Origin of the sequence: Rhizobium sp. CF142 (assembly GCF_000281145.1) — a bacterium.
Lineage (GTDB): Bacteria > Pseudomonadota > Alphaproteobacteria > Rhizobiales > Rhizobiaceae > Rhizobium.
In genome coordinates this window covers 1-56963 of record NZ_AJWE01000038.1, presented here as the reverse complement: position 1 = coordinate 56963, position 56963 = coordinate 1, and the positions used below count along the sequence as shown (strand labels likewise).

Annotated in this window: 56 protein-coding genes and 1 tRNA gene; 31 read left to right on the top strand and 26 right to left on the bottom strand. The window is 61.2% G+C overall.

The features are described 5' to 3' along the window. The 6 genes from PMI11_RS10905 to PMI11_RS10880 all read right to left on the bottom strand — a co-directional run. Positions 1–1022, bottom strand: a 1022-nt coding sequence (locus tag PMI11_RS10905; protein ID WP_037071115.1) for a D-alanyl-D-alanine carboxypeptidase family protein, incomplete at its 3' end; no start/stop codon positions are given. Between the two features lie 119 nt (positions 1023–1141). Next, positions 1142–1888, bottom strand: a complete 747-nt coding sequence (locus tag PMI11_RS10900; RefSeq protein ID WP_007816621.1) for a hypothetical protein — start codon at positions 1886–1888, stop codon at positions 1142–1144. Positions 1889–2105: 217 nt separating this feature from the next. After that, positions 2106–2711, bottom strand: coding sequence for a transglutaminase-like cysteine peptidase (locus PMI11_RS10895; protein WP_007816619.1), 606 nt, complete (start codon positions 2709–2711; stop codon positions 2106–2108). A gap of 383 nt (positions 2712–3094) precedes the next feature. Next, positions 3095–4054, bottom strand: a complete 960-nt coding sequence (pip, locus tag PMI11_RS10890; RefSeq protein WP_007816616.1) for a prolyl aminopeptidase — start codon at positions 4052–4054, stop codon at positions 3095–3097. A gap of 255 nt (positions 4055–4309) precedes the next feature. Next, positions 4310–4921: a PilZ domain-containing protein gene (locus PMI11_RS10885; protein ID WP_007816614.1), complete on the bottom strand. Its 612-nt coding sequence runs from the start codon at positions 4919–4921 to the stop codon at positions 4310–4312. Between the two features lie 122 nt (positions 4922–5043). Beyond that, entirely contained in the window at positions 5044–5661 is a 618-nt protein-coding gene (locus PMI11_RS10880; RefSeq protein WP_007816611.1) for a PAS domain-containing protein, read from the bottom strand. Positions 5662–5954: 293 nt separating this feature from the next. On the opposite strand from PMI11_RS10880, the gene PMI11_RS10875 reads away from it, so the two are divergent. Continuing rightward, positions 5955–6734 carry a rhomboid family intramembrane serine protease gene (locus tag PMI11_RS10875; RefSeq protein ID WP_007816610.1) on the top strand — a complete coding sequence of 260 codons (780 nt, stop codon included), beginning with the start codon at positions 5955–5957 and terminating at the stop codon, positions 6732–6734. Positions 6735–6833: 99 nt separating this feature from the next. After that, positions 6834–7268 (top strand): CBS domain-containing protein, encoded by a 435-nt coding sequence (locus PMI11_RS10870; protein ID WP_007816608.1) that lies wholly within the window; start codon positions 6834–6836, stop codon positions 7266–7268. 32 nt (positions 7269–7300) lie between these two features. Here PMI11_RS10870 and PMI11_RS10865 read toward each other — a convergent pair whose 3' ends face one another. The 3 genes from PMI11_RS10865 to folE form a co-directional block, all read right to left on the bottom strand. Next, on the bottom strand, positions 7301–8269 hold the full coding sequence (locus PMI11_RS10865) for a patatin-like phospholipase family protein (RefSeq protein ID WP_007816606.1): 969 nt from the start codon (positions 8267–8269) through the stop codon (positions 7301–7303). 115 nt (positions 8270–8384) lie between these two features. Further along, on the bottom strand, positions 8385–8837 hold the full coding sequence (gene hisI / locus PMI11_RS10860) for a phosphoribosyl-AMP cyclohydrolase (RefSeq protein WP_007816604.1): 453 nt from the start codon (positions 8835–8837) through the stop codon (positions 8385–8387). A 25-nt stretch (positions 8838–8862) separates the two neighbouring features. After that, positions 8863–9477, bottom strand: coding sequence for a GTP cyclohydrolase I FolE (gene folE, locus PMI11_RS10855; RefSeq protein ID WP_007816602.1), 615 nt, complete (start codon positions 9475–9477; stop codon positions 8863–8865). Between the two features lie 307 nt (positions 9478–9784). Here folE and PMI11_RS10850 point away from each other — a divergent pair, with 307 nt between their 5' ends. From PMI11_RS10850 to PMI11_RS10830, 5 genes are all read left to right on the top strand, one after another. Then, positions 9785–10231, top strand: a complete 447-nt coding sequence (locus PMI11_RS10850) for an iron-sulfur cluster assembly scaffold protein (RefSeq protein ID WP_007816600.1) — start codon at positions 9785–9787, stop codon at positions 10229–10231. Between the two features lie 3 nt (positions 10232–10234). Next, positions 10235–10639 (top strand): membrane protein insertion efficiency factor YidD, encoded by a 405-nt coding sequence (gene yidD, locus PMI11_RS10845; RefSeq protein WP_007816598.1) that lies wholly within the window; start codon positions 10235–10237, stop codon positions 10637–10639. Position 10640: 1 nt separating this feature from the next. Further along, positions 10641–11168 carry a DUF1697 domain-containing protein gene (locus PMI11_RS10840; RefSeq protein WP_007816596.1) on the top strand — a complete coding sequence of 176 codons (528 nt, stop codon included), beginning with the start codon at positions 10641–10643 and terminating at the stop codon, positions 11166–11168. 121 nt (positions 11169–11289) lie between these two features. Continuing rightward, positions 11290–13296, top strand: a complete 2007-nt coding sequence (thrS, locus tag PMI11_RS10835; RefSeq protein WP_007816594.1) for a threonine--tRNA ligase — start codon at positions 11290–11292, stop codon at positions 13294–13296. Positions 13297–13421: 125 nt separating this feature from the next. Continuing rightward, positions 13422–14261, top strand: coding sequence for a lysophospholipid acyltransferase family protein (locus PMI11_RS10830; protein WP_037071114.1), 840 nt, complete (start codon positions 13422–13424; stop codon positions 14259–14261). A gap of 26 nt (positions 14262–14287) precedes the next feature. Here the strand turns inward: PMI11_RS10830 and PMI11_RS10825 are convergent, their stop codons facing one another. Further along, positions 14288–15397: a hypothetical protein gene (locus PMI11_RS10825; protein WP_007816590.1), complete on the bottom strand. Its 1110-nt coding sequence runs from the start codon at positions 15395–15397 to the stop codon at positions 14288–14290. 113 nt (positions 15398–15510) lie between these two features. On the opposite strand from PMI11_RS10825, the gene PMI11_RS10820 reads away from it, so the two are divergent. The 3 genes from PMI11_RS10820 (at position 15511) to PMI11_RS10810 (ending at position 17952) form a co-directional block, all read left to right on the top strand. Then, on the top strand, positions 15511–16095 hold the full coding sequence (locus tag PMI11_RS10820; protein ID WP_007816588.1) for a nitroreductase family protein: 585 nt from the start codon (positions 15511–15513) through the stop codon (positions 16093–16095). Then, the gene (locus tag PMI11_RS10815) at positions 16095–16697 is read left to right on the top strand and encodes a flavin reductase family protein (RefSeq protein ID WP_007816586.1); all 603 of its coding nucleotides are present in this window, start codon (positions 16095–16097) and stop codon (positions 16695–16697) included. Before PMI11_RS10820 ends, PMI11_RS10815 begins: the two co-directional genes overlap by 1 nt. Positions 16698–16821: 124 nt before the next feature. Beyond that, positions 16822–17952 (top strand): DUF2336 domain-containing protein, encoded by a 1131-nt coding sequence (locus PMI11_RS10810; protein ID WP_037071112.1) that lies wholly within the window; start codon positions 16822–16824, stop codon positions 17950–17952. On the opposite strand, the gene PMI11_RS10805 is transcribed toward PMI11_RS10810, so the two are convergent. Beyond that, complete coding sequence (locus tag PMI11_RS10805) at positions 17949–18356, bottom strand: hypothetical protein (RefSeq protein WP_007816583.1); 408 nt, start codon at positions 18354–18356, stop codon at positions 17949–17951. The genes PMI11_RS10810 and PMI11_RS10805 overlap by 4 nt on opposite strands. A 130-nt stretch (positions 18357–18486) precedes the next feature. Between PMI11_RS10805 and PMI11_RS10800 the strand changes: the two genes are divergently transcribed. Next, positions 18487–18948, top strand: coding sequence for a GNAT family N-acetyltransferase (locus tag PMI11_RS10800; protein WP_007816581.1), 462 nt, complete (start codon positions 18487–18489; stop codon positions 18946–18948). Between the two features lie 21 nt (positions 18949–18969). Here PMI11_RS10800 and PMI11_RS10795 read toward each other — a convergent pair whose 3' ends face one another. From PMI11_RS10795 to parE, 3 genes are all read right to left on the bottom strand, one after another. Then, the gene (locus tag PMI11_RS10795; RefSeq protein WP_007816579.1) at positions 18970–20154 is read right to left on the bottom strand and encodes an AI-2E family transporter; all 1185 of its coding nucleotides are present in this window, start codon (positions 20152–20154) and stop codon (positions 18970–18972) included. Positions 20155–20270: 116 nt separating this feature from the next. Continuing rightward, on the bottom strand, positions 20271–21407 hold the full coding sequence (locus PMI11_RS10790; protein ID WP_007816577.1) for an esterase-like activity of phytase family protein: 1137 nt from the start codon (positions 21405–21407) through the stop codon (positions 20271–20273). A gap of 140 nt (positions 21408–21547) precedes the next feature. Continuing rightward, positions 21548–23620, bottom strand: a complete 2073-nt coding sequence (parE, locus tag PMI11_RS10785; RefSeq protein ID WP_007816575.1) for a DNA topoisomerase IV subunit B — start codon at positions 23618–23620, stop codon at positions 21548–21550. Between the two features lie 204 nt (positions 23621–23824). On the opposite strand from parE, the gene PMI11_RS10780 reads away from it, so the two are divergent. From PMI11_RS10780 to PMI11_RS10765, 4 genes are all read left to right on the top strand, one after another. Next, entirely contained in the window at positions 23825–24709 is an 885-nt protein-coding gene (locus tag PMI11_RS10780; protein WP_037071102.1) for a phospholipase, read from the top strand. A gap of 116 nt (positions 24710–24825) precedes the next feature. Beyond that, positions 24826–25596 (top strand): triose-phosphate isomerase, encoded by a 771-nt coding sequence (tpiA, locus tag PMI11_RS10775; protein ID WP_007816573.1) that lies wholly within the window; start codon positions 24826–24828, stop codon positions 25594–25596. Between the two features lie 108 nt (positions 25597–25704). After that, on the top strand, positions 25705–26232 hold the full coding sequence (secG, locus tag PMI11_RS10770) for a preprotein translocase subunit SecG (protein WP_007816572.1): 528 nt from the start codon (positions 25705–25707) through the stop codon (positions 26230–26232). A gap of 143 nt (positions 26233–26375) precedes the next feature. Further along, positions 26376–28004: a CTP synthase gene (locus PMI11_RS10765; RefSeq protein WP_007816571.1), complete on the top strand. Its 1629-nt coding sequence runs from the start codon at positions 26376–26378 to the stop codon at positions 28002–28004. A 46-nt stretch (positions 28005–28050) separates the two neighbouring features. Here the strand turns inward: PMI11_RS10765 and PMI11_RS10760 are convergent, their stop codons facing one another. Continuing rightward, positions 28051–29139 (bottom strand): citrate synthase/methylcitrate synthase, encoded by a 1089-nt coding sequence (locus tag PMI11_RS10760; RefSeq protein WP_007816570.1) that lies wholly within the window; start codon positions 29137–29139, stop codon positions 28051–28053. 84 nt (positions 29140–29223) lie between these two features. Between PMI11_RS10760 and PMI11_RS10755 the strand changes: the two genes are divergently transcribed. The 4 genes from PMI11_RS10755 to PMI11_RS10740 all read left to right on the top strand — a co-directional run bounded on the left by PMI11_RS10755 (position 29224) and on the right by PMI11_RS10740 (position 34895). Beyond that, complete coding sequence (locus PMI11_RS10755; protein WP_007816569.1) at positions 29224–30363, top strand: citrate synthase; 1140 nt, start codon at positions 29224–29226, stop codon at positions 30361–30363. A gap of 136 nt (positions 30364–30499) precedes the next feature. Next, positions 30500–31018 carry a FecR domain-containing protein gene (locus tag PMI11_RS10750; protein ID WP_037071110.1) on the top strand — a complete coding sequence of 173 codons (519 nt, stop codon included), beginning with the start codon at positions 30500–30502 and terminating at the stop codon, positions 31016–31018. A gap of 8 nt (positions 31019–31026) precedes the next feature. Continuing rightward, positions 31027–32883, top strand: a complete 1857-nt coding sequence (locus PMI11_RS10745; protein ID WP_037071100.1) for a CHASE2 domain-containing protein — start codon at positions 31027–31029, stop codon at positions 32881–32883. A gap of 98 nt (positions 32884–32981) precedes the next feature. Beyond that, positions 32982–34895, top strand: a complete 1914-nt coding sequence (locus PMI11_RS10740) for a DEAD/DEAH box helicase (protein WP_007816557.1) — start codon at positions 32982–32984, stop codon at positions 34893–34895. Positions 34896–34948: 53 nt separating this feature from the next. Here PMI11_RS10740 and PMI11_RS10735 read toward each other — a convergent pair whose 3' ends face one another. Further along, on the bottom strand, positions 34949–35731 hold the full coding sequence (locus PMI11_RS10735) for an alpha/beta fold hydrolase (protein WP_007816555.1): 783 nt from the start codon (positions 35729–35731) through the stop codon (positions 34949–34951). Between the two features lie 165 nt (positions 35732–35896). Between PMI11_RS10735 and PMI11_RS10730 the strand changes: the two genes are divergently transcribed. The 3 genes from PMI11_RS10730 to PMI11_RS10720 all read left to right on the top strand — a co-directional run bounded on the left by PMI11_RS10730 (position 35897) and on the right by PMI11_RS10720 (position 38346). Next, positions 35897–36559 (top strand): class I SAM-dependent methyltransferase, encoded by a 663-nt coding sequence (locus PMI11_RS10730; RefSeq protein WP_007816553.1) that lies wholly within the window; start codon positions 35897–35899, stop codon positions 36557–36559. 96 nt (positions 36560–36655) lie between these two features. Further along, positions 36656–37108, top strand: coding sequence for a MarR family winged helix-turn-helix transcriptional regulator (locus PMI11_RS10725; protein ID WP_007816552.1), 453 nt, complete (start codon positions 36656–36658; stop codon positions 37106–37108). Continuing rightward, complete coding sequence (locus PMI11_RS10720; protein WP_007816550.1) at positions 37105–38346, top strand: multidrug effflux MFS transporter; 1242 nt, start codon at positions 37105–37107, stop codon at positions 38344–38346. The genes PMI11_RS10725 and PMI11_RS10720 overlap by 4 nt, the downstream gene beginning before the upstream one ends. Here PMI11_RS10720 and glp read toward each other — a convergent pair. From glp to PMI11_RS10695, 5 genes are read right to left on the bottom strand one after another with little or no spacing between them, the layout of a single operon-like run. Further along, positions 38315–39538, bottom strand: coding sequence for a molybdopterin molybdotransferase MoeA (glp, locus tag PMI11_RS10715; RefSeq protein WP_007816548.1), 1224 nt, complete (start codon positions 39536–39538; stop codon positions 38315–38317). The genes PMI11_RS10720 and glp overlap by 32 nt on opposite strands. Continuing rightward, complete coding sequence (gene moaC / locus PMI11_RS10710) at positions 39535–40032, bottom strand: cyclic pyranopterin monophosphate synthase MoaC (protein ID WP_007816547.1); 498 nt, start codon at positions 40030–40032, stop codon at positions 39535–39537. The genes glp and moaC overlap by 4 nt, the downstream gene beginning before the upstream one ends. A 1-nt stretch (position 40033) precedes the next feature. Beyond that, positions 40034–40846, bottom strand: coding sequence for an indole-3-glycerol phosphate synthase TrpC (trpC, locus tag PMI11_RS10705; protein ID WP_007816533.1), 813 nt, complete (start codon positions 40844–40846; stop codon positions 40034–40036). Between the two features lie 9 nt (positions 40847–40855). Then, positions 40856–41872, bottom strand: coding sequence for an anthranilate phosphoribosyltransferase (gene trpD, locus PMI11_RS10700; protein ID WP_007816531.1), 1017 nt, complete (start codon positions 41870–41872; stop codon positions 40856–40858). A gap of 13 nt (positions 41873–41885) precedes the next feature. Beyond that, positions 41886–43778 (bottom strand): SurA N-terminal domain-containing protein, encoded by a 1893-nt coding sequence (locus PMI11_RS10695; RefSeq protein ID WP_007816528.1) that lies wholly within the window; start codon positions 43776–43778, stop codon positions 41886–41888. Between the two features lie 217 nt (positions 43779–43995). On the opposite strand from PMI11_RS10695, the gene PMI11_RS10690 reads away from it, so the two are divergent. Then, entirely contained in the window at positions 43996–44277 is a 282-nt protein-coding gene (locus PMI11_RS10690; protein ID WP_007816526.1) for a hypothetical protein, read from the top strand. A 65-nt stretch (positions 44278–44342) separates the two neighbouring features. Here the strand turns inward: PMI11_RS10690 and PMI11_RS10685 are convergent, their stop codons facing one another. The 3 genes from PMI11_RS10685 to PMI11_RS10675 all read right to left on the bottom strand — a co-directional run bounded on the left by PMI11_RS10685 (position 44343) and on the right by PMI11_RS10675 (position 46511). Continuing rightward, positions 44343–44597 (bottom strand): GlsB/YeaQ/YmgE family stress response membrane protein, encoded by a 255-nt coding sequence (locus PMI11_RS10685; protein ID WP_007816524.1) that lies wholly within the window; start codon positions 44595–44597, stop codon positions 44343–44345. A 494-nt stretch (positions 44598–45091) separates the two neighbouring features. Then, on the bottom strand, positions 45092–46204 hold the full coding sequence (locus tag PMI11_RS10680; RefSeq protein WP_007816521.1) for an NAD(P)/FAD-dependent oxidoreductase: 1113 nt from the start codon (positions 46202–46204) through the stop codon (positions 45092–45094). A 217-nt stretch (positions 46205–46421) separates the two neighbouring features. Continuing rightward, positions 46422–46511 (bottom strand) — tRNA-Ser (locus PMI11_RS10675). A 454-nt stretch (positions 46512–46965) separates the two neighbouring features. Here PMI11_RS10675 and PMI11_RS10670 point away from each other — a divergent pair. The 4 genes from PMI11_RS10670 to PMI11_RS10655 all read left to right on the top strand — a co-directional run bounded on the left by PMI11_RS10670 (position 46966) and on the right by PMI11_RS10655 (position 51237). Next, positions 46966–48129: a septal ring lytic transglycosylase RlpA family protein gene (locus tag PMI11_RS10670; RefSeq protein ID WP_007816519.1), complete on the top strand. Its 1164-nt coding sequence runs from the start codon at positions 46966–46968 to the stop codon at positions 48127–48129. An 83-nt stretch (positions 48130–48212) separates the two neighbouring features. Then, positions 48213–49406, top strand: coding sequence for a D-alanyl-D-alanine carboxypeptidase family protein (locus tag PMI11_RS10665; protein WP_007816517.1), 1194 nt, complete (start codon positions 48213–48215; stop codon positions 49404–49406). A gap of 135 nt (positions 49407–49541) precedes the next feature. Further along, positions 49542–50219: a dTMP kinase gene (gene tmk / locus PMI11_RS10660; protein ID WP_007816514.1), complete on the top strand. Its 678-nt coding sequence runs from the start codon at positions 49542–49544 to the stop codon at positions 50217–50219. Next, complete coding sequence (locus PMI11_RS10655; RefSeq protein WP_007816512.1) at positions 50212–51237, top strand: DNA polymerase III subunit delta'; 1026 nt, start codon at positions 50212–50214, stop codon at positions 51235–51237. The genes tmk and PMI11_RS10655 overlap by 8 nt, the downstream gene beginning before the upstream one ends. On the opposite strand, the gene PMI11_RS10650 is transcribed toward PMI11_RS10655, so the two are convergent. Further along, positions 51238–52026 (bottom strand): sulfite exporter TauE/SafE family protein, encoded by a 789-nt coding sequence (locus tag PMI11_RS10650; RefSeq protein WP_007816510.1) that lies wholly within the window; start codon positions 52024–52026, stop codon positions 51238–51240. 234 nt (positions 52027–52260) lie between these two features. Between PMI11_RS10650 and metG the strand changes: the two genes are divergently transcribed. From metG to PMI11_RS10635, 3 genes are read left to right on the top strand one after another with little or no spacing between them, the layout of a single operon-like run. Continuing rightward, the gene (gene metG, locus PMI11_RS10645) at positions 52261–53811 is read left to right on the top strand and encodes a methionine--tRNA ligase (protein WP_007816508.1); all 1551 of its coding nucleotides are present in this window, start codon (positions 52261–52263) and stop codon (positions 53809–53811) included. 4 nt (positions 53812–53815) lie between these two features. Then, positions 53816–54598 carry a TatD family hydrolase gene (locus PMI11_RS10640; protein ID WP_007816506.1) on the top strand — a complete coding sequence of 261 codons (783 nt, stop codon included), beginning with the start codon at positions 53816–53818 and terminating at the stop codon, positions 54596–54598. Between the two features lie 3 nt (positions 54599–54601). Further along, the gene (locus PMI11_RS10635) at positions 54602–55414 is read left to right on the top strand and encodes an MBL fold metallo-hydrolase (RefSeq protein ID WP_007816505.1); all 813 of its coding nucleotides are present in this window, start codon (positions 54602–54604) and stop codon (positions 55412–55414) included. Here PMI11_RS10635 and PMI11_RS10630 read toward each other — a convergent pair. Further along, positions 55411–56022 carry a TerC family protein gene (locus tag PMI11_RS10630; RefSeq protein WP_007816503.1) on the bottom strand — a complete coding sequence of 204 codons (612 nt, stop codon included), beginning with the start codon at positions 56020–56022 and terminating at the stop codon, positions 55411–55413. The two genes, PMI11_RS10635 and PMI11_RS10630, sit on opposite strands and share 4 nt — an antisense overlap. Before the next feature lie 191 nt (positions 56023–56213). On the opposite strand from PMI11_RS10630, the gene PMI11_RS10625 reads away from it, so the two are divergent. Next, positions 56214–56882, top strand: coding sequence for a DUF2161 domain-containing phosphodiesterase (locus PMI11_RS10625; protein ID WP_007816498.1), 669 nt, complete (start codon positions 56214–56216; stop codon positions 56880–56882). Positions 56883–56963: the final 81 nt, after the last annotated feature.

Here is a 56963-nt window from a genome sequence, read left to right as displayed (position 1 = left end):
GCCCCTGCCGTGACCGGCGGCTGATTGGCCGTGATCGTTTTCTTTTCAGCCAGCTGGGCAACCTTGGCAGGGGAAACCGGAGCAGGCGTTTCGATCATCTCGGGCATCGGCTTCGACTGGGCGACAAGCGCGCCGCCGCTGCCGGAAGCCTTCGGCATGTAGGTCGCGAGCAGATTGCGCATCTGTGAGTCGCGGGCAGGGGTGGAGGCACCGCCGAGAACCACGCCGACGATCGACTTGCCATCGACCTGCAGGGAGCTGACCAGATTGAAGCCGGCGGCGCGGGTGTAACCGGTCTTGATGCCATCGACGCCACGCACGGAGCCGACGAGGCGGTTATGGCTGCGGATCACGCGGTTGCCGAATTTGAAGGCACGCGTATTGAAATAACCGTAATATTGCGGGAAATGCTGGCGAAGGGCGATGCCGAGGCGGGCCTGATCGCGGGCCGTCGTCATCTGTGCGGTGTTCGGCAGGCCGTTGGCATTGCGATAGGTCGTGCGTGTCATGCCGAGCGCATGAGCCTTGGCTGTCATCATCTGGGCGAAACGATCTTCCGAACCGCCGAGCATTTCGCCAAGGGCGGTCGCAGCATCATTGGCAGACAGCGTCACGAGGCCGAGGATACCCTGTTCGACGGTGATCGTGCCGCCGGCGCGCACACCAAGCTTGGTCGGCGCCTGCGCAGCGGCGTGAGCGGAGAAGGGGACGGGCGTATCGAGGCGGATGCGGCCCTGCTCGAGTGCCTCGAATGTCATGTACAGCGTCATCATCTTCGTGAGCGACGCCGGATATTGCAGACGGTCGGCATTCTCGCTGTAGAGAACATTCCCCGTCCGGGCATCGACGACGATACCGGCATATTTCGGATTTGCAGCTTCCGCTTCGGCATTGACCGAGTCGACCGCGACGATCGCGATAGCCATCGAAAGGATCGTCAGCACCTTTGCGAGGAAACCGGCAGACCGCGGCGATGATACGGAGGAAATTGACCTTGACACTATTCCACTCTTTGCTTGCATTTTGGATTTTCGGCGGATCACGCGCCCCCTACTGCGTAACCGGCTGTCTTGGAAAACTACCGGTTCAGCGTTACCAATCCGTTTATGATGAATCGTTTCTTCAGACATTTGCGGGGATTTTAGCGGAGTGTTGCAGACCGGCTCACAAGCCGGCTCTCCACAAAAGTCCTGATCGCGGCATCAATATGGTCCCAGTCGGCCAAATGACGGCTCGAGAACCGGTAGAGCACACTTAAATCCTTGCCGACCTTGATATCGCGCTGGCAATCGCCGCTGGTTGCCATTTCCGCAGACGAGGGCAGGACGCAGCGCACGACATAATCGGCGCTTCCTTCGCGCGGCGCGGTCAGCAGCACCTCGCCGTTGTAACCGGCATCGGCTCGCAAGCGGTGCAGCGTCAGACCATGCGCAAAGGTTTTCGAGGCACCGTCCATCAGGTGCGAATAAATCGGCTCCAGCCGGCCCGACATGTCCCGCGACATCGTGCCTTGGGTGATCTGCAGGAAAATCAGGCCTGACGATCGCGCAACGTCGTCGAAACGCTGGCGCGTTTCCTTGCTGTAACCCTGCATTTCCGGCCAGGCGAGATAGAGATCGACCCGTTCGGCCGTGCCGTCATGGCGTTCGCTGGGGAAGCGAATTGTATTGGCAGGCAGGCCGATCGTGTCGAGGCCGATGGTGAGCGTGATCCCGGCATTGCTTTCAGTATTACCGGCAAGCGAGATATGACGGCCGAACCAGCGGCCGGCAACGCTGATCGCAACCGTCAGCAGCGCCAGGACCGCAATCGTCGCCGTGACGCGTACCAGGAAGCGGGTCGAAAGAAGGGGCTGCTCACCAGGATGGCCCACGGCGGAATTGCTCATCGTCGTCCTTGGATATCGGGCCGCCGTAAGAAAAACACGAGTCGTCGGTGCCGGTGAAGAATCTCCTGATAAGGATGGGGCGGCGGAAGTTAACGAGCCGTTAACTCAACCAAAAGGAAGTGCCACAAAAGAAGCGAGCCGTTCCCGGGACAGCGGGAACGGCTCTGGGCGCCGGTCGGGACGGGGATGCGGGGACTGACCGGGGCCGGTATGCCTGTTACTTCACGCTACCGACAGCGACGGCGCGGCCGTCCTGCAGCTTCGTCCAGCGGGCCGGATCATCGGCGGACTGGCGCTTCAGGTAGGTGTATTCGGTATCCGACCACAGCAGCACCTTGTTGCGCATGTTGTCGAGAATGAAGTCGCCGTGATCGGTACGCACCGTCAGCACCGCATGGCCCTCGCCATTCGGCTGCAGCACGACAGTTATCAGCGTATCTGATGGAGAGAAGCCGGCATCGATCAGCATCTTGCGCTTCAGCAGCGCGAAATCCTCGCAGTCGCCGACCGTGCGCGGGTAGGCCCAGCGCTCCTCAACACCATAGATCTCCATGTCCGTCATCGGCTGGATGGTCGAGTTGACGGTGTAGTTGACCTTGAGGATCTCCTTCCAGCGATCCTCGGTCAGGATCGCCGGGCCGGCATCACCGCCGGCATAGGCGCATTCACTCGGATTGGCCTGACAGAATTCATAGTGTCCGATCGGCGGGCTCGCATTGCCTGCAAGTGTCATGCTGGCGGGTGATGCCTGTCCTGCGCCCGCCATTGCCACCGTTACGCTAACGGCCAGAAGGCCGCTCTTCAGTAGATTTCGAATTGACATTATCGTCTCCCCGTTATGAGGACGACAATGACACGGACGTTTTTATCTCACGCAAAATTACGCAATCAAATTAATAGCTTAGTTGATTCAAAAGCGCATCAAACTTGATTCAAATCCACATCGAATACGCTTAAAATTAAAAGCGCATTCGTCTCGAATTCGATTAAAATTGAAGGATTGGGAAAAAGGCTTTCGGGCGGGAAATGCCCGAAAAACGGACAGGCTGTTAACGATTTTCGATAAGCCGGGTAAATTTCCGCGACCAGCTGCAGTGGGGATGGCAGCCGGCGGAGATCCGATTGAAGCCTACAAACAGGCGGAATCGCCATCCAGGAAGCCGATTCCGCCTTACATCCCGATCTTCCGCCGCAAAAATAATTTCGTCAGAGATCGCGGAATCTGTTCGTCGCAGCCACGATCGCAGCGGCAATATCGGCATTTGCAGTGGAATGGGCCGCCTTTGGCAGCACGAGGAGTTCGGCACCCGGCCATGCGCGGGCAAGTTCCCAGGCGGTGACAAGCGGCGCTTCTATATCGAAGCGTCCATGGATGAGAAAGCCGGGGATGCCGGCGAGGCGATCGGCATTCTTCAGTAGGATGCCGTCTTCGAGCCACGCGCCCTCGCGGAAATAGTGGGTGATGATGCGGGCGCGCGTCAGAAGATAGCGCGGATCGGACCAGCGCCGGGGCAGACCGGCGGGATCGGCAAGAAGGATTGTCGCCGCTTCCCATTCATGCCAGTCGCGCGCCGCTTTCAGCCGCACCTGTTCTTCGGGATCGTTGAGGAGTTGATGATAGGCGCTCACCCTGTCGATGCCACGGAGCTCCGGTGGCAGCGCCTTGCCGAAACGGTGCCATTCCTCTGGAAAGAGCGGCGCCATGCCGCGATAGAGCCAGTCGATTTCGGAACGCCGTGTCGTGGTGACGCCTGCAATGACGATGCCGCTGACATGGTCGGGATGGGATTGTGCATAGGCGAGCGCCAGCGTCGAACCCCAGGAATTGCCGAAGATGATCCACTTTTCCACGCTAAAGAGGCTGCGCAGCCTCTCTATATCCTCGATGAGATGGGCGGTCGTGTTGCGGGAGAGGTCAGTCGCGGCGTCGGCGGCGTCAGGTAGGCTGCGCCCGCAATTGCGCTGATCGAAGAGGATGATGCGGTAGGCGGACGGGTCGAAATAGCGGCGCGCAGCGGTGGAGCAGCCGGATCCTGGTCCACCGTGCAGGACAAGCGCCGGCTTGCCTGCCGGATTGCCGCAGGCCTCCCAATAGATAAGGTTGCCGTCGCCTGTATTGAGCAGGCCGTGTTCATAGGGTTCGATTTCCGGAAACAGGACTGACATGACCGTGCCGCTTGTTGAGGTGCGCTGTATCCTTCAAGCCTGTGACGGAGAAATGACAAGAGTGGCGGCATTCTATGACATCTGCCACACGGGATGCAGGAGATTATTCAACCCGACACAGAAATTGTCAGTCCTATCCCGTGTAGTACGGGACCGAAAACCGGGCGCAAAACCGCTGATCATTTTTGCTGGAATTGGTTTCTTGTTTTACGCAATTCCGGACGCAACACCGCGGCGCACCTTTGCCGGAATTGCTTAAAGAAATTCGCGCAACGTCTCACGTGACTGGACCGACAGGAACTCGATCGCAACACCCTCGGAGAAGTGGCGAACGACGCGGCCGCGCATGTTGCCGAGGCGAACAGGCGTGCCGAGCGGCGGGCGCACTTCGCAATCGACGGCCGCACCTGAAAGCGAAAGGTCCATGATGCGGCAGGTGTAGCGCGTGCCGTCTTCGAGCGTAAGGTCGGTCTTGGTCTCGCGTGGCGTCAGACGATCATGACGGCGATCTTCCGGCAGGCCGAGCTCGTGTTTGTTGGCGAGCCAGGTGAGCTGGGCCGCGAGCTTCTCGCGCTTGCGCTCGGTGGCGTTGATCGACATGGTGAAGCCGCGCATATCGACGGTCTGTACATGGCCTTCGACGCGGCCGAGATGGTCGATGTAGGCGACGATGCGTTCATTGGCGCGCGGGCGGCCAGCGCAGGTGACATACATGTCGCCGGGCGACATATCGATTACCATGCACTCGAATTCCTCGTAGTTCGCAAGCATCAGCCGGCCCTGCATATTGATGGGCACGCGCTGGAACACTCCCTGTTCTGGGCGCGGCGCAGGCCGGTGCGTCTGAGCGGGCTGGAACGAGTGCATCAAAGGGCTTCTTTATGAAATCGCAGAGCCCAATCCTTACCTGCAATCCCTTAACAGAAGGTTGTGGAACGAGCCGCCGCATAACCCTAAAGTACTATGGGCGGCGACCCAAAATGGAACGGTCAGCGTGCAGTTGCCCCATGCAGGAAATGCGACATGGCGCGCAGCATGGCCCGGCCGAACGTGGCCTGTTTTTCGGTGGCAACCTCGACAGGGCGACGCGGTTCGGCCTCAGTCGCGCGGCCGAACTTGTCGTGCAGCAGCCGGCTGCGATCGAGGGCGAGAAGCTCCAGCGGCACGATCTCCAGCCAGCTTGCAGCAGCGGCAGGCGCGATGGCGCCGAGCAGCCGGTCGCAGCCGCCTTCGGGCGAACGCAGCGGCATCATGATGATCTCGAAGGCGGCGTGATGGCCGGCAGTACTGTAGCCCGTCGCGTTGAAAAGCGTCGGGATGGCGTGAGCGATGACGCCCTGTGCCGTCCTTTCGATATCCTCGTGCTGGCCGTTGGCCCAGAGGGCGGAGAAACGCTCGCCGCGCAGATCGCGGCCGAAGAGATCGCAGATCTTGGTGCCGGCGAGGCGGAAGCGGATATGCCGGTCCGCCGCCGTCTCCAAGATGAAGAGGCTCGACAGGAGATGAGGGATCGCGCCGGGCTCGATCTGCGATTTCAGCGGAGCATCCCGCCCGCCGCGCAGAGCATTCCAGTAGTCGAATATGTCGATCGTGATCTGAAGGCGCATGGCAGTGTCTCATTTCGGTTCATTGGGGCGCGGTTTTCGCCCCTTCACCTTCTACCTTGCGGATTTCATGCCAAATCCGGGGAGTTAAGGTTAAGAAAGGGTTTCGCTTGAGTGCGGGGGCCTGTCATGAGACCGTCTCTCCATCACTTCGAACAGTGAAGTTCTGCACAAAGACTGCCAGGGGAGGGGGCATCCTTCGGGGAACCCAGGCAAGCCGTCCGGCCAATTCCGGACGGCTTTTTTTTTGATGTCGGCTCCTGTATGGCTGTGGCCTGCAACGAGGCGATGAGAGCATGAACGAACAGACGTCCGGGCCTGACCAGGCATTCCAGCCTTCGCAGCCCGAACCGCCGGCCCGGCCGCCGCGCCAGCCGGTCTTCAATCTTCCGCCGGCGCTGCTTGCCACGCTGCTGCTATTGATCCTGATCTTCGTCGTGCAATCGGCTTTACCGGACGATTGGTTTCAATGGTTCCTGTTCAACTTCGGCTTCATTCCGCTGCGCTATGCTGTTTCGCTTGCAGAGCAGGGGCCGCAACTCTACTGGACGCCGGTCACCTATTCGCTGCTGCACGGAAGTGTCGAGCATATCGTCTTCAACGGCCTGTGGCTGATGGCGTTCGGCGCGCCGGTCGTGCGCCGCATCGGCACGTTCCGCTTCATCATCTTCTGGATTCTTTCCTCGATCGCCTCGGCAGCGCTGCATGCGGCCCTGAACTGGGGCAGCGAAGGGTTGCTCATCGGGGCATCAGGCGTGGTCTCGGGCCTCATGGGCGCGGCCTGCCGCTTTGCCTTCCCCTCCGGGCGTCAGATGGTCCGCCCCGCGCACCTCAATCCGCGACTGTCGGTGCTGCAGGCGATGCAGAGCCGCACGGTGATCATCTTTACGCTGTTATGGCTGGTCGGCAACGCGCTGATCGCCGTCGGCATCCCGCTCGTCGGCGACGGCAGCCAGGAGATTGCCTGGGATGCGCATATCGGTGGTTTCGTCTTCGGCTTCTTCCTTTTCGCACTCTTCGACCGGAAACTGCCTGAAGAACCCGTGCCGCACCCTGACGACGAGTTGCAATCCTGACCCAAGCAGTGCACCATTGATCAATCCGCGTTGGGGGGAGAAACCGCCGCGGAGCCTGTGTTCCCGACAAGTGTTTCACTTTCGCCATGGGAGGTACAAATGGCCAGTTCCGTCAAGGCAATACTCGATCTGAAGGGTCGTGACGTCGTCACCACCGGACCGAATACTACGGTTGCGGAGGCGGCTGCGATTCTGAGCAAAAAGAAAATCGGCGCGATCGTCGTCGTCGGCATGGAAAACAAGATTTCCGGCATGTTCACCGAGCGCGACCTCGTGCATGTCATCGCCAAGTCCGGCAAGGACGGGCTCGATCAGACGCTTTCTTCCGTCATGACCTCGAAGGTCCTCCGCTGCAACGAGCAGACCTCGGTCCACGAGCTCATGGAGCTGATGACCAGCAAGCGTTTCCGCCACGTTCCCGTGGAAGCCAACGGCAAGCTTGCCGGCATCATTTCGATCGGTGACGTCGTGAAGTCGCGCATCGCCGAGGTCGAGCGCGAGGCCGAAGAGATCAAGGCTTATATTGCAAGCTGAGCGACTCTACGTTTGCTGGAATTGCTTGGGCGTCAAGGGTGCCTAGCGTAGAGTTCCTGCATACGCTGCAGCTCGGGCAGCCTTGCCCGGGCTTCCTCATAGCCACGTTCGATGGCCTCCCCCGCACGATGGAATTCCGACAGGCCGATGTCCGACAGGCGCGGCTGCAGTGAGATATCGGGCGGATCGCCGGCAAGGCGCGCTCGCGCGATACGATCCTGAATGATGTTGAAGGCCTGCACCATGACGCCGGTCATGCCCATTCTGGCGGCATAGGGCGCATCCCTCTGCTGCTGCACTTCGGCAGGCGAGAGGCTGGCATTGTGGCGGACGACGGCGGAGCGACCGTAGAGATCATAGTTGAGGTTGACGGCGACGACGAGCGGTTGCTCGTAGCTTCGGCAGACGGAAACCGGTACGGGATTGACGAGCGCGCCATCGACCAATGTGCGGTTATTGCTGCGCACCGGCTCGAAAATACCGGGCAGGGCGTAGGATGCGCGGATCGCCGTGATCAGCGAACCGTTGGCGATCCAGACTTCGTGCCCGGTGTTGACCTCGGCCGCGACCGCGACAAAGGGTCGGTCGAGATCCTCGATCGTCAGTCCTTCCAGATGTTCCTGCATGCGTTTGGTCAGCCGCATGCCACCAAAGAGGCCGGAGCCACCGATCGTCAGATCGAGCAGGCTTGCGATGCGGCGCATGGTGAGCGAACGGGCGAAATTTTCCAGCTCATCCAGCTTGCCGGCGAGATAGCAGCCACCAACGAGCGCGCCGATCGAGGTGCCGGCGATCATGCCGATCTCGATGCGGGCCTCATCGAGCGCACGCAGCACGCCGATATGCGCCCAGCCGCGAGCGGCGCCACCGCCAAGCGCCAGGGCAAGCTTTGCTTTCTTTTCGGGAACGGAGAGCACAGGAGAAACGGGCGTATCGTCACGCACCGCCAAGCCGGAACCGCCCCCATCGGAGCTTTGACGATTCATACTCCAGCCCAACATGGCGTTCCTTCCTCCCGGCAGAACACTGGGTTCCTATTAACCGCCCCGAACCCTTTCCAAATTGTATATAGAGACGACCAGCGTCGCAATAAGGAGCAGGCGGCCGGGATTTGGCCTATTTTCCGTAGATGTCCTTAGGATCGAAATGCAGGTCGTCATCGACGATGGTCAGCATGGGCTTTCCATCCTCCAGGGTGACGGTGCGGTAGAAGCAGGAGCGGCGACCCGTGTGACAGGTCGCGTCATGGCCGGCGACCTCGACCTTCAGCCAGATGGCGTCCTGATCGCAGTCGGTGCGGATCTCCTTGACGGTCTGGAGATTGCCCGAGGTCTCGCCCTTCTTCCAGAGCTTGCCGCGCGAGCGGCTGAAATAGTGGGCGAAGCCGGTCTGGATGGTCAGCGCCAGGGCCTGCGCATTCATATGGGCGACCATCAGGAGTTCGCCGTCATCGGCATCGGTGACGATGGCCGTGATCAGACCGCGATCATCGAAGCGCGGCGTGAAATCGCCGGCATCCTCCAACTCGGATTTATCGTCCGATGGCTGATTGAAAATCAGTTCACTCATCGCGGCCCTCCTGAGGGAGCCGGTATCAGCGGCCCCTTACCATTGTCATGAATCGGACCTGGTCGGCCGGTTCAGTCTTGAACGTTCCTGTAAAGGTTGTCGTCAATGTGGTCGAGCCCTGCTTCTGAACGCCGCGCATGGCCATGCACATATGTTCGGCCTCGATCATGACGGCAACACCGCGCGGGCGCAGCGTTTCGTCGATGGCCTTGGCGATCTGCGAGGTCATCGTTTCCTGCGTCTGCAGACGGCGGCCGTAGATTTCGACGACGCGGGCGATCTTGGAGAGGCCGAGAACGCGTCCATCCGGCATATAGGCGACATGCGCCTTGCCGATGATCGGCACCATGTGATGTTCGCAGTGGGAGAAGAAGGGAATGTCCTTCACCAGCACCATGTCATCATAACCGGCAACCTCCTCGAAGGTCCGGCCGAGCACGTCTTCCGGGCTCATCTCGTAACCGGCGAAGAGCTCGCGATAAGATTTGGCGACGCGGGCAGGCGTATCCAGCAGGCCCTCACGCGACGGATCGTCGCCGGCCCAGCGCAGCAGGACGCGAACGGCTTCCTCTGCCTCCTGCTGGGAGGGGCGATCGGATTCATGAACGGTCTGCGGAAAATTCTTGACGATGGCGTCCATATTCAATGGTCTCCTGGTCCGCAACGCGGACCTTATTCGGACTAGCCACTGGTACCCCAAGCGGGAATTCTTGCACCTTTGGCAGGCTCCGGGGCTTTCCAGGCTCGCTTTCTCGAACCCTTCCGGCACGGTTTCCCAATCAAACTTATCCTGGCCCATTGCATTTCAATGGCCCTCGAACGACATACATATAGGAAGACGACCCTGGTATGTAAGTATGCTGTCGTTTGACTGTGTGTTTTTTGTTTACATGACAATCACATAGGAATTAGCGTCGCTTTTAGGCGTTTTTGGAGCCAAATCCGTCATGGATGACATCTATAACAGCAAAATCCTCGAATTTGCCGGCAATATTCCTCTGACCGGCACGCTTGACGATGCGGATGCGAGTGCCCAGGCGCATTCCAGGCTCTGCGGCTCGAAAGTGCGCATCTGGCTGAAAATGGATGGCGATAGGATCAGCGCCTTTTCGCATGACGTGAAGGCCTGCGCCCTCGGCCAGGCCTCCTCCTCGATCATGGCCCGCCATGTCGTCGGCGCGACATCAGGCGAAGTGCGCAAGGCGCGCGAGGATATGCTCACCATGCTGAAAGCGGATGGCGAGGGGCCGGATGGACGGTTCGCCGACATGCGCTATCTCCTTCCCGTGCGTGATTACAAGGCGCGTCACGCCTCCACCATGCTGACCTTCGACGCCGTCGTCGACGCCATCGGCCAGATAGAGGCAAAACGCGCTGAAACCGTCGAGGCGTAAGCTATGTGCGAATTCTGTCTGCTGCGCGAGGAAGAGGAAGACGAGGGCGGTGCTGCCGCGCCGAAGCCTCGCGCCCAGCCGCGGCAGAGATTTTCCCGCAATTACTCCGGTCCCTTCAGCAAGACGCCTGACCGCCTTTTCGGCATGGGCCTCATCCGCCTTTACCAGCTGACGCTTTCCGGCTTCGTCGGCAATTCCTGCCGGCATATCCCGACCTGCTCCGAATATGGCTATGAGGCCGTCGCGCGCCACGGGCTCTGGGCTGGCGGCTGGATGACACTCTTCCGCGTCGGCCGGTGCGGTCCGGGCGGCACAAGCGGGCTCGATCCGGTGCCGGAAAGTCTGGAAATGCGTTTCCGCTGGTTTACGCCGTGGCGCTATTTCGCGCTTGGGCGGAAGGAGGCATAGGGTGTGTACCTTCATCGCACTTCTGCACAGCATCGTCCTGACATCTGAGCGGCGCGTGATCATGGAGGATCTGCGAAAGCTTGCCGAAGAGCTGGGCTATCGTGAACCGCGCACACTGGTCTCCACCGGCAACCTCGTGTTCGAGGCCGATGAAATGCGGCCGCATGAAGTCGAAGAGCAGTTGGAGGAGGCTTTTGAAGAAAAATTCGGCAAGCATGTCGATATCATCGTGCGCAGCGACTGCACCTGGATGGCGCTCTGCAGCGCCAATCCCTTCAAGGACGGCGTTGGCGACCAGGTGATCGTGCGCGTCAACCGGTTGCCGATCGACCCGGACAAGGTGGAAGCGCTGAAGCCGCTTCTGTCGGAGGGGCAGCGGATGGAGCTGGTCGGCTGCGATCTTTGGATCGATTTCCACGGCAAGCCCAGTCAATCGCAGCTGCTATCGGCGCTCACGACCAAGCGCATGGGTGTCGGAACGATGCGCAACTGGAACACCGTGCGTGGCCTTTTTGAAATGGTCCTGTAGGCAGGCTTTTCCTTTACTCAGACACCAAATATCAGTATCAGGCGGCAGCACATCCCGGCAGGGATGATGCTTCCGTTTCAACCACCCGCATTCGTTGGCGGGACTGGACAAGGAGAATTCAATGTCCCAATCCGTTTCCCTGACATTTCCTGATGGTTCGGTGCGCAGCTTCCCGGCTGGCGCGACCGGCAAGGATGTCGCCGAATCCATTTCCAAGTCGCTTGCCAAGAGCGCCGTCGCCATTGCGATCGACGGCACCGTGCGCGACCTTTCCGATGCCGTGACCGACGGCAAGATCGAGATCATCACACGCAAGGACGGCCGCGCGCTGGAACTCATCCGGCATGACGCCGCACACGTGATGGCCGAGGCCGTGCAGGAGCTGTGGCCCGGCACCCAGGTGACGATCGGCCCCGTGATCGAGAACGGCTTCTATTACGATTTCGCCAAGAACGAGCCCTTCACGCCCGACGATCTGCCCAAGATCGAAAAGAAGATGAAGGAAATCATCGCCCGCAACGCGCCCTTCACCAAGGAAGTGTGGTCGCGCGAGAAGGCGAAGGAAGTTTTTGCCGCCAAGGGCGAACAGTACAAAGTCGAACTCGTCGATGCGATTCCCGAAGGGCAGGATCTGAAGATCTACCACCAGGGCGACTGGTTCGACCTTTGCCGCGGCCCGCATATGGCCTCGACCGGCCAGGTTGGCACCGCCTTCAAGCTGATGAAGGTTGCCGGCGCCTATTGGCGTGGCGACAGTAATAACGCCATGCTATCGCGCATCTACGGCACGGCATGGGCCGACCAGGCCGATCTCGATAACTACCTGCATATGCTGGCCGAAGCTGAGAAGCGCGACCACCGCAAGCTCGGCCGCGAAATGGACTTGTTCCACTTCCAGGAAGAAGGCCCGGGCGTCGTCTTCTGGCATGGCAAGGGCTGGCGCATCTTCCAGTCTCTGGTTTCCTACATGCGTCGCCGGCTTGCTGTCGATTATGAAGAAGTCAACGCGCCGCAGGTGCTCGACACTTCGCTCTGGGAAACCTCGGGGCACTGGGGCTGGTATCAGGAAAACATGTTTGCCGTGAAGTCGGCGCATGCGATGACGCATCCGGAAGACAAGGAAGCGGACAACCGCGTCTTTGCGCTGAAGCCGATGAACTGCCCCGGTCACGTGCAGATCTTCAAGCATGGCCTGAAGTCTTACCGCGAGCTGCCGATCCGAATGGCGGAATTCGGCCTGGTGCACCGTTACGAGCCTTCGGGCGCGCTGCACGGGCTGATGCGCGTGCGCGGCTTCACGCAGGACGACGCGCACATCTTCTGCACCGATGAGCAGATGGCGGCGGAATGCCTGAAGATCAACGACCTGATCCTGTCGGTCTATGAAGACTTCGGCTTCAAGGAAATCGTCGTCAAGCTTTCGACCCGTCCGGACAAGCGCGTCGGCTCCGATGCGCTCTGGGATCGTGCGGAAGCCGTCATGACCGATGTCTTGAAGACGATCGAGGCGCAGTCCGAGGGACGCATCAAGACCGGCATCCTGCCGGGCGAGGGCGCTTTCTACGGACCGAAGTTCGAATATACGCTGAAGGACGCGATCGGCCGCGAATGGCAGTGCGGCACAACGCAGGTCGACTTCAACCTGCCGGAACGCTTCGGCGCCTTCTATATCGACAGCAATTCCGAGAAGACACAGCCGGTGATGATCCATCGCGCCATCTGTGGCTCGATGGAACGCTTCCTCGGCATCCTGATCGAGAACTTCGCCGGCCATCTGCCGCTGTGGGTCTCACCGCTGCAGGTCGTCGTCGCGACGATCACTTCGGAAGCCGATAGCTACGGCCAGGAAGTGGCCGACGCACTGCGCGAAGCCGGACTGCATGTCGAGACCGACTTCCGTAACGAGAAGATCAATTACAAGATCCGCGAACATTCCGTTACGAAAGTTCCCGTCATCATCGTCTGCGGCAGGAAGGAAGCGGAAGAGCGCACGGTCAATATCCGTCGCCTCGGCAGCCAGGAGCAGACATCGATGTCGCTGGATTCGGCGATCGAAAGCCTTGCCCTGGAGGCAACTGCGCCCGATATCCGTCGCAAGCTCGAGGCAAAGAAGGCAAAAGCAGCCTGAAAATTGCTTTCTGGATAATGGCAGCGCCCGGCATTGATCTGCTCGGCGCTGTCAGAAATCTGACATGTAACAGTAATATAGCCGCCACAAAACAGGGGACGGGTTTCATCCCGGCAGGCATTCGAGTGCGCTTCAAAGAGCTTTCCTACGCGAATGAACGGGATCCGCGCTTCAAGCGCTGGCTCATCCGCTCCATCGAGGGGCTTTCGGGCCGTGACCGCTATGTGCGGCTCTATGACATCTGGCGCTCCGATATCGTCGGTAAGAGTGACCGCGTCTTCGGCAAGATGCTCGATCTCATCGATGTCGAGATCAATGTAAAAGGCAGCTGGCCGCTCGCACCGGTGCCGAACGAGCCGATCGTCATCGTCGCCAACCATCCCTTCGGCATAGGCGACGGCATTGCGGTGCTGGCGCTTGCCGAGCAGATCGGCCGTCCGTTCCGGGTGCTGATCCACAATGACCTTCTCAAGGTGCCGGAAATGGCGCCTTATTCGCTGCCGATCTCCTTCGAAGAGACCAAGGAAGCGATGGCGATGAACATGAAGAGCCGGCACGAGGCAGTTCGCCTGCTGAAGGAAGGCACGACGATCGTGATTTTTCCGGCAGGTGGCGTGGCCACCGCCAAGAAGGGCTTCGGTCGCGCCGAAGACCTGCCGTGGAAGATGTTCCCGGCCAAGCTCATCCAGGCGACCCGCGCCAGCGTGCTGCCGATCTATTTCGAGGGCCAGAACGGCCGGCTCTTCCATCTTGCCAGCAGGGTTTCGATGACGCTGCGCCTGTCGCTGCTCATCCGCGAATTCCGCCGTCTTTCAGGCAGCACGATCACCGCGCATGTGGGCAGGGTGCTGTCTTGGGAAGAACTGAGCAGCGGCAGCGACCGCAAGGATCTGCTCGCCCGCCTCTTTGACGCCGTCTTCTCGATGGCGCCGAAGAAGAAGGCGTTCCTCAAGCGCGCAAGCTGAGATTTCCTGTTATTCCGGATGGGGCGTCAGTCGAGGCTGGCGCCGTCGCCACCATTCTGCAGGTCTTCATATGAGGGCAGTGGCGGCTGCGGCGGGATTTCGCCGCCCGGCTGAGGCACGCCCTTCGGCCCGGCTGCGGCCTGTCCCGGCGGCACGGCTGTTGCGGCCGGAGCAATCGGCTGCTGGGCCTGCTGATCCTTCATCAGCACTTCGACATCGGTATTGACCCCGGCAGCGACTGTGAAGTCGCGCTGGTAGATCTTGTCCTTGTTGCGGGCGACCGCCGTGTATTCACCTTCCGCCAGGACCATGGCCGGAAAGGCGCTCACACTTTCGCCGACGCTGTCGCCAGCGGCCGTCAGGATCGACCAGGCGGTATCGGCGATCGCTTCGCCGCCGGTTTCCGAGACCAGCTTGAAATTGATCTGTGCCGCCCTGTGCTGGATCGTCGCTTCGGTAAGCTTGCCGGCCTCCACCTGAATGTCGGCACGGATGGTTGCGTTGACATTGCCGTATTCGGAAACCACGTGATAGGTGCCGGCATTGAGGCGCACGACCGTATTCGGCGGCACATCGGCCATGACAAGGCCGCGCTCGCCGTCGTCGCGGATCTCCGCAGAATAGATCGAAAAGCTCAGTTGGTTGGGTCGAATACGGACATCGGAGCCCGAGACGGCATTGAGGAGCAGGCCGCCGGCATCGAGAACCATCACCTGTTTGTCGACTGCGCCTTCATCCGGCACCGTCAGCTTCTTGGTGACGCCGGCGCGTCCGAAGGAGACGTTGACGAAATAATCGCCGGCAGCGAGCTGGAAGGCTGCGGTGCCGCCACGGGAGCTGGCGATGAGCGGCAGCTTGCCATCATTTCCAGCGACCGGACTGAATACATACCAGGAAAGCCCGTCTTCGACAGGCGTGCCATCGGCCGTGAGTTTGGCCTCCAGCGAAACGTCACGCAGGTGCACGCCTTCCTGTGCCGTGCCTGGCGCGATGAACGCGTTGAGCTTCGGCATTTTCGGCGTCGATTCGAGCTGCTTGAATTCCTTGAAAGCGTCCTGAGCGGCCGCGCCAAACGGCGTCAGCAGCATCAGGGCAAGAGCAAGGCCGATCCGTGCAAAAGGCAATATGCCAAACATCCTGTTCGTGAACCGATTGACTTCTGAAATCGCAGAGTCCACTTCAAGACCAATGCCATGGCAAATTCAAGACCTGTGGCCACCCTCTGCATACAAATGAGAGTTTCTCCTGCATGAAATCCGACATCAAGCTGATCGATTATCTCGCCGTGCGTCGCTCCATCCCCGCGTTCCAGATGTGCGAACCGGGACCGGAAAAGGCCGAAATCGAGGAAATCCTGCGCCTTTCATCGCGGGTTCCCGATCACGGCAAGCTCGCCCCCTGGCGCTTCATCGTCTATCGCGGCGAGGAGCGCGTGCGGCTGGGCGAAGAGCTGCTGAAGCTGGCGCTCGAAGCAAAACCCGACCTTTCGGAGGAAATGATCCAGGTGGAGCGCACGCGCTTTACCCGTGCGCCTGTCGTCGTCGGCATCGTCAGTAAGGCCGGCCCGCATTTCAAGATCCCAGAATGGGAACAGATCATGTCGGCGGGCGCGCTGTGCCTCAACGTCATCCTGGCTGCCAATGCGCATGGTTATGTTGCCAACTGGCTGACGGAATGGTTCGCCTTCGACGAGCGCGCCTATCCGCTGCTCGGCGTCCAGCCGGGCGAAAAGGTTGCCGGCTTCATCCACATCGGCTCCACCACCTTCCCACCCGTCGAGCGTCCGCGCCCTGAGCTGACCGAGACGGTCACCTGGCTCGGCGGTGAAGACTGATGTTCTACACGACGGATACCAACCGGCACGGGTTGGCGCATGATCCCTTCAAGGCGATCGTCGCGCCACGGCCGATCGGCTGGATCGGCAGCAAGGGCAGGGACGGGTCGATCAATCTCGCGCCCTATTCCTTCTTCAATGCTGTGGCCGACAAGCCGAAGCTGGTGATGTTTTCGTCGAGCGGGCACAAGCATAGCCAGAAAAACGCCAGGGAAACCGGCGTTTTCACCTGCAATTTCGTCAGCCGCAATCTGGCTGATAAAATGAACCTTTCCTCCGCCGCCTTACCTTACGGAACGAGCGAATTCGAATTCGCCGGACTGACGCCGAAACAGGCGGAGCTCATCGATGCGCCCTATGTGGCGGAGGCCTTCGCCGTCCTGGAATGCAGGGTGACCGAGATCATCGAGCCGAAGACGCTCTCCGGCGAGTCGACAGAGAATGTCTTCGTTTTCGGAGAGGTTGTCGGCATCCATATCGATGAGGCGATCGTCAGAGATGGCCGGTTCGATGTGGCGCTGGCGCGGCCTATCGCACGCATGGGCTACATGGACTATTGCGAAGGCAGCGAGATCTTCGAAATGTTCAGGCCGAAGGTCTGACAGCAGCCATATGGGTTCGGCCAAACGCTAATAAATATGGTGAACCAATCATAAACTTTTTCCGGCTACCGTCCTCGTATTGAATAAGACGCGAAGGAATCGCGTTCAGTGCTGGGGCGTGGTCGTGATCATTGAGGCATTTCTTCGTTGGGTCGAAACGGCCAAGACGGCTGACAGGGCGGCCGCTGCAAATGCTCTGGGACGCGTCTATCTCAAATCCGAAATGTCGGACGAGCGGCGCGACGCTGCTGAAAAGGCGATGACCTTCCTGCTCGACGATCCGTCGCCGCGTGTGCGGCTTGCGCTCGCCGAAGCGATCGCCTGGGCGCCGCATGCGCCACGCAACATCATTCTTTCGCTCGCCGAAGACCAGCCGGAGATCGCCTGCCATGCGGTGACCTGCTCGCCGATCCTAACCGATGCCGATCTCGTCGATCTCGCAGCACGCGGCAGCGGTGCGACGCGCATGCTTATTGCGGCGCGCGCCCATGTGACTCGCCCCGTTTCGGCGGCACTTGCCGAAGTCGGCGACGAAGACGAAATACTCTGCCTGCTCGAAAATGACGGTGCGGCGATTTCCGCCCAATCCCTGAAGCGGATTGCCGAACGACTCGGTGATGTCAGCGACATCAGAAACCTGCTTCTCGACCGCATCGACTTGCCGGCCGATGCCCGCCAGCTGCTGACGCAGCATGTCAGCAATGCGCTGGTCGGCCTGCCGCTGGCGCAGGCGGCAATCGGCCTGCAGAGACTGCAGCGCATCAGCCGCGAGGCGACGGAAGCGGCGATCGTTTCCATCGCCGGCGATATCGCGCCGATCGAAGTGCCAGATCTCGTCGAACATCTTCGCCTGAACGACCGTCTGACGCCTTCCTTCCTCATGCATGCGCTCTGCTGCGGCAAGGTGGAATTCTTCGCCTGCGCCATCGTCAACCTGTCAGGTTGCAGCGACCGGCGCGTGCGGGCAATCCTTGCCACGGGCCGCATGCATGCCGTGCGCGCGCTCTATGAATCGGCAGGCCTGCCGCGCGATATCAGCATCATTTTCGTGGAAGCAACGTTCCTGTGGCGCGAGGCTTCGCGAAAGACATCGGCATTGTTGCTCGGCAGTATCTGCGGAAGCCTGCTTCAGAAATTCCACAGCCGGGTAGGGCAGCATGACGCCGTCGGCGAGTTGCTCGACATGGTCGAGAAGCTGCATGTCGCCGAGCAGCGCCGGTCTGCCCGTGTCTATGCGTCGCTTGCCGCTGCTTAATCGGTAAAGCGGGCCGCGGCCCAGGAATAGCTCGCAGAGACGAAATGCAATGGCTTCGCCAGGGTGTTTTTCACATTATGGCCGGAAGGCAAATTGGCGCGCACACGCCCAGCAATAGTATCCACAAAACCGCCAAGGCCATCACGTTGTTCGACTACCTCGGACGCTGCTGGTGCAGTGGGCGCCGGCTTGGCCGGTTCGGCAGCGGCAAGCGACTTCGGCGCCTCGCAGACGGCAATGACGGTCGGATAGCTGGCATTGGCATAGGTCTTCAGCCGCTGTTCGGCCTCGGCATCGCAGGCAACGACGGTTTCCCAGTGTTTGTCGACCGTGGCGAGGTAGTTGCACTGGCTGACGGAATCGTCGCAACCGAGGATCGTCATGGCGATGAGGACGGCTTGCATATTTTGCCTCCATGGCTATTGAGCGTGTCATCCCCTTCGAAAGCACAATTCCAACGGAATGAAGGCAGCGATATTAACTCCTTGTCATCAAGGGAAAAATCACGCGTTTCGCCGGAACAGGAAAGAGAAAATGTCCGTCACCATCGCTCTGGAACCGCCGCGCCAGAATGGCGTGATTCGCCTCCTTGATCTCTCCGATGCCTATGCGCAGTCGCTCTATCCGCCCGAGAGCAATCACCTCGTCGATATCTCCACACTGGAAAAGCCATCGGTGAGCTTCCTCGTGGCGCGTAACGGCGGCGAGATCGTCGGCTGCTGTGCGCTGGTGGAGGCAGGTGACGGGACGGCCGAGATCAAGCGCATGTTCGTCGACCCGCAAGCACGGGGCCTGAAGGTCGCAAGCCGGCTGATGACCCGGCTGGAGGAAATCGGCAGGGAGAAGGGTCTTGAAGCAATCCGCCTGGAGACCGGCATCCACCAGCCCGAGGCGATCGGCCTTTACAGGAAATACGGATATATCGAGATCGAGCCTTTCGGCTCCTATCAGCCCGATCCGCTCAGCCTCTTCATGGAAAAACGGCTGACGGCCTGACCATCTTTGCTGGCAAGGAGTTCAGCCTTCGGCAGCGCGCTGCACCGGCGGCGCCTGCTCGTCGAGGATCATCTGCGGTCCTGCATCGGCGGCGCGGACTTCATGTATCCATTCGCGCCAGATCGCGACCAGCAGCGCCATCAGCACCGGGCCGATGAAGAGGCCGAGGAAACCCATCGTCTTCACGCCGCCGACGAGGCCGAAGAAGGTCGGCAGGAACGGCAGCTTGATCGGTCCGCCGACGAGCTTGGGGCGCAGCGTCTTGTCGACAATGAAGAGTTCGACCGTGCCCCAGACGAACAGGCCGATGCCGGCGACATGCGAGCCGCTGGCCAGCAGATAGACGGATACCAGCGTGAAGGAGAGCGGCGCTCCGCCCGGGATCAGCGCCATGACGCCGGTGAGCACACCAAGGGTGACGGGCGAGGGCACACCGGCAATCCAGTAGGCAACGCCGAGCACGATGCCTTCGCCGATGGCAATCAGCGTCATGCCCATGACGGTCGAGCTGATGGTGGCAGGCACGACGCGGGAAATACGCTCCCAGCGGTTCGGCAGGATACGCTCGCCGAGCATGTCAATCTGCTTGGAGAAGGAGAAGCCGTCGCGATAGACGAAGAACAGCGCGATCAGCATGAAGAGCAGCGTCAGGAACAGGTGGAAGGCACCACCGCCGGCCGCCAGAATTGCGCGGTAGATATTGCCGATATTGGCACCGCTGACGGCCTGGATGAGCTCACCCATAGCACCGGGGCTGCCGATATACTTCGTCCAAAGTTCGTCGAGGTAGGAACCGGCCAGAGGCAAGGCGACGATCCATTGCGGCGTTTCCGCCCCGAAACGGTTGGCGTGGATCGCCCATGCGACCCAGGTGCGCACCTCACCGGTCGTATAGACAACCGCAAGGCTGATCGGAATGACGAGGAAGGTAACGATGAGGACGATCGCGATCGTCGCGGCGATCGTCGTATTGCCGCCGACGCGGGCAACCAGTTTGCGGTAAAGCGGCCAGCTCGCAAAGCCGATGACGAGGGCTGCGAGCACGGGCACCACGAAGCCATAGAAGAAATACACGCCGGCTGCGGCGACAAGCACGAGCAGCCAGCGGGCAGCCGAAATGGAGGGTATCAGCGGCGTACGTATCGTCGCCGACGGCCCCAGCCATCGCGGCTCCGTATTGGTTTTCTGACGATCAAACACACCCACGCGCGCCTCTTTTTATTGTTGTCCTAGTTTATGGGCTATGAACCGGGCGGTTTCAAGGTCCGCCCGGATAAAGCGTATACAAAGCGTGGTTATTTGGTCGCTGAATCCTTGAGATATTATTGCGGGCGGCGGTTGATCTTGAAGGCGTAGAACTGAGTCTTCTGGCCGGTCGAGAAATTATTGTCAGAACCGAGGATCAGGACATCCGTGCCGTCCTTCGCCTTGCCGATCGCCATGGCCTCGATATTGTCGGGTGTGAGGCCGATGGCGCGCAGATCCAGCACCTGGCTCTTGCGGGCCGGGACGACACGCTGATCGTTCTTGGCAAGCGAAACGATGCCGGAAACGTCGGTCGCGCCGTCGAGATCCATCATGAAAAGCTTGATGTTGTTGCCGAAGCCCTGCGCGTAGCTGCGCTCGACGGCGAGCAGGCGATGATCGTCAAGGGCGATCATTTCCGACATGCCGTTGTCGTTGCCGCCGTCGGGTTTAGTGGCAGCCTGCGGGATCGGCGAGATCGGATAGACGTATTGAGCCTTCGGCTCGCCGGTTGCGCCGTCATAACGGATGATGCGTGAGAGGCTGCCAGTCGTCAGGCTGGGGTTCGGGCCGTCCTGATAGAGGGCTGCTTCGACGCCGACGAAAACGTCACCAGACGGAGACACGGCGAGATCTTCGAAAGCGAGATTGTCTCGGATGCCGGTCGACTTGTCGGCGGTCGGCGCAAAACCGTCCGGAAGCTTGAACTCACGCACGAACGCGCCGTCCGGCGAGGTGACACGGATGAAGGGGGTGATCAGTGCCTTGGCGTCACCTTCGCTGCCCCAGTAGATGCCGTCCTTGCCAAAGCGGATGGATTCCGGATCGACGGTCTTGACGGCGAAGGGCTGGCCGTTCTTGTCCTGGAAGGTGGTGTGCTTGACGACAGTGACGCCCTTCAGGCCGGCGGCGCTGACATCGATATCCAGATCGTAGAAGCGGGCCGGCGCCTTTTCGGAGCGGTCGTCGCTGATCGCAATGTAGTGGCCGGTGGCGGCATCGAAATCGAGGCCGGAAATGCCACCGAATTCGACGCCATTTTCCATCTGGCCAGTCGGGATGACAAATTCACCGAGATAGGAGAGGGAGATCGCAGCGGCGCAATCGCCGAAGGGGCAGGCGGTCTCGACAGTCGCACCGATATCGGTGGCGTAGACGGAGGCGGTGCTGGACAGGAGAACGAAAGCGGCAGTCGCGAGAAAACGCTTGGTCATGGCAAAATCCGGCAAAGGGTTGAAACAAAAGGGCCGGCGCTGCATTGCCCTTGAGAGGACAGAGCGCCAGCCGTTCTATTGCGCCGGTAATTTGACGGACTTGTAACGGTTCTTCGTCAGTTCGATGAATTCGCTACGACTTAAATATCCAGATCCTCGGCGAAGGCGGCACGTTCCTGGATGAAGCGGAAACGGGCTTCGGCCTTGGTTCCCATCAGGTCGTCGACGGCGTTGCGCGTGCCCTCGAAATCCACCTCGTCGATCAGCACCCGCAGAAGCGTGCGCTTGGACGGATCCATGGTGGTTTCCTTTAGCTGGGCGGGTAGCATTTCGCCGAGACCTTTGAAGCGGCTGATCTCGATCTTGGCCTTGCCCTTGAACTCCGTCTCCATCAACTCGGCGCGATGCTCGTCATCGCGGGCATAGGCAGACTTCGCCCCCTGCGTGATCTTGTAGAGCGGCGGCACGGCGAGGAAGAGGTGGCCGCCGCGCACCAGCTCAGGCATCTCCTGATAGAAGAATGTGATGAGCAGCGAGGCGATATGCGCACCGTCGACGTCGGCATCGGTCATGACGATGATGCGTTCGTAGCGAAGATCCTCTTCGCGGTATTTCGAGCGCGTGCCGCAGCCGAGCGCCTGAACGAGATCGGAGATCTGCTGGTTGGCCGACAGTTTCTCGCGGCCAGCGCTGGCGACGTTGAGGATCTTGCCGCGCAGCGGCAGGATCGCCTGATTGGCGCGGTTGCGCGCCTGCTTGGCGGAGCCACCTGCCGAGTCACCCTCGACCAGGAAGAGTTCGGCGCCTTCAGCGGTATTCTGCGAGCAGTCGGCGAGCTTACCGGGCAGGCGCAGCTTACGCACTGCGGTCTTGCGGTTGACTTCCTTCTCCTTGCGGCGACGCAGGCGCTCTTCGGCGCGCTCGATCACCCAGTCAAGAAGCTTCTCGGCCTCATTCGGATTGTCGGCGAGATAGTGATCGAAGGGGTCGCGCAACACGTTTTCAACGAGGCGCTGAGCTTCGACGGTCGCGAGACGATCCTTGGTCTGGCCGACGAATTCCGGCTCGCGGATGAAGACCGAGAGCATGCCGACGGCCGAGATCATGACGTCATCGGTGGTGATCTGGGCGGCGCGCTTGTTCTGTGTCAGCTCGGCATAGGCTTTCAGGCCCTTGGTCAGCGCAATGCGCAGACCGGCCTCATGCGTGCCACCTTCCGGCGTCGGGATGGTGTTGCAGTAGGAATGGACCTGCGGATCGCCGCCATACCAAGTGATCGCCCATTCCAGCGCACCATGGCCGGCGACTTTCTCGCTCTTGCCAGCGAAGATCTCGCGGGTGACGGTGAACTCCTTGCCCATCGTCGCCTGCAGATAATCCTTCAGGCCGCCGGGGAAGTGGAAGACGGCCTTGTCCGGCACGTCGGATCCCTCCGGCAGCACGCCCGGCTCGCAGCTCCAGCGGATTTCGACACCGCCGAAGAGATAGGCCTTGGAGCGGGCCATGCGGAACACACGCGCCGGATCGAACTTCGCATGGTCACCGAAGATCTGCGGATCGGGATGGAAGCGAACCTTGGTGCCGCGGCGGTTGTGCACGTCGCCAAGCTCTTCGAGCCCGCCCTGCGGCACGCCGCGCGAGAAGCGCTGGCGGTAGAGCTTGCGGTTTCGGGCGACCTCGACTTCGAGAGCGTCCGACAGCGCGTTGACGACGGAGACGCCGACGCCGTGCAGACCGCCCGAGGTTTCGTAGGCCTTGCCATCGAACTTACCGCCGGCATGCAGCTTGGTCATGATGACTTCGAGCGTCGACTTGCCGGGAACCTGCGGATGGTTCTCGACCGGAATGCCGCGGCCGTTATCGGTAACTGTCAGATAACCCTGGAGATCGAGATGGACATCGATGAAATCGGCATGGCCAGCCACCGCTTCGTCCATCGAGTTGTCGATGACTTCGGCAAAGAGATGGTGCAGCGCCTTTTCGTCGGTGCCGCCGATATACATGCCGGGACGCATGCGAACGGGTTCCAAGCCTTCCAGAACGCGGATCGAGGATGCGCCGTAATCATCACTGTTCGATGTCGCCGGAGCAGGGCGGGAGGCCGAGGGGGCTGCCGCCGCAGCGGGCCTTTCGGCAGGTGCCGCAGGCTTTGCAGCCTCCTCCTGCTTCTGTGAGAGGGGCATTCCGGAAAAGAGGTCGTTGCTGTCTTCCATGGAACCGTTCAGATCTTATTCTCGTGAAGGGCCGCCGCTGGCCCACAATAGTCACAGTCCGCATCGCGTTTGCGAATCAGGGGGATTCTGACAGAAAGCGCCCCGATACGCGACGCGCCCCGGATTTGCGGAGCTTTTCAAGATGTGATTTGCGTTGCTGGACGCCGAATGGCAAGTCGCGGCAGCTCTCTGGGAACCATCCGCATGCCGATGTCCACAAGTCATTGCACCATAATCACCGCAATTGCGGCCTTTTTCCTGTCCGCGGCCGTCACTGCCGCCACAGCCGATGCCCTGCCGCCCTACAAGGACGATCTGTTTTCAACGCAGAAAGTGCTGCAGACGGGCGATGATGGTGCCTTCGACGTGATCGACTACGACGAGATGCGCGACATCAACGGGCGCGACCAGATCCCGCAAAAGCGGGTGCAGCAGAAATATGTCTCGCTCGGCGTGAAGAAGCTGCAGGCGGACGAAACGCTGTCGCTCGACGGCATCAGGCTCGATGTCACCAGGGTGGGACCCGCTCAGAATGCCGCCTTCACGGTCATCTTCATCCACGGTCGCGACGGCGACCGGCGGCTCGGCGCTAACGACTATTCCTTCGGCGGCAATTTCAACCGGCTGAAGAACCTTACGGCCGGCAATGGCGGCGTCTATTATTCGCCGACCGTCAGGACCTTCGATGCGAGTGGCGTTGCGGCCATCGCCGGGCTGATTCGCTATGCGAGCGCTCAATCACCCGGCCGGCCGGTCATTCTGAGCTGCGCTTCCATGGGCAGCCAGATCTGCTGGGGCATCACGCGCGATGCCGAAAGCGTCAAGCGGATGAAGGGTATGCTGATCATGAGCGGGGTCTCTGATCCGGATTTTGCAAAGAGCCCGTTCTACAAGGCAAAGCTGCCGCTGTGGTTTGCCCATGGCAGCCGCGACCCTGTTTATGCGGCAACCGAGCAGCAGGCGCTGTTCGAAAAGCTCGACAAGGCGAAGTACCCGACGCATTTCACGCTGTTCCAGAACGGCAATCATGGCACGCCGATCCGCATGATCGACTGGCGGAAGGTGTTGAACTGGATTCTGGCGTTCTGAACGGGCCTGCGTAGCGCTTTCAAACGATCATATTCCCCCAACGTTGCGCGGGGCGCTTTCCTTTACCGCAAGCTTTTGCTAAGGCCGCCGGATGTGCGGATTTTGGGAGGAGCAGCATGACACCTGACGTACGCCCGCTCGTGGCGGGGAACTGGAAGATGAACGGCACGCGTGCCTCATTGGACCAGATCAAGGCGATTGCCCAAGGCGTCAGCTCCCCCTTGTCGGAAAAGGTCGAAGCCCTGATCTGCCCGCCTGCAACACTGCTTTATGTGGCGACTGCGCTCGCCACCGACAGCCCGCTCGCGATCGGCGGCCAGAACTGCCATCAGGCACAATCCGGGGCGCATACGGGCGACATTTCGGCCGAGATGATTGCCGATTGCTACGGCACCTATGTGATCGTCGGCCATTCGGAACGGCGCATCGACCATGCCGAGACCGATCATATGGTGCGGGCCAAGGCGCAGGCCGCCTATCAGGCTGATCTGACTGCGATCGTCTGCGTCGGCGAGACCGGCGACGAGCGCGATGCCTATCAGACGCTCGACATCCTCAAGCGCCAGCTTTCCGGCTCGCTGCCCGAGGAGGCGACGGCCGAAAATACCGTCATCGCTTATGAACCCGTCTGGGCGATCGGCACGGGGCTGACGCCGACGGCAAAGGATGTGGAAATCGTCCATGCCTTCATCCGCGACGAACTCGTCCTGCGCTTCGGCGACGAGGGCAAGGGTATGCGCATTCTCTATGGGGGTTCCGTCAAGCCCGCAAACGCCCGCGAACTGCTTGCCGTCGACAATGTGGACGGTGCGCTGATCGGCGGGGCGAGCTTGAAAGCCGCGGACTTCCTCGCCATCTACGGCACATACGAAGCGCTGCTTGCCTGAAGCGATTGCATATTCCTGGCCGAAGGGCTTGGAATAGCTGAAGACCTCATGTAAAGAGCCGCCAGATTTTTACTTTATGTCCGTCCTCAGACGGGCAGGACTGGACCCATGCAGACCGTATTGATTGTCATCCATCTCATGATCGTGCTCGCGCTCGTCGGCGTCGTGCTCATCCAGCGCTCCGAAGGCGGTGGCCTCGGCATCGGCGGCGGATCGGGCTTCATGTCGGCCCGCGGCACGGCCAATGCGCTGACGCGCACGACGGCGATCCTGGCGACGCTGTTTTTCCTCACTTCGCTCGGCCTCGGTATCCTGACGCGTTACGAAAGCCGCCCGACCGATATTCTCAACCGCATTCCGGCAACGAGCGGGCAGGGCAACGGCATTCTCGATTCGCTCGGCGGCACCAACGCGCCGGCTCCGGCTCAGCCGGCTGACAACAGCGGCATTCCAAACGGCGGCGCTGCCGCTCCGGCACCGGCTGCCCCGGCAACGCAGGCACCAGCAACGCAGGCACCGGCTGCCGGCGCCCCTGCGGCGACTGCTCCGGCAGCTACGACGACGGCTCCGGCTCAGCCTGAGGCTCCGGCCACGACTGCGCCGGCACAGCCTTCCGGCGTCCCCACGGGACAATAAGCCGGTCCAGAAAATAAACCGCCGGCAGGCCCTCGGGTCTGCCGGTTTTCTTTTGTTCAGATTCCTGCGCCATGCACCAAAAGTTCCGGAAAAGAATTTTTGGGCTGGTGGAATCGTTTTTGAAAAGGTATCCGGTGACTCCCATGGCGCGATACGTATTCATCACTGGCGGCGTGGTTTCTTCCCTCGGAAAAGGAATTGCGGCCGCGGCTCTCGGAGCGTTGTTGCAGGCCCGTGGTTACCGGGTCCGGCTTCGCAAACTCGACCCCTATCTGAACGTGGATCCGGGCACTATGAGCCCGACCCAGCACGGCGAAGTCTTCGTCACCGACGATGGCGCGGAAACCGACCTCGATCTCGGCCATTACGAGCGCTTTACCGGGCGCTCGGCGACCAAGACCGACAACATCACCACCGGCCGCATCTACAAGAACATCATCGACAAGGAACGCCGCGGCGACTATCTCGGCGCGACCGTTCAGGTCATCCCGCACGTCACCAACGAGATCAAGGATTTCGTCATCGAGGGGAATGACGACTACGATTTCGTCATCTGCGAGATCGGCGGCACGGTCGGTGATATCGAGGCGATGCCCTTCATGGAAGCGATCCGCCAGCTCGGCAACGATCTGCCGCGCGGCACGGCTGTTTACGTTCACCTGACGCTGATGCCCTATATTCCGGCAGCCGGCGAGTTGAAGACAAAGCCGACGCAGCATTCCGTCAAGGAGCTGCAGGCGCTCGGTATTCATCCCGACATCCTGCTGGTACGCGCCGACCGGGAAATCCCGGAAGCCGAACGCCGCAAGCTTTCGCTGTTCTGCAACGTGCGTCCGTCCGCCGTCATCCAGGCGCTCGACGTCGCCAATATCTATGACGTGCCGATGGCCTATCACAAGGAAGGCCTCGACGACGAAGTGCTTGCCGCTTTCGGCATCGAGCCGGCGCCGAAGCCGCGCCTCGACCAGTGGGAAGAGGTCTGCAACCGCATCCGCACGCCGGAAGGCGAAGTGACGATCGCAATCGTCGGCAAGTATACCGGCCTCAAGGATGCCTATAAGTCGCTGATCGAAGCGCTGCATCACGGCGGCATCGCCAATCGCGTCAAGGTCAAGCTCGAATGGATCGAGTCGGAAGTCTTCGAAAAGGAAGATCCGGCGCCCTACCTCGAGAAGGTCCACGGCATCCTGGTGCCCGGCGGCTTCGGCGAGCGCGGCTCGGAAGGCAAGATCCATGCGGCGCGTTTTGCCCGCGAGCGCAAGGTGCCGTATTTCGGCATCTGCTTCGGCATGCAGATGGCCGTCATCGAGGCTGCCCGCAATCTGGCTGATGTTCCGAATGCCTCCTCGACCGAATTCGGCCCGACCCCGGAACCGGTCGTCGGCCTGATGACCGAATGGGTCAAGGGCAACGAGCTGCAGAAGCGCACGGCTGCCGGCGATCTCGGTGGCACGATGCGCCTCGGCGCCTACAAGGCAGCTCTGAAGAAGGGCACGAAGATTTCGGATATCTACGGCTCGACCGATATTTCCGAACGTCACCGCCACCGCTACGAAGTCAATATCGACTACAAGGACCGGCTGGAAAATTGCGGCCTGGTCTTCTCCGGCATGTCGCCGGATGGCGTGTTGCCGGAGACGATCGAATATCCTGACCATCCCTGGTTCATCGGCGTTCAGTACCATCCGGAACTGAAGTCCCGCCCGCTTGATCCGCATCCGCTGTTTGCAAGCTTCATCGAAGCTGCGACGGAACAGAGCCGGTTGGTTTAAAATTCGGCCGCTCCCTCTGAACCGAGGGAGCGGCTTTTTCTTTTCGTCATGCCGCTTCCGGCAACGGTCCGACATAGACCGAGCGCGGGCGGATGAGGCGGCCTTCCAATGCCTGTTCGCGGGCATGGGCAATCCAGCCGACGGTGCGGCCTATCGCGAAGACGCCGGTGAAGGCGTCGCGCGGGAAGCCGAGGCTTTCCAAGAGCAGCGCGGTATAGAATTCCACATTCACATCCAGCGGCCGGTCCGGCTTGCGTTCCTTCAGGATCGCGAGGGCTGCCTGTTCCACCGCTTCTGCAAGTGCAATTCTGATGGCATTGACTTGGCCTGCGGCAACGAGCGGCTTCAGCGCATTTTTCAGGGCATCCGCACGTGGGTCGCGCACGCGATAGACGCGGTGGCCGAAGCCCATCAGCCGCTCGCCGCGATCGAGCGCGGAGTGCAGCCAGGGGCCGGCATTGGCCTCGCTGCCAATACCGTCAAGCATATCGAGCACCGGTCCGGGTGCTCCGCCATGCAGTGGTCCCTTCAGCGCGCTGATCGCCGCCAGCACCGAGGAGGTGAGGCCGGCGCGGGTGGAAGCGATGACGCGCGACGCGAAAGTCGAGGCGTTCAGGCCGTGATCCGAGATCGTCACGAGATAGGTATCGAGGGCCGCGGTCTGCTCGGCGCTCGGCACCGCGCCCGAGAGCATGCGCAGGATGTCGGCCGATTGCGAGAGGTCTGCATCGGGCTTTACCGGCTTTTCGCCTCGCTGCAAGCGCAGGACCGCCGGCAGGAAGACGGCGGGTGCGGCAAGCAGACGGAGCACGGTATCTATATCCTCGCCGTCAGGTAGGCGGGCAACAAGAGCACGCATAACATCGACCGGCGGCAGCTTCAGCAGGCGAGTATCGGCAGTCTTGACTTCGGCGAAAACTTCCATGCGCGCCTGGCCGAGCCGGCGGCGCAATTCGCTTGCGTCGAGATGCGGCTCGATCAGGCCGTCCAGCAGCAGGGCGGCGACATCCTCATAGGCGCTGCTTCCTGCCAGATGATCCAGCGATACGCCGCGGATGATCAGCCGGCCGGCTTCGCCGTCGACATCCGAGAGCTGGGTTTCAGCGGCGATGACATCTTCCAAACCATTTTTCATAGGTGTTTCTCCTTTACCGGATGAAAGATCGGATCTACTTTAGTTGACGTCAATCTTGACGTAATTGATCAATGTGAGGCTGACATGAGCTGGCTGACAGCGGAGGAAGCGCTAGCCGAACTCGGCACCAAGCCGCAGACGCTTTATGCCAATGTCAGCCGCGGGCGGATCCGCGCCAAGGCCGACCCCACCGATCCACGCCGCAGCCTCTATCAGGAAAGCGATGTCAAGCGGCTTGCCGAGCGGCATGCCGGCAGGCGCAAAAGCGAGACGGTTGCCGCCGAAGCGATCCGCTGGGGCGATCCGGTACTGACATCATCACTCTCGACCATAGCCGCAGGACGATTGCTCTATCGGGGGCAGGATGCGGCGGGGCTTTCAGTCCATGCGACGCTGGAGGAGACGGCGCTGCTGCTGTGGAATGCGGAGAGTTTCGCCTGCGCACCGGCCTCTGCCCTGGAGCCGGCGTCGCCTTCCATTCAAGCCGCGCTGCTGGCGCTGGCGGGACGGGTAAGCGCCGACCTGCCGTCTCTGGGGCGCGCGCGTGCTGCCTTGCAGATGGAAGCATGCAGCGTGCTTTCAACCGTCGCCGATGCGCTGGCGCCGGGAGCGGCAGATCATCCCCTGCATTACCGTCTTGCTGCACGCTGGGGCAGGCCGGAGGCTGCCGATTGCCTGCGGCGGGCGCTTGTCATGCTCGCCGATCATGAACTCAATGCCTCTACCTTCGCCGTCCGGGTCACGGTTTCGACGGGGGCAGCACTTTCTGCCGCCGTGCTCTCGGGTCTCGCGGCGCTGACCGGGCCGCTGCATGGTTCGGCGTGGCGGAGCGTCGATGCCTTTGTCGAGGCTGCATCCTGCGCCGGGGCGGAGGATGCGATCCGTCGCTTGCTGCTGCGGGGCAACAGGCCGGCGGCGTTCGGGCATCAGCTTTACCCCGACGGCGATATACGGGCGAGCGTGCTGCTCTCCTCTTTCAACGTGCCACCGGTCTTTCGCGATGTGCAGCGGGCCGGCGAAGAGATGATGGGCGAGAAGGTCAATGTCGATTTCGCGCTTGCCGCCATGACTGCAGCCTTCGATCTGCCCGAGGAAGCACCGATCATCATCTTTGCGCTGGCGCGCACGGCCGGCTGGCTGGCGCATGCGATGGAGCAGATCGAAAGCGGCCATCTGATCCGCCCGCGTGCCCGCTATGTCGGGCCTTCGCCAGCTGATGCCTGAGTTGCGCGACGCGCTCTCTGAATGGCTTGCGCAGCTTCACGTTTTTGCATAGGGAAACCGGCGAATTCAGCTAGTATGGGCCGCCGGCGCATTCGAGAATGTACCTGATGGTCACGAGGGGCGGATCATGAAAGCCATGTCAGCAATCTCCCGCAGCCTGTTTTCCGCTGTGCTGATCATCAGCCTGCTGCCCGATGGCGCAGCTTATGCCCAGTCTGCCGGCTGCGCGATTTCACGTGCGGCAAACGGCAATCAGATTTTCCGTTGTCCTGGTGGCGTCAACATCACCGCTGAGCGTGGCGCATCCTTCAAGCTCACCGACCGCAATCGCGATGGCAGTCCGGATTCGCTTGCGTTGCGCAGCAAGGCTGCTCTCGTCGACGTCGACAGCAGCCAGCACCGCGGCGGCTTCCAGGTGGTGACGCCGCAGGCGATCGCTGCCGTCCGCGGTACGCAATGGGCCGTCGATGTCAAAGGCGGCACGACCTCCGTACTGGTCACCCGCGGGCGCGTCGGCGTGCGGCGTCCGGAAGGTGCGGCTGTCGTGCTTGGACCGGGCGAGGGTGTGGACGTAACGCGCGGAACCGCTGCGCTCACCGTCCGCACGTGGCCGGCGCCCCGCGTCGCGGCCCTTCTTTCACGCCTCGGTCAATAAGTCGTCTCATGAACCGTCGGCTTCAGACTATGATCGCGCTGCTGCTTGCCGGTCTGTGGGGAGCGGCGCTCGGCTATTTCCATCTGCAGTCGGACTCCGGCCTCATGGAGCGGATGGAGGCCACGCTAGCCGATCTGCGCAGCACAATCGTCGGCGTCCGCGCGCCGCCCGATATCGTTTCCATTATCGCGATCGATGACCGTACCGCCGCAGCACATGGCTATCCGCTCAAGCGGGAGAAGCTTGCGCAGCTCGTCACGTCCATCGGCGCGTTGAAACCAGAGGCCCTGGCTCTCGATATATTGCTTGTCGATCCCGATACGGAGGAGGGGGATGCGGCGCTTGCAACGGCTATTGGGGCGACGCCCAGCATCATCGCCGGTGCTGCGACCTTTCCACAGAGTCTCCAGTCGGTGACAGCGAATGCGGAGGATCCGCTTGCCGCGATCCCCGAAGCGCAGCAGCTTCTGCTGCCGCAGCCTCGCTTTGCAGAGGCTGCGGCGCTCGGCATCGTCAATGTGGCGACGGACCAGAGCGGCGTTCCGCGATTCATTCCGCTGTTTTCTCGCGCCGCCGACCGGTTGGATGCAGCCTTTCCGTTGCGCGTCGCCTCGGTTGCGCTCGGCGCCGAACCGTTGATCGAAAGCAATGGCATCCGGCTTGGCGCCCGCCGCATTCCAACGGACACGGGCCAGCGCCTGCCGCTGACCTTCTATGGTCCTGCAGGCAGCATCCGCACCTTCAGCGCTGTCGACGCGCTCGATGGCAAGCTGCCGGCGGATGCCATTACCGGCAAGGTGGTGGTGATCGGTGCGACCGTGACCGGCGGCGGCGATGTCTTTCCGACGCCGTTCGATCCCATCCTGCCGGGCGTCGAAGTGATGTCGACGGCGATCACGCATCTGATAGCAGGCGACGGCATGGTGCGTGACAGCAGGACACGGCAGGCGGATGCCGGCATTGCGACGGCCTTGCCCATTCTTCTGGTCGCACTGATCGCATGGCGCCGCAGCGCCCTCGGCTTCGTCATCATCGGTCTGACGGTCATTGTCTGGGCGATGCTCAACCTTGCTGCCTTCGCGAACGGCTATTGGCTGAGTGCTGCGTTGCCGATTGCCGCCGCCCTCCCACCCGCAGTTATTTTCGGGGCCGCAGAACTCTGGCGCGACCGAAGCCGTGCGCGGCACTTCGCCGACCAATCCGAGCGGCTGCAGCGCATCGAGGCGCCGGGCCTCGGCGAATGGCTCGCGCGCGACCCAGCCTTTTTGGCCGAGCCGGTGCGGCAGAATGCCTCCGTCGTCTTCATCGACCTCTCAGGCTTCACCGGCCTCAGCGAAGCGGTCGGACCGGCCGCGGTGCGGGAGATTCTCAGCAGCTTCTTCGAACTGATCGACGAGGAAGTGCGGCTGCTTGGCGGGGCGATCACCAGCTTCATGGGCGATGGAGCCATGATCCTCTTCGGGCTGCCGGAACCAACGGCCGACGATGCAGCTCGGGCAACAGCCTGCGCCGTGCGGCTCGCCGACCGCACACGCAGCTTCCTCGCAGGCCATCCGGAGCTTCGCCGCAGGAAGATAGGCTTTAAGCTCGGGGCCCATTGCGGCCCGATCGTCGCCTCACGGCTCGGCAGCGGCGACCGGCAGCAGATCACCGCGACAGGCGATACCGTCAATGTCGCACAGCGGCTCATGGAGGTGGCGGCAAGCCGTGGCGCGGAGCTTGCGCTCAGCGCCAACCTGCTCAACGCCGCGGGTCCGGAAGCCGTCCCATCGCTGGCAAGGCAGTTGACCGGACCGTTCGAGACGAGGATTCGCGGGCGCTCCGGCAGCATCGCCATCTACACATGGCGTGGCGAGACACTTTGACATTCGCAGCCGGAGCGAGTAGGAACGGCCCAACTCTTCGGCCGGACGATTCCGGCTACGACGCGTTATGCGTCTGACAGCTCCGAAAGATCGAACACATGACTGACTATAACGGCGTCTCTCCGGCGATCGCCAAGGCGTTGCAGAAGCGCGGCTATACCGAGCTCACCCCTGTCCAGAAGGCGATGCTCGATCCGGCGCTCGCAGCATCGGACGCACTCGTCTCCGCGCAGACTGGCTCGGGCAAGACCGTCGCATTCGGGCTGGCGCTTGCGCCAACGCTTCTGGGAAGCGCCGAACGGTTCGGCCCAGCCGCTGCTCCCGTTGCCCTCGTCATCGCGCCGACGCGCGAACTGGCGCTGCAGGTGAAGCGCGAGCTGGAATGGCTTTATGAAATGACCGGCGCCGTGATTGTCAGTTGCGTCGGCGGCATGGATATCCGCAGCGAGCGCCGCGCGCTGGAGCGTGGCGCCCATATCGTCGTCGGCACGCCGGGACGCCTCTGCGACCACATCCGCCGCAATGCGCTGGATATGAGCGAGCTGAAGGCCGCAGTGCTGGACGAGGCGGACGAGATGCTCGATCTCGGCTTCCGCGAAGATCTGGAATTCATCCTTGACGCAGCGCCAGACGAGCGGCGTACGCTGATGTTTTCCGCCACCGTTCCCGCAGCCATCGCCAAGCTGGCGAAGAGCTATCAGCGCGATGCCGTGCGCATCAGCACGCAGGCGGAAGAAAAGCAGCATATCGATATCGAGTATCGTGCGCTCGCCGTCTCGCCGAGCGATCGCGAAAACGCGATCATCAATGTTCTGCGTTATTATGAAGCGCGCAATGCGATCGTCTTCTGTTCGACGCGTGCTGCCGTCAATCACCTCACGGCACGGTTCCACAACCGCAATTTCCACGTCGTAGCTCTCTCGGGCGAATTGACGCAGAACGAGCGCAGCCACGCGCTGCAAGCAATGCGTGACGGGCGGGCGCGTGTCTGCATCGCAACCGACGTTGCAGCGCGCGGCATCGACCTGCCGGGCCTCGACCTCGTCGTACATGCCGATCTGCCGACCAATCCGGAAACGCTGCTTCACCGCAGCGGCCGCACGGGCCGTGCGGGTCGTAAGGGTGTCAGCGCTCTCATCGTGCCGCTCAACGTTCGCCGCAAGGCCGAACGCCTGCTCGACAATGCCGGCATCGCTGCCACCTGGGCGCGGCCGCCCTCCGTGGAAGAAGTGACGGAGCGTGATGACGAGCGGCTGCTGGCCGACCCGATCTTCGCCGATAAGCCGCAGGAGGAAGAGCAGGGGCTGGTGCAGAAGCTGATCGCGAGCCACGGCGCCGAGACGCTTGCCGCCGCTTTCGTGCGCCTCTACCGCGCTAACCAGTCCGCGCCAGAAGATCTGATCGAAGTTTCGGTGCAGGATGATCGCGCCCGCAAGCGCCGCGACAATGGCGAGGCACGTGAATTCGCACCGGCGCAGAAGGGACCGCGCGACGATTTCGGGCCCAGCGTCTGGTTCTCGGTTTCCGTCGGCCGCAAGCAGAATGCCGAGCCGCGCTGGCTGATCCCAATGCTCTGCCGCGCCGGCAACGTGACCAAGCGGGAGATCGGCGCGATCAAGATGCAGCCGGACGAGACCTTCGTGGAAATCGCCGCCGACAGCGCTGAGAGCTTTCTCGGCGCCCTCGGCCCGAACAAGACGATGGAGCGCGGCATCCGCGTGGTCAGGCTGAACGGTACGCCGGATTTCAGCAAGCCCGCCTACGCCAAAAAGCCGTTCGAAGACCGCGGCGAGGATCGTTTCCGCAGCGACAAGCCGAAGGGCAAGTTCGGCAAGGACAGGCCTGCCGGCATCGGGCGTCAGGACGACAAGCCATGGACGAAGAAAGGCCCGAAGCCGAAATTCGAAGGCGCCAAATTCGAGGGCGGCAAGAACAGGTCCGAAGGTGCAAAATTCGAGGGCCCGAAGTTCGATGGTGGCAAGGGCAAATTCACCAAGAAGAAAGATCGCTAAGGCGTTCGCCGGCCGCACCAGTAAGGTGATGCGGCCGACAGGCTGCAGCGGCTTCAGCTCTTGTCGCTGTGACCGGCTGCTGCGAGGATGAGATTGGCGACGGCAAGCGGCTGTGAGATCAGCGAAACGTGGCTGGCGTCGAGTTCGATCGTCGTTGCGTTCATGCGCTTTGCCATGAAGCGTTCGAGATCCGGATTGATGGTGCGGTCATTTTTCGAGACCGCGTACCAGGACGGCTTGGAGCGCCAGGCAGCGACCGTCGTCTTGGCGTTGAACAGCGTATCGGAAATGCGGCCCTGCACGGAATAAAGTGCCTTGGCGCGGGCAACCGGCAGATCGCCGGCGAAATCCCTGACGAAAGCTTCCTCACTCAATTGCGCATAACCGCCGCTGTGAACCAGGCCTGCACTGGCAGGCGGCGTCGGATACTGCTTGGCGAGCGCGGTATAATCCTCGCCGGCATCAGGGGCGCGGGCAGCGATATAGACAAGCGCCGTTACCTTCGGATCAACGCCGGCCTCGGTGACGAGCATGCCCGAATAGGAATGGCCGACGAGTACGGTCGGGCCGTCCATCAGCGCCAGGATGCGCTTGGTTGCCTCGATGTCATCGGCAAATGAGGTGAGGGGGTTCTGCACGGCCATCACATTCAGGCCGGCAGCCTGGAGATGAGGGATGACGTCCAGCCAGCAGGATGCATCGGCATAGGCGCCATGGACGAGAACGACATTCTTCGCCTTGACTATATCGGCGGCCCGGCCGGCGGCCGGAAACATGCTGAGTGCGGCCCCTGCAACGAGCGCGGCCGAGAATGAGCGTCTGGTGATCAGTTGCATAACGTGTCCTCCGGCTTGTAGGAAATCTGGGGCGATGCCCTTCGGGATCGCTGAACAAAAGTTAACCCGAGACGTGGGCTTCCATAACTATACAAAGGTCCAGCGAGGTATTATGCCATCCAGCGGGGCCTGATAGCCTGTCACAGCGAGGGCAATCGATACCAGATGAGACCGGCTTCAGCAGATGATCGTCTCGACCTGACGGCCTTCATCGAAGCGAACCTGCCGCTTGCGAGTGTTCCTTCGATCCCTAACATAAGATTGCATATGGCGACGCCGAGGAGCGGCCTCTATCGTCTTGTAATGGCTGACGATTCCGATCTGATGCCGCCTTACTGGGCCTATCCCTGGGCGGGCGGCGCAGTGCTTGCGCGCTATCTTTTCGACCATTCCGAAGAGGTGGCCGGCAAACGTGTCGTCGATCTCGGCACCGGCTCCGGCCTCGTCGCCATCGCGGCGATGAAATGCGGTGCAGCCCATGTGCTCGCAATCGATATCGATGCGAAGGCGATCGCTGCGGCGCAGCTGAATGCTGATGCCAATGATGTCGTGATCGAGACGCGGCTCGGCGACATCATCGAGGATACCCCGCCTGCCGCCGACGTACTCCTGGCCGGCGATATCTTCTATGACGAGGCGTTGGCGGAGCGTGTTCTGCCTTTCCTTGAACGCTGCCGTACGGCCGGTCTCGATGTGCTTATCGGCGATCCGGGCAGGGCACCTCTGCCGACGAACTCCCTGCAGCAGGTTGCGGACTATGCTGTGCCGGATTTTGGCGGAGCTAAGGGCAGCTCGACCGCCACCAGCGCGGTCTTCCGATTAAGGTGAAACGAGGCGAATGCTCTCATCAGGCTACGTGGCGACACTTTGGCCTTGCATTAAAATAGATGACATGTCATCTATTGCCATCCCATCGATATTCCTATGACTGACGACAAGATCACAACCTCATTCGGGAGCCTCGTCTCCCAGACCGCGCGCTACTGGCGCCGGGTCGCGAACCTGCGCCTGCAGCCCTTCGGACTGACGGAAGCGACATGGCTGCCGCTGCTGCGCATCGCCCGATCGCCGACGCCCATGCACCAGAAGGAACTGGCGGCCTCGCTGTCGCTCGACAATTCCTCGGTCGTGCGCCTGATCGACAATCTGGAGAAGGCGGGACTGGTCGAGCGGCGGGAAGGCGAGGACAGGCGAGCCAAGGAGATTCTACTGACGGAGGAGGGCAGGAAGACCGTGGAGGAGGTAGAGCGCGTGGCACAAAGTATCCGCGAGGAGGCGCTTGCTCTTCTCCCGCGCGAGGACATCGAAACCACATGGCGCGTGCTCGATCACATCAGCGACGTGCTTGCCCGGCAGCTTGAGGAGCCTGAACAGTGAATTCGTATCCCGGCCCGATAACCGAAGCCCGACCGCTTGGTGTGAAGCTTCACATACCGATCTGGCTGCTCGGGTTGATCACCTTCAGCGGCACGCTTGCCATGCATATTTTCGTGCCCGCTTTGCCGGCGGCGGCAACCGATCTCGGTGCATCGATCGGCGAGATGCAACTGACCGTCAGCCTCTACATATTCGGTCTTGCCGTCGGCCAGCTTATCTATGGGCCGCTTTCGGACCGTTACGGGCGGCGGCCGGTACTAATGAGCGGGCTTGTGCTCTATACGATTGCCGGCCTTGCGGCGCTGGTTTCACCCGGCGTGCATGCGCTGATCGCAGCAAGGCTCTTTCAGGCTTTCGGCGGCTGCGCCGGTCTCGTGATTGCACGCGCCATCGTGCGCGACACGTCCAGTCCCGATGAAACGGCCAAGCGGCTTGCGATCATGAACCTGATGGTCACGGTCGGGCCGGGGCTTGCACCGATCGTCGGCGGCGCGCTTGCCGCCACGCTTGGCTGGCGCTCGATCTTCGTGGCGCTCTGTATACTCGGTATCGTCAATCTGCTGCTGACATGGCGCAAGGTGCCGGAGACGGGCACGCGCAATGTCGAAACCTCGGTGAAATCGCTGAGCCGCGATTATCTCGGCCTGCTCGCTTCGCGCTCCTTCGTCGGTTACGCGATCGGCGGCGGCTGTGCGACGACCTCCATGTATGCCTTCACCGCGTCCGCGCCCTTCATTGTCATCAACGAGCTCGGCCGACCGGCAACCGAAGTCGGCATCTGCCTGGCGCTGCTGATCTTTGGTTACTGGATCGGCAGCATGATCGCCACACGGCTGATCGGCCGGTTTGCGATGAAGCGGCTGATGGTGATGTCCAACCTCGTCAGTATCGCCGCCGCGCTCGTCTTCTTCGGCTTTGCCGCCACCCATCATCTGACGCTGCTGCCGATGATGGCCTCGATCATGGTCTATACGATCGGCGCGGGTGTGGCCTCTCCCAACGCGCTGACGCTCGCCGTCAGCGTCAATCCAAAGGTCACCGGTTCGGCCTCCGGCCTTTATGGCTCAACGCAAATGGCTGTTGGAGCCGTCTGCAGCGCACTTTCCGGCATCGGCGGCGATCCCGGCCTTGCAGCTGCTACCGTCATTCTAGGCGCAAGCGTGCTGGCGCAGCTCTGCTTCTGGATTGCGGTGACTTCAGGAAATATCAGGCGAGGAGATCTGGCCGCAGAAGCATGACCGGGCAGCTGGTTCCTGCCGGCAATTCCGGCGCATGCGGCGGGCGGATGATCAGGCAGTCCGAACGGGCGAAAGCCTTCATCATCGATGAATCCTGTTTGTCGAAGGGTTCGACCAGCCAGCCGCCAGCAGCGGATTTCGAGAGCTTCGCGCGCACATAATCCTGGCGGTGGTCATTGGCGCGCAAATTGACGGCTGCCTCGACCGTTGCATCGCGCTGGACAGGCGGCAGCGAGGCGCGCTTGCGGATCAGCGGCTCAAGGAAAAGCAGCGAGCAGACGAGGCTCGAGACCGGATTGCCGGGCAGGCCGAGCACCTGCGTCTCGCCGAAGCTGCCGACCATCAGCGGCTTGCCGGGGCGCATGGCGATGCGCCAGAAATCGAGTTGCATGCCGGCCTCGATCAACGTGGCCTGCACCAGATCGTGGTCGCCGACGGAAGCGCCACCGAGCGTGACGATCACGTCAACCTTGGCATTACGCGCCTTGTCGATTGCCGCGGTAATCGCAGCCTTATCGTCAGGCACGATGCCGAGATCGAGCACATCAGCGCCGGCCCTGCGAGCAAGGGCAGCGATGCCAAAGGTGTTGGATGCGATGATCTGCGACGGGCCGGGCGTGCTTCCCGGCGGCAGCAGTTCGTCGCCGGTCGCGAGGATCGCCATCAGCGGGCGGCGCAGCACCTCGACATCCGGCCGGTTCATGCCGGCGGCAACCGTCAGCCGTGAGAAATCGAGCACCGTACCGGCGGAGAGCACGGCTTCACCCTCGACGAAATCCTGACCGCGGGGGCGAACATGCTGGTTCTGCCGTACGGGAAAATTCGTTCTGATCCCGCCTTCGATCTTTTCCGCATCCTCCTGCAACAGGACACTGTCGGCGCCCGAAGGAACAGGCGCGCCGGTGAAGATGCGAACGGCCTCCCCCTGACCGACACTTCCCTCGAAGCCATGTCCGGCCGAGGATGTGCCGATGACCTTCAGCACCGCGCCGGGCTCCGGCGCATCCTCGCGGCGCAGCGCATAGCCATCCATGGCGGAGGAATTGAAGGGCGGTTGGGTCAGGCCAGCCGTCAGATCAGCGGCAAGGACGCGACCTTCGGCCGCGGACAGCGGCAGCGTTTCGGATGCCGCGACGGGATTTGCGCTGGAGAGCAGGCGGCTCAGGGCTTCAGCGACTGGCAGAAGGTTCATCTCGCCTCCGGATGGCGGAAATCGCCGGATTTGCCGCCGGATTTTTCCAGCAGCCTGACGCCACCGATTTCCATTGCCTTGTCTGCGGCCTTAGCCATGTCGTAGATCGTCAGACACGCGACCGAGACGGCGGTCAAGGCTTCCATCTCCACGCCGGTCTTGCCGGTGAGCTTGGCAGTCGCGGTGACGCGAAGGCCGGGCAGGGCGGCGTCTTCCTCGATCTCGACCGTGACCTTGGTCAGCATCAGCGGATGGCAGAGCGGTATGAGGTCGGCTGTCCGCTTGGCGGCCATGATGCCGGCAAGACGGGCGGTGCCGATGACGTCGCCCTTCTTGGCATTGCCTTGCCTGATGAGATCAAGTGTTTCGGGCGCCATCTTCACGTGGCCTTCTGCGATAGCAATGCGCAAGGTCTCTGCCTTGTCGGAGACATCGACCATATGCGCCTCGCCGGCAGCGTCGATATGGGTGAGGCCGGGCTTGACGCCGCTCATATCATTCGGCCGCGATGGCGGCTTCGCCAAAGAGCAGCGCGCGGGTGGCGGCCGTCACGTCGTCCTTGCGCATCAGGCTTTCGCCGACGAGGAAGGTGTTGATGTCAACAGCCTGCAGGCGCTTGCAGTCTTCGTTGGTGAATATGCCGCTTTCGCCGACCAGAAGCCGGTCTGCCGGAACCATGGCCGCCAACGTCTCGCTGACTGTCAGGCTGACCTCGAAAGTGCGCAGGTTGCGGTTGTTGATGCCGACGAGCGGGGATGAAAGCTTCAGGGCGCGCTCCATTTCAGGCGCGTCGTGAACCTCGACAAGTACGTCCATGCCAAGCGAGAAGGCCTCATCCTGCAGACGCTCTGCGTCGTCATCGCTCAGCGAGGCCATGATGAGCAAAATGCAATCGGCACCCCAAGCGCGGGCTTCATGGACCTGATAGGTCTCGAACATGAAATCCTTGCGCAGCGCGGGCAGGGCGCAGGCGGCACGCGCTGCCGTCAGGAATTCCGGGGCGCCCTGAAAGCTCGGCGTATCCGTCAATACGGAAAGGCAGGCGGCGCCACCGGCTTCATAGGCCTTGGCGAGTGCCGGCGGATCGAAATCCGGACGGATCAGGCCCTTGGACGGGCTTGCCTTCTTGATTTCGGCGATCAGGCCGAACCGGCCGGCATCGCGCTTGGCGACGAGCGCCTTGTAGAAACCGCGCGGCGCGGACTGGCCGGCCTGCATGGCCCTCAGATCTGCAAGCGAGGTCTTCGCCTTCGCGGCAGCGATTTCCTCACGCTTATAGGCTTCGATCTTCTTCAGGATATCGGTCATGAGGCAATCCTAGTCGATATCGTTGGATACGGCGATCAGTTTGTCGAGCGCTGCGGCCGTGGCGCCGCTATCCAGCGATTCCGTTGCGAGCTTCATGCCGTCACGGATCGTCCCGGCCTTGCCTGCAATGACGAGGGAGGCGGCGGCATTGGCGAGCGCTATATCGCGATAGGCATTCTTTGCGCCACCGAGCACGTCGCGGAGTGCCGCCGCGTTGACGGTGCCGTCGCCGCCCTTGATATCGGCGAGCACGCAGGGCGTTACGCCAAAATCGGCCGGTGACAGCTCGAAAGTGCGGATCTGGCCGTTCTCGAGCGCAGCAACGCTGGTCTTGCCGGTCGTGGTGATCTCATCGAGGCCGTCGCCGTGGACAACCCACACATTTTCGGAGCCAAGATCGCGCATGACTTCGGCAAGCGGCACGACCCATTGCGGCGCGAAGACACCGAGAAGCTGGCGCTTGACACCAGCCGGATTGGAGAGGGGGCCGAGCAGATTGAAGATGGTACGCGTGCCGAGTTCGACGCGCGTGGGGCCGACATGACGCATGGCCGAATGATGCTGCTGCGCGAACATGAAGCCGACACCGGCCTCGGCGATGCAGCGCGAGATCATTTCGGGGGTGACTTCGAGATTGACGCCAAGGGCGGCAAGACTGTCTGCCGCACCGGATTTGGAGCTCAGCGCCCGGTTGCCATGCTTGGCAACCGGAACACCGGCGCCGGCGACGATCAGCGCCGCCAGCGTCGAGATGTTATAGGTGCCACTGGCATCGCCGCCCGTGCCGACGATATCGATCGCATCGGCGGGCGCTTCCACCCGCAACATCTTGGAGCGCATCGTGGTGACGGCGCCGACGATCTCGTCAACCGTCTCGCCGCGGACGCGCAGCGCCATCAGGAAGCCGCCGATCTGCGAAGGCGTTGCCTGGCCGGACATCAGGATATCGAAGGCCTGGCGGGCCTCGTCACGGGTCAGGGGCTCGCGGCTTGCTGCCTTGGCCAGAAGCGGCTTCAGATCGGTCATGCGTCGCTTCTCCCTAGCGGACGGTTGCCTGTTCGGCGAGGGTCCGGTTGACCTCTGCACCATACTGGCTCTGCAACAGGTTGACCATCTGATCGAGAATGTCGTCACCGGCCTGATTTGCGATGGTGGCGATCTGCTGGTCGCGGTTGTTCAAGGCATCGGTCGTCGGCTCTTCGTTGACGTCGGTCACCTTCAGCAGGATCTGCGTGCTCGGATCGGCGCCGACGGCCGTTGCGACGGTATCTACAGGACCGGAGAAAGCGGCGTTGACGGCGGCGCGGCCGAGAACGGGATCGTCGGTCGAGCGGGTAACGCCGCTCTTGCTTTCGACGGCGATGCCGAGCGGGGTGGCGATATCGGCAAGCGAGGTGCCCTTCTGCGCCTGAGCCTTCAGCTCGTCGGCCTTCTTGGCAAGCTCGGCCTTCTGCTGCTCGGCTGTCCAGTCCTGAACAGCCTTGTCACGCACTTCTGCGAGCGGACGATCGCGATCAGGCATGACGTCGCGCACGTCGAACCAGACATAGCCGTCATTGCCGAGGGAAATTGCAACCGTATCAGCGCCGACATCGGTCTTGAAAGCTTCCGGCAGAAGCTGCTGCTGTGCCGGAATATCCTTGACCGGGTTGCCGTCCTTGTCTGCACCGGTCATGTCGACGGCGTCGATAACAACGGCCTTCAATTTCAGCTGGTTGGCAATCTCTTCGAGGGATGTGCCGCCGGCGCGCATATCCTCGATGCGGTCGTGAACATTGATGACTTCCTGCGATGCATTGGCGACGGAAAGCTGCTTGCGAAGCTCTTCCTTAACCTCGTCGAAGCTCTTGGTGGTCTCCGGCTTGATATTGGTCACGCGCAGGATCACCGGACCGAAGGTACCGTCGACGACAGCCGTGGTACCGCCATCCGCCTTCACCGCGAAGGCAGCCTCGGCAACGGCCTGATCCGGAACCTTGTCCTTGGTGAATTCGCCGAGCAGCACGTCACTTGCGGTCTTGCCCTGATCGATGACGAGCTGGTCGAAGCTCGTGCCGCTCTTCAGCGCGGTTTCCGCTGCATTGGCGAGATCCTTGCTGGCGAAGGTCAGCTGCTCCAGCGTGCGGCTTTCCGGCGTCGTGTAAGCCGCCTTGGCCTTGTCGAAGGCTTCCTTGATCTGGTCGTCGGTGACGGTCGTGGGATCAGCGATATCATCAGCCTGAAGCTTCAGATAGGCGATCTTGCGGTATTCCGGCGCGCGGTAGCGCTGCTTGGCGTCTTCGAACCACTTGGAGAGCACATCGTCGGCGGGCGCCTTGATCGGCTCGATATTGGCGTTGGTGAGCAGCAGGTAATCGACGCTGCGGCTCTCATTGCCATAGAGTTTCAGCGCGTTGACGAGCGTTGCAGGCGCCTGGAAGCCGTTGGCGACGGCTTCGATGATCTGGCTGCGGACAGCCTGCTTGCTGCGATCCTTGATATAGTCGTCTTCCCGGATGCCGGCATTGCGCAGACGAGAGGTGAAGAGCGAGCGGTCGAACTGGCCGTTGACTGCCTTGAAAGCCGGATCGTCGCCGATCAACTGGGCAAGGCGGTCTTCGGAAAGGCCAAGGCCCATGTCATCGGCAAGCTGGTCTAGCGAGGCACCAGCCAGAAGCTGGGCAAGCACCTGCTGTTCAACGCCGAAAGCGCGGGCCTGCTCCGGTGTCAGGCGCACGCCGTATTGCTGGCCGAGTTGGGCGACCTGGCGCTGATAGGCGAGACGGAATTCATTGACGTCCACATGCTGGTCGCCGACGGTGACCACCGTCGTGCTGTTGCCGCCGCTTATCAGCTCTCGCGATACGCCCCAGATGCCGAAGGAGCCGACGAGCAGGAGCAGGAGCAGCTTGGCAACCCAGGTCTGAGCAGCTCTTCTCAGAAGATGGAACATGGAAACGCAAACCTCGCATTATCATTGGCCCAGAAGGGCAGACATTCGTCGTTCCATAAAACAAAGCTGCGAGGAAATGAAGGCTTGTCGCATGAAAAGCTTGCGGGACTTGCACACACTCTCGCCAACCCGCCGCGAGCGACAAAAGATGCTTGATTGCGGAACCTTTACAGTCTTCATTTCGTTGAAGCGGCATTCCATCAAACAGGAGCAGACCATGGCCGAATTGAAAACCGCTTCCGCCGAATCCACCGCTGCGCGCGTCAAGGCCGAAGTAGCCGCCGAAGATCTGTCCGCGCAGGTTGCTGCGTTGCGCGAGGATCTGGCCCGCCTTTCGGAGAGTGTGATCGCGCTGGGGCAGGGGGCAAAGACCGCAGTGACCGACGAAGCCTCCGTCATGACCGAACGTGTCCGCGACAAGGTGCGTGAAGAGCCGCTGACCGCAATCGCCATTACGGCAGGCGTCGCCTATCTCTTCGGTCTCCTCAGCCGTCGATAGACGAAAAAAGCCGGACGCATGACGTCCGGCCTTTAATCTTTTCTGGCAATCTTTTCCGTGTCAGGTCAGCGGCGGATGAGGCGTCCGATCGCAATCAGGATGCATGCGCCAACAAAGCCCGTGATCAGGTATCCGAGCCAGCCGCTGAGTGGCTGGATCTGAAGGATACCGAGAATCCAGTTGGCGACGATCGCGCCGATGATGCCAAGCAATATGTTCATGAACACGCCCATATTGCTGTGCATGACCTTCTCCGCCAGCCATCCGGCGAAACCGCCGATAATGATAGCTGCAATCCAACCTACACCTGCGTTTTCCATGACAATCTCCCTCCTGGTTAAAACGTGGGATAGAACGCGCGCAATCGAAAAAAGTTCCGGTATGGCAGCGGTTTAGCGCTGTCAGGGATGAAGCAATGTAACCGGCGCGGAAAACGCATGAGCCGCGATCTGAAACATTAGTCCTGAAAAGGCCAGTGCGGCAAAACCGGCCGGCATCAGCAAACTCTTCGTGAACATCAAATCCTCCCGTTGTTGGGAGCAAGCATAATTCATCGCCTTAACTGCGCAAGCCGCTTATTAATAAGTAGTTAAGCATGAAGTTTAAGTAAAATTGCCACGATTCAACATGCATTGCACCTAATATTAAATCATCTGGAATCGGAGTTTTCTCAATTTGCATTGGCAAAGGAGACGCTTTGGTTGATATCACCTCCACGGCTCTCCCTTCATAGCGAACTCGTTCGAAAGAAGCGCGCTGCGTGCTGTGACGAAGCGTCAGCTCGCCGTAATGCCAGCAGACGACAGAAAGCTATCTATTCGGTAAGTCGCGCGACCCTCTGCCCGATGGCGAGCGAAGCGGTCAGGCCGGGGCTCTCTATTCCGTAGAGCGCGACATAGGCGGGGTGACCGGTTTGCTCCGGCCCTTGGATCACGAAGTCGCCACCACCGCCCGCAGCCGGGCCAGCGATCTTCGGACGGACGCCCGAGTAGGCAGGCTGTAGCGCGCCATCCACCAGATCGGGCCAGTAGCGGCGGATGGCTGAATAGAACTTGTCCGCACGACTTGGATCGACGTCGTAGTCAATCGTCTCGATCCACTCGACATCAGGACCGAAGCGCGCCTGGCCAGCAAGGTCGAGTGTCAGATGCACCCCGAGACCGCCCGGTTCGGGGACGGGGTAGATCAGTTGCGTTGCGGGTGCGCGGCCGGTCAGGGCGAAATAACATCCCTTGGCGTAGTAACACGGCGGGATGGTGCTGGCGTCCAGGCCGGACAGGCTTTCTGATAAGGCCCAGGCGCTCAGGCCAGCGGCGTTGACCACGAGACGTGTTTCGATCTCTACCGGATCCCCGCCGCCGACTGCGAGGCGAACCTTGTCCGCAGTGAATTCACCTTCAATGACCGGAGAATTGCAGATAACGGCTCCGCCATTGGCCTCGATATCCGCAGTGTATGCCTGCATGAGGCCGTGACTGTCGATGATGCCGGTCGAGGGAGAAACAAGCGCCGCAAAGCCTCTGATCTGTGGTTGCCTGCGGGCGAGTTCCGCAGCGTCGATCAGATAACAGTCCTCCACGCCATTGGCGGCAGCCTGCCTGGATAGCTTTTCAAGATATCCAACCTCCTCCTCACTCGCAGCGACGACGAGTTTGCCACAGGCCCTATGAGGGATATTTCGCTCCCGGCAATAGTCATAAAGCCTGTGTTTTCCGGCAACGCAGAGTTCAGCCTTCAAGCTGCCGGTGGCATAGTAGAGCCCGGCATGGATGACTTCACTGTTGCGGGCCGATGTGATGCTGCCGGTTATCGGCTCCGCCTCGAGAAGCACCACGTCGCGGCCGGACATTGCAAGTTCGCGCGCTACGGCGAGGCCCACGACCCCTCCGCCCACGACGACGCAGTCGAGGTCCAGCACCTCCGCCATGCAATCCCCCTCTCACCCTCCTGCGCTATTGAACTCGCCGTTTTGGGGAGCCCAGACACGCAATTCAGCTTTTCGGTATCGTTCGAGCGAACCTATCTCAAATCAAGAGGATGATGAAATACGATTCGATGCGTTTAGCCTGGGTGATCTTCGTTGAAGCGAGCGACGCGAAAATTCGACCTCAGAAGGATAAATAATTAATAATTTCAAATATTTATGGCGGAAGAGGTGGGATTCGAACCCACGGTACGGTTTCCCGCACGCCGGTTTTCAAGACCGGTTCCTTAAACCACTCGGACACTCTTCCATCCAATTGATCCGGCTCGTCTTTGTTGTCAGGCCTTCGTTTTTGACGAAGCCTCCTTCCAGCGACGGCCAAATCGTGGTTTGGCAGGCTTTATAGCGGTTCGGATTTCAGCGTCAACGTGCTCTGACATATCGGGCGGCAATTGAGCAGATAAACTGCTTCAATGTGTCCTGCTGTGGGGCAGGGCGGTCGTGTCCACCGAAAGCTGCTGTCACGATCCGAAACGGTCCAACATGCGGAAATACATCCGCGATTTCATTCCCGCACAGATTAAAATCAACCAAATATTAACCATAATCATTAGAATTCTCGCTATCGCCCCGAAATTGTTCGCAAATTAGCCACGATATCCACAAGATTAAAGTCTCGTTAGGCAGGCAGGGAATAAGGCAACTCCAACTCATTCACGAGTGAGTTCCTTAACCATAAAACGGTCTTGAGTGGCGTGGGGCATATGAAACTGAATTACGGGGCGGCGTATTTCGCAACGACGGCACGGTGGCTGGCGATATCGGCCATGTGCGCAACAGTGGCGGCCTGCGGCACGACACAGGCGGTTCCCAAGAAGAAATCCCACGGCAAGGAATATTTCTCCGAGAGCGAATATGGCGTCAAAGCCAGCCCGCGCGTTGCCAACGGCAACAATATTCCCAAGGGCGGCGGCCGCTACATCGTGGGCGATCCCTATGTGGTGAAGGGCAAGATGTACTACCCCAGGGAGGATTACTCCTATAACAAGGTGGGTATCGCTTCCTGGTACGGCTCGGCTTTCCATGGCCGGTTGACGGCGAATGGCGAAGTCTACGACCAGATGCATCTTTCCGCCGCGCATCCGACCTTTCCGCTGCCGAGCTATGCGCGCGTAACCAATACAGAAAACGGTTCGTCGGTGATCGTGCGCGTCAACGACCGCGGCCCATATCATGAAGGCCGCATCATCGACCTTTCCAACAAGACGGCGTCCATGCTCGACCTGCAGCACAGCGGCACGGGCAATGTTCGCGTCCAATATGTCGGCAAAGCGCCGCTCGACGGCCACGACATGCCGTATCTTATGGCATCCTATATTCCGAAGGGCAGCCGTATCCCGGGCGTCTATCCGGGCGGGGGCCAGATCGCGACCGGCGTGATGGTTGCCTCCAACAGCAAGAAGATCACCGGCGACCAGTTGCAGAGCCTTGGCGACTATTCCAGTCCTTCGCCTGCCAACGTACCGGTGCCATTCTCCTCGGCAGCCTACGCGGGCTCTACGCCGAGCGCCAAGTATCCGGGCTCTGCGCAGAGTGCTAGGTATAATGCTGCTCCGGCTCCGCAACTGGCCCCCGTGCCGATGCAGGCGCCTGCGGGCGGTCATTTCCTAACCCCGCCGGCCTTCTCCAATGGCGCTCAGGCGATGCCGCAGATGGTGGTTCTGCCGGAAATCGGCCCTATCCCCTATGAGCGTCCGAACGGCTGGTCGAAGGGCACGTCGCTTGCCATGGGCTATCAGGAGGAGGCGAGGACGGTCAACGTTCCGCTCGCTTTCGATGCCGTGATGGTACGCAATGATGGCCTGACGCAGGAGTCCATCCTCGCCTCCTTCAAGCGTCAGAGTGGCGGCAGCACAAAGGCGCGATAAAGCCCCACGATAAAGTGTAATTGCATCGGCTTCCGGCTCGCTTTACCCTCCTGAATCAACCCGCACGATCAATGGGAATTGCGATGTTGAAGCCGTTGCTTCGCCTTCTTGCATGCCTGCTTTTGCCTGCTTCTGCTGCCGTTGCGGCAGAGGGAACCGAGGCCGGTTTCGTCACCAAGGCCGCGCAGGCCTATATGATCGAAGCTTCGACCGGAACAGTGCTTCTCGCCAAGAACGAGAACCAGGTCTTTGCACCAGCCGCGCTTGCGAAGCTGATGACGATAGATCTCGTTTTCGATGCCGTCAGCAAGGGTCAGATTTCGCTCGATACCGAATATCCCGTCTCCGAATATGCCTGGCGTACCGGCGGCGCGCCTTCGCGTGCAGCCACGATGTTTGCGGCGCTGAAATCGAAGGTCCGCGTCGAGGATCTGATCAAGGGTGTGGCGATCCAGGGCGCCAATGACGGCTGCATCATCCTTGCCGAAGGCATGGCGGGCAGCGAGGACCAGTTTGCGGCATCGATGACCCGGCGCGCTCGCGACCTCGGCATGGAAAAGGCCATCTTCGGCAATTCCACCGGGATTCCCGACAGCAAGAGCAAGGTGACAGCAAAGGAACTGGTGGCGCTCGCCGTCGACCTGCAGGCTTCTTATCCCAATCTCTATCCCTATTTTGCCCAGCCGGATTTCGAGTGGAACAAGATCTTCCAGCGCAACCGCAATCCGCTGCTTGGCATGGATCTTGGCGCCGACGGGCTGGCGACGGGCTTTACCGAAGGCGAGGGCTATTCGATCGTCGCCTCGGTGCAGCGCGACGGACGGCGGCTCTTCGTGGCGCTTGCCGGCATCGCCTCGGACAAGGAACGGACGGAAGAAGCCAAGCGCGTGCTGGAATGGGGGCTGACAGCCTTCGAGAGCCGTCAGGTCTTTGCCGACAAGGAAGTCATCGGTGCTGCAAGCGTTTATGGCGGCACGGCGCGCACCGTTGATCTCATCGCCAAGGCACCGGTCAGCGTCTATGTTCCGATCAACAATCCAGACCGGCTCGCCGCCCGTATCGTCTATCGCTGGCCGCTGATGGCGCCCGTAAAGGCCGACACGGAAGTCGGCACGCTGCGCATCGTTTCCGGCAACAGGATGTTGCGCGAAGTGCCGCTCTATACAGTGCAATCCGTAGAGGTTGGTTCGCTCACCAGCCGGGCGGTCGACGCGCTGCTGGAGCTTGGCGAATCGCTGTTCTTCTCATGGCTCTGGGACAAGTCCGAGCAGAGCTGAGACCCTTTTTGCCCGCGGATTTTGCCGTAATTTGCCGGGGAAGGTGAATATGTCGCCGCGGCAAAAGGTTTCGTTCCGCACTATCTTCGGATAGATAGAGGAAGAGCGCGGCGCTCAGAATGCGGGAAAGTATCATTGTCGTCCGGTACAGGATTGTTCGTTACGTTTGAAGGCGGAGAGGGGGCTGGGAAGTCCACGCAGATCCGCCGTCTTGCCGAGGCCCTTAGAGCCGAAGGCCACGACGTGCTGTTGACCCGGGAGCCCGGGGGCTCGCCGGGCGCCGAAGCTGTGCGCCATGTGCTGCTTTCGGGCGCTGCGGAAGCCTTCGGCACCCGCATGGAGGCTATCCTCTTTGCCGCTGCCCGCAACGATCACGTGGAAGAGGTCATCCGGCCGGCGCTTACCAAGAGCAAGATCGTGCTCTGCGACCGCTTCATGGATTCCTCGCGCGTCTACCAAGGCGTCACCGGCAACCTGGAGCCGGAATTCATCGAGACGCTGCAGCGCATCGCCATCAACGGCGTGATGCCGGATTGTACGCTGATCCTCGATATTCCGGCCAAGGTGGGACTGGAGCGTGTTATCAAGCGAAACGCCGACGGCCCTGACCGTTTCGAGAAGGAAACGCTCGAAACGCACGAGAAACGCCGCGAAGCCTATCTCGATATCGCCGCGCGCGAGCCGGAGCGCTGCCATGTCGTCAACGCCACGCAGCCGGAAGAAGCGATTGCCGCGGAGATCCTCACCATCGTCAAGCAGTTGCTGAAACCATCAGCCGAAGCGCGGATGCCGGAAGCGGCGCATCATGAGTGAGGACAGGCCCGGACTGCTCGACGGCGCCATCTGGCCGGCCGAGAACACGAAGCTCTTCGGCCATGAAGGCGCTGAGGATTTCCTGGCGCAGTTCTACCGCTCCGGCAAAGGCCATCATGCAATCCTGATCGAAGGGCCTGAGGGAATCGGCAAGGCGACATTGGCTTTCCGCTTCGCCAATCACGTTCTGTCGCATCCCAATCCCGCAAGCGCGCCGGAGCGGATCGCCGATCCAGATCCAGGCTCTGCTGTCAGCCGGCAGATCGCCTCAGGCGCCTCGCACAATCTCCTGCATCTTGCCAGACCCGTGGATGAGAAGACCGGGAAGGTGAAATCGGCGATTACTGTCGATGAGGTACGCCGGGCCGGCAAGTTCTTCTCGCAGACCTCGGGCACAGGCAACTGGCGCATCGTCATCATCGATCCCGCCGACGACATGAACCGGAATGCGGCAAACGCTATCCTGAAGATCCTCGAGGAGCCGCCGAAGCGGGCGATGTTCCTCGTTCTGTCGCATGCGCCGGGAAAGCTGCTGCCGACGATCCGGTCGCGCTGCCTGCCGCTGAAGCTTGCACCCCTTGTCGATGATGCGCTGGTTTCAGTACTTGCCCATCTCGGGATCCAGAGTGAGGGGCAGGCCCTGCTTTCTGCCGCAAAGGGCAGCGTCGGCGAGGCGCTGAAACTGCTGAACTACGGCGGCGGCGAGATCATCCAGGCCTATAATGACGTTCTGTCCTCCGAAGGGCCGGCGGCACGCAAGGCCATGCACCGGCTTGCGGATGCGCTTTCCGGCAAGGAAGCCGATACGATCTTCGATTTCTTCGTCAGCCATGTGGGCGATGACGTCATGAACCGCGCGCGCCTTGCTGCGGGCGAGGGGCAGATTACGGCAGCCGAACGTCTGGCGCGGCTCTATTCCGAAATCACGGAGAAGCTGACCGTCTCCGACGCCTACAATCTCGACCGCAAGCAGACGATCATGGAAGTGCTTTCCGAAATCAAGCAGCCGCGCGCCTGATCAGCCGGCCAGCAGTTTCCAGGCAACCACGGCGAGCGTGACGGCCAGTACGATGCGGATGGTGCGCTCGTGCAGTTTCGGCGCAATCAGGCTACCGACAATGATGCCGGGAATCGAGCCGACAAGCAGGGCAAGCAGCATTGCCCAGTCGATCTCGCCGATGAACCAGTATCCCATGCCGCCGATCAGGGTGAGCGGCACCGCATGGACGATATCCGAGCCGACGATCTCCCGGACGTCGAGGCGGGGGTAGAGGATAAGCAGGATCGTCACGCCCAAGGCGCCGGCGCCAACCGACGTCAAGGTGACGAGCACGCCGAGCACAAAGCCTAGACCGACGGTGAAGACTGCGATGGTCGCCGGTTTCGGCGGCATGCGCTCGCCGATGGCACGGCGGGCAAATTCGAGGATCTGGCTGCGGAAAATCAGCATGATTGCGGTCATGACCAGAAGCCAGCCGAGCGCGGTGGTGATGGTATTCGTGACGCCAATGCTTTTGCGGTCGACGCCGGCCATCAGCCAGAGCATCGAAAGTGCCGCAGGGACGCTGCCAGCCGCAAGACTGCCGACGATCTTCCAGTTGACGCGGCCATGCATGCCGTGAACAGCCGTGCCGGCCGTTTTGGTGATTGCTGCGTAGAGAAGATCGGTTCCAACGGCCGTCGCCGGATGGACACCGAAAAGGAGCACAAGCAGAGGCGTCATCAGCGAACCGCCGCCGACGCCGGTGATACCAACCAGCGCTCCCACCATGAGACCGGACAGAGAATAGAGAGGCTCGAACGTCAAATACGCGCCTCCGAGGGCGCGCGGCCGTGACTATTCCGATCGATGAAAAATGGCACTTCGCTTCCGTCCCGCCCTCTTGCGACAGAAGGGGTAGATTGCGCCAGAACACGAGTCAAGGTCACCAATACGCGGCCTGGAAATCGTCGGCGGCCGCCAAACTTGATGTTTCGCTTGTGCGAGACATGCGCTAATAGCGGCTGACGATTTTTATAGAGTAAGCCGGAATTGGCCGCCATGACAGACAAGACCCCCTTCTACATCACGACAGCGATCTCCTATCCCAACGGCAAGCCGCATATCGGCCATGCTTATGAGTTGATCGCGACCGACGCCATGGCGCGCTACCAGCGCCTCGACGGCAAGGATGTCTTCTTCCTGACGGGGACCGACGAGCACGGCCAGAAGATGCAGCAGACCGCTCGCGCCGAAGGCATCACGCCACAGGCGCTTGCCGACCGCAATTCCGGCGAATTCCAGGCGATGGCGAAGCTGCTCAATGCTTCGAACGACGACTTCATCCGTACCACGCAGGAACGCCACCACGAGACCTCGCGGAATATCTGGAACCTGATGGCCGCAAACGGCGACATCTACAAGGATTCCTATGCCGGCTGGTATTCGGTGCGCGACGAAGCCTATTACCAGGAAAACGAAACCGAGCTGCGCGCCGATGGCGTGCGCTACGGCCCGCAGGGCACGCCGGTCGAATGGGTAGAAGAGGCAAGCTACTTCTTCAAGCTCTCGGAATACCAGGACCGGCTGCTGAAGCATTACGAAGAGAATCCCGATTTCATCGGCCCGGCCGAGCGCCGCAACGAGGTGATCTCCTTCGTCAAGTCGGGCCTCAAGGATCTGTCGGTCTCGCGCACCACCTTCGACTGGGGCATCAAAGTACCGAATGACCCTGATCATGTCATGTATGTGTGGGTCGATGCGCTGACCAACTACATCACCGCGACCGGCTATATCGAAGACAAGAACGGACCGCGGGCGAAATACTGGCCAGCCGATGTGCATATCATCGGCAAGGACATCATCCGCTTCCACGCCGTCTACTGGCCGGCCTTCCTGATGTCGGCAAAGCTGCCGCTGCCGAAGCGTGTCTTTGCTCACGGCTTCCTGCTCAACAAGGGCGAGAAGATGTCGAAGTCGCTCGGCAACGTCGTCGATCCGGTCAATCTGGTGAACCATTTCGGTCTCGATCAGGTGCGTTACTTCTTCCTGCGCGAAGTCTCCTTCGGCCAGGACGGCAGCTACAGCGAAGAGGCGATCGGCACGCGCATCAATTCCGACCTCGCCAACGGCATCGGCAACCTTGCCAGCCGCTCGCTGTCGATGATCGTCAAGAATTGCGACGGCAAAATCCCAGAATGCGGACCGCTGACCGATGAGGACAAGGCGATGCTGGCGCAGGCCGACGCGCTGCATGCCTCGACCCGTGAGGACATGGGCAAGCAGCTCATCCACCGCGCGCTCGCGTCGATCATCGCGGTCGTCTCCGAAACCGACCGCTATTTCGCTGGCCAGGAGCCTTGGGCGCTGAAGAAGACCGATCCGGCGCGCATGGGCACGGTGCTCTATGTGACCGCCGAAGTCGTTCGCCAGATCGCCATCCTGCTGCAGCCTTTCGTGCCGGAATCGGCTGGCAAGCTCCTCGATCTCGTGGCTGCGCCGGCCGACAAGCGTGACTTCGCAGCGCTTGGCGAAGCCGGCCGTCTGGTGCCGGGAACGCCGCTCGAAGCGCCGAAGCCGGTCTTCCCGCGCTACGTGGCTCCGGAGGCTTAAGGCCGTGCTGGTCGATACGCATTGCCATCTGGACTTTGCCGATTTCGAGACGGAGCGCGACGAGATCGTCGCGCGCGCCCATGCGTCGGGCGTGGCGCAGATGGTGACGATCTGCACCCGCGTGCGCAAGCTCGACGGGCTGCTCGCCATCACCGAGACATATCCTTCCGTCTTCTGCTCGGTCGGCACGCATCCGAACAATGCGGGCGATGAACTGGACATCCAGACGGAAGATCTGGTGCGGCTGGCAAATGCCCATCAGAAGATCGTTGCGATCGGCGAGGCGGGTCTCGACTATTTCTACGACACGCAGAAGCCTGAGGACCAGCAGACAGGCTTTCGCCGTCATATCGCCGCGGCGCGTGAGACGCAGCTGCCGCTCGTCATCCACAGCCGCAGCGCCGACGCTGACATGGTGGCGATCCTGACAGAGGAAACAAGGAAGGGGGCCTTCCCCTTCATCCTGCATTGCTTCTCGGCCGGCCCGGAGCTGGCGAAGACCGGCGTCGAACTTGGCGGCTACATCTCCTTTTCGGGTATTCTCACTTTCCCGAAGTCGGAAGAGCTACGCGACATCGCCAAGACCATTCCACACGACCGGTTGCTCGTCGAAACCGACGCGCCGTATCTGGCGCCGAAGCGCTGGCGCGGCAAGCGTAACGAGCCGTCTTACGTGGTGAATACGGCCGAGGTGCTGGCCGATACGATCGGCCTTCCTTACGAGGAGGTCGCGCGGATCACCACCGACAATGCGTTCAGGCTGTTTTCGAAGATGCCGAGGATCTAGCGGGTGGCACGACGGCAGCGGTTCACCATTCTCGGCTGTTCGTCGTCACCCGGCGTGCCACGCATCACCGGTGACTGGGGCGCCTGCAATCCGGACAATCCAAAGAACAGAAGAACACGCGCCGCCTTTATGGTGCAGCAGTTTTCTGATGATGGCGCGGCAACGACCGTCGTCATCGATACGGGTCCGGATTTTCGCGAGCAGATGATCAGGGCAGGGGTCGACCATGTCGACGCTGTCCTCTACACCCATCCGCATGCAGACCATATCCACGGCATCGACGATCTGCGTGGTTATTTTCACAATACCCGCCGGCGGGTGCCGATCTTCGCCGACCAGTTCACCATGAGCCGGCTGCGCGATGCCTTCGGCTACTGCCTGGAGACGCCGCCGGGCAGCAATTATCCGCCGATCGTGCTGCCGATCGTGATCGAGGATCTGGAAAAGCCCATTGAAATCCACGGGCCAGGCGGAACGATTGCCTTCATGCCGCATCTGCAGCAGCACGGCGACATCCATTCGCTCGGCTTCCGTATCGGCGATGTGGCTTATTGCAGCGATATCAGCGACTTCCCGCCGCAGACGGTGGAGAGGCTGCAGAACCTCGACATGCTGATCATCGACGCCCTACAGTACGCCTATCATCCCAGCCATCTCTCGCTGGAACAGTCACTGGACTGGATCGAGCGGCTAAGACCGAAGCGGGCGATCCTGACGCATATGCACACGCCGCTCGACTATGATGTAGTCATGGCACAAACGCCGGATCATGTGGTGCCGGCGTTCGACCAGATGAGCTTCGAAGTCGAGGTTTAGCTGCCGATAAAGGGAGCAACCTCGAGGTATCCGCGATGAATCATGTCGAGCGCGACATAGAGAATGATCAGCAGGCCGACATAGGCGATCCAGCGATGTTTGTTGAGCAGGCGGGCGATGAAGTTTGCCGCGATACCCATCAGCGCGATGGAGAGACCGAGGCCGAGAACCAGTACGCTTGGATGTTCGCGGGCGGCGCCGGCAACGGCAAGAACATTGTCCAGCGACATGGAAACGTCGGCTATGACGATCTGTGTCGCAGCCTGGAAGAATGTCTTCCTCGGTGCAGCTGCGCCAGCCTCGGCCGCATGTTCTTCGCCATGGCCGGCACGCAGCTCACGCCACATCTTCCAGCAGACCCAGAGAAGCAGCAGGCCACCGGCCAGCAGAAGGCCGACGATCGCCAGAAGATAGACTGCGACGGAGGCGAACAGGATGCGAAGCACCGTTGCCGCCAGAATGCCGACAAGGATTGCCTTGCGGCGCTGCGTGGCTTCCAGGCCGGCAGCCGCAAGGCCGATGACGACGGCGTTGTCGCCGGCGAGAACAAGGTCGATAGCAATGACCTGCAGCAAGGCCGTCAAGCCGGCCGCTGTGAAAATATCCATATTGCATTACCCCCAATAAGCTCCGAGCGTGCTAGCCTCTTGAGAGTTTTCCGTCAACCGGCGAAGGGATGCGTTGGCCGCCCAGTCCACGGCCATGCAGTGTAATCCGCACGGCTGTGATCGATGCCGTGTCCTGCATCACCGGATCGATGTAGATTATGGTACGATTCTTTTCTTCGATCTGCAGGCCAATGGAAACGTCGCTTTATCTGCCCGTCAAAGGCTTTCTCGAAAAGGCCGGCTACGTCGTCAAAGGCGAAGTCGGCGGCTGCGATCTGGTTGGCCTGAGCGACGACGATCCGCCCGTGGTAGTGGTCTGCGAGCTGAAGCTCAGCTTCAATCTCGAGCTCATCCTGCAAGCAGTCGATCGCGCGGCCGTCTCTGACGAAGTCTGGATCGCGGCCCGGGTTTCCGCCAAGGGCAAAGGCCGGGAAACCGACAAGCGCTACCGCGATCTCTGCCGCAGGCTCGGCATCGGCATGCTCGGTATCTCGGATGCTGGCGACGTCAGCATCATCGTCGGTTCTGTATCGCCCATGCCACGGACCAATCCGAAGCGCCGGTCGCGGCTGATGCGCGAGCACCAGAAACGCCGCGGCGACCCGGCGCTCGGCGGCAGCACGCGCACGCCGCTCATGACGGCATATCGCCAACAGGCGCTCGGCTGTGCGGCGGCGCTGGCATCAGGGCCGCTGCGTGTGCGTGACATCAGGTCCGGTGTACCGGAGGCCGGCAAGATCCTGCTGTCCAATGTCTATGGCTGGTTCGAACGACTCGACAGAGGCGTCTACGGTTTAACGGACGCTGGACGGGAAGCGCTGCAGCGGTGGCCACAGCCGGAGATGCAGGCGGCGCAGTAGTGGGTGCGGTTTTAGGGTCCGGCTTTTAGTTCCATAACCTATCTTATGCGATCTCCATGTGTAGCGGCTATTTAGTAATGC

Coding starts and splice junctions, on each gene's coding strand:
- PMI11_RS10900 (WP_007816621.1), bottom strand. CDS start 1,888: ATGAGCAATTCCGCCGTGGGCCATCCTGGTGAGCAGCCCCTTCTTTCG.
- PMI11_RS10895 (WP_007816619.1), bottom strand. CDS start 2,711: ATGTCAATTCGAAATCTACTGAAGAGCGGCCTTCTGGCCGTTAGCGTA.
- pip (WP_007816616.1), bottom strand. CDS start 4,054: ATGTCAGTCCTGTTTCCGGAAATCGAACCCTATGAACACGGCCTGCTC.
- PMI11_RS10885 (WP_007816614.1), bottom strand. CDS start 4,921: ATGCACTCGTTCCAGCCCGCTCAGACGCACCGGCCTGCGCCGCGCCCA.
- PMI11_RS10880 (WP_007816611.1), bottom strand. CDS start 5,661: ATGCGCCTTCAGATCACGATCGACATATTCGACTACTGGAATGCTCTG.
- PMI11_RS10875 (WP_007816610.1), top strand. CDS start 5,955: ATGAACGAACAGACGTCCGGGCCTGACCAGGCATTCCAGCCTTCGCAG.
- PMI11_RS10870 (WP_007816608.1), top strand. CDS start 6,834: ATGGCCAGTTCCGTCAAGGCAATACTCGATCTGAAGGGTCGTGACGTC.
- PMI11_RS10865 (WP_007816606.1), bottom strand. CDS start 8,269: ATGTTGGGCTGGAGTATGAATCGTCAAAGCTCCGATGGGGGCGGTTCC.
- hisI (WP_007816604.1), bottom strand. CDS start 8,837: ATGAGTGAACTGATTTTCAATCAGCCATCGGACGATAAATCCGAGTTG.
- folE (WP_007816602.1), bottom strand. CDS start 9,477: ATGGACGCCATCGTCAAGAATTTTCCGCAGACCGTTCATGAATCCGAT.
- PMI11_RS10850 (WP_007816600.1), top strand. CDS start 9,785: ATGGATGACATCTATAACAGCAAAATCCTCGAATTTGCCGGCAATATT.
- yidD (WP_007816598.1), top strand. CDS start 10,235: ATGTGCGAATTCTGTCTGCTGCGCGAGGAAGAGGAAGACGAGGGCGGT.
- thrS (WP_007816594.1), top strand. CDS start 11,290: ATGTCCCAATCCGTTTCCCTGACATTTCCTGATGGTTCGGTGCGCAGC.
- PMI11_RS10825 (WP_007816590.1), bottom strand. CDS start 15,397: ATGTTTGGCATATTGCCTTTTGCACGGATCGGCCTTGCTCTTGCCCTG.
- PMI11_RS10820 (WP_007816588.1), top strand. CDS start 15,511: ATGAAATCCGACATCAAGCTGATCGATTATCTCGCCGTGCGTCGCTCC.
- PMI11_RS10815 (WP_007816586.1), top strand. CDS start 16,095: ATGTTCTACACGACGGATACCAACCGGCACGGGTTGGCGCATGATCCC.
- PMI11_RS10805 (WP_007816583.1), bottom strand. CDS start 18,356: ATGCAAGCCGTCCTCATCGCCATGACGATCCTCGGTTGCGACGATTCC.
- PMI11_RS10800 (WP_007816581.1), top strand. CDS start 18,487: ATGTCCGTCACCATCGCTCTGGAACCGCCGCGCCAGAATGGCGTGATT.
- PMI11_RS10790 (WP_007816577.1), bottom strand. CDS start 21,407: ATGACCAAGCGTTTTCTCGCGACTGCCGCTTTCGTTCTCCTGTCCAGC.
- parE (WP_007816575.1), bottom strand. CDS start 23,620: ATGGAAGACAGCAACGACCTCTTTTCCGGAATGCCCCTCTCACAGAAG.
- PMI11_RS10780 (WP_037071102.1), top strand. CDS start 23,825: ATGCCGATGTCCACAAGTCATTGCACCATAATCACCGCAATTGCGGCC.
- tpiA (WP_007816573.1), top strand. CDS start 24,826: ATGACACCTGACGTACGCCCGCTCGTGGCGGGGAACTGGAAGATGAAC.
- secG (WP_007816572.1), top strand. CDS start 25,705: ATGCAGACCGTATTGATTGTCATCCATCTCATGATCGTGCTCGCGCTC.
- PMI11_RS10765 (WP_007816571.1), top strand. CDS start 26,376: ATGGCGCGATACGTATTCATCACTGGCGGCGTGGTTTCTTCCCTCGGA.
- PMI11_RS10760 (WP_007816570.1), bottom strand. CDS start 29,139: ATGAAAAATGGTTTGGAAGATGTCATCGCCGCTGAAACCCAGCTCTCG.
- PMI11_RS10755 (WP_007816569.1), top strand. CDS start 29,224: ATGAGCTGGCTGACAGCGGAGGAAGCGCTAGCCGAACTCGGCACCAAG.
- PMI11_RS10750 (WP_037071110.1), top strand. CDS start 30,500: ATGTCAGCAATCTCCCGCAGCCTGTTTTCCGCTGTGCTGATCATCAGC.
- PMI11_RS10745 (WP_037071100.1), top strand. CDS start 31,027: ATGAACCGTCGGCTTCAGACTATGATCGCGCTGCTGCTTGCCGGTCTG.
- PMI11_RS10740 (WP_007816557.1), top strand. CDS start 32,982: ATGACTGACTATAACGGCGTCTCTCCGGCGATCGCCAAGGCGTTGCAG.
- PMI11_RS10735 (WP_007816555.1), bottom strand. CDS start 35,731: ATGCAACTGATCACCAGACGCTCATTCTCGGCCGCGCTCGTTGCAGGG.
- PMI11_RS10730 (WP_007816553.1), top strand. CDS start 35,897: ATGAGACCGGCTTCAGCAGATGATCGTCTCGACCTGACGGCCTTCATC.
- PMI11_RS10725 (WP_007816552.1), top strand. CDS start 36,656: ATGACTGACGACAAGATCACAACCTCATTCGGGAGCCTCGTCTCCCAG.
- glp (WP_007816548.1), bottom strand. CDS start 39,538: ATGAACCTTCTGCCAGTCGCTGAAGCCCTGAGCCGCCTGCTCTCCAGC.
- moaC (WP_007816547.1), bottom strand. CDS start 40,032: ATGAGCGGCGTCAAGCCCGGCCTCACCCATATCGACGCTGCCGGCGAG.
- trpC (WP_007816533.1), bottom strand. CDS start 40,846: ATGACCGATATCCTGAAGAAGATCGAAGCCTATAAGCGTGAGGAAATC.
- trpD (WP_007816531.1), bottom strand. CDS start 41,872: ATGACCGATCTGAAGCCGCTTCTGGCCAAGGCAGCAAGCCGCGAGCCC.
- PMI11_RS10695 (WP_007816528.1), bottom strand. CDS start 43,778: ATGTTCCATCTTCTGAGAAGAGCTGCTCAGACCTGGGTTGCCAAGCTG.
- PMI11_RS10690 (WP_007816526.1), top strand. CDS start 43,996: ATGGCCGAATTGAAAACCGCTTCCGCCGAATCCACCGCTGCGCGCGTC.
- PMI11_RS10685 (WP_007816524.1), bottom strand. CDS start 44,597: ATGGAAAACGCAGGTGTAGGTTGGATTGCAGCTATCATTATCGGCGGT.
- PMI11_RS10680 (WP_007816521.1), bottom strand. CDS start 46,204: ATGGCGGAGGTGCTGGACCTCGACTGCGTCGTCGTGGGCGGAGGGGTC.
- PMI11_RS10670 (WP_007816519.1), top strand. CDS start 46,966: ATGAAACTGAATTACGGGGCGGCGTATTTCGCAACGACGGCACGGTGG.
- PMI11_RS10665 (WP_007816517.1), top strand. CDS start 48,213: ATGTTGAAGCCGTTGCTTCGCCTTCTTGCATGCCTGCTTTTGCCTGCT.
- PMI11_RS10655 (WP_007816512.1), top strand. CDS start 50,212: ATGAGTGAGGACAGGCCCGGACTGCTCGACGGCGCCATCTGGCCGGCC.
- metG (WP_007816508.1), top strand. CDS start 52,261: ATGACAGACAAGACCCCCTTCTACATCACGACAGCGATCTCCTATCCC.
- PMI11_RS10630 (WP_007816503.1), bottom strand. CDS start 56,022: ATGGATATTTTCACAGCGGCCGGCTTGACGGCCTTGCTGCAGGTCATT.
- PMI11_RS10625 (WP_007816498.1), top strand. CDS start 56,214: ATGGAAACGTCGCTTTATCTGCCCGTCAAAGGCTTTCTCGAAAAGGCC.